Genomic DNA, 45,981 nt, shown 5'->3' with positions numbered 1-45,981 from the left:
GTCAAAGCCGAGGTGACGCGGACGGCCAGGGCCGCCGAAGGCAATCACCGTGACGGTGTAGGCGCGATTATTCACTCAGGGATGGTGAATAATCTTTACCGCCGGAAGCCGTCACTCGCCGGGCACGATCCGCAGATAACGTTCCAAGGTGGCTTGCTCCAGGCTGGCTACTAGTTCGATAAACAGGCTGTAATCGCCGCTGGTATGCACGGTATCCAGGGCATCGTAATAGGCCAGGCGATTCTCGACCGGAATGATTACCGGCAGAAAGCCGCGCCGCATCAGTTCAAAGTTCATCAACAAGCGCGAGGTACGACCATTGCCATCGACAAACGGATGGATACCGACGAAATCGACGTGAAGTCGGGCGGCGCATTCCACCGGGTGCATCGCAATTGCGGCCTCTGACTCAAAATAGACAGCTCCTTCTCCCTCAGGGAGAAGGTTAGGATGAGGGGAACTAATAAAACTTTCTTCCTTGTTTAAATTTCCCCTCACCCAACCCTCTCCCTCCGGAGAGGGCTTTATTCTGCTTGAGTCAGCAATATTAGGATGTGGGGAATCCAAGCCAGTCGCTTGCCGATACCAGTCCATCAATCCCGCCATCGCCTCCGGCACCTTGAAATAATCCGGCGGCAGATGCTCGGTACCGGCCATCACCACGTTTTCTTGCCGGTATTGGCCGGCATTGCGGTCGTCGATGTTTTTCAGCACCAGATGATGAATGGATTTGATTTGCCACTCGCTCAAGGCCTCCTGGTTTTGCACGATGGCTTCGACATAATCGATGGCTTGCTTGTGATTGATCACCTCGAAATGCTCGCGCAACGGCTTGCCGCCGATGGTAATGCCTTCCAGCACCACCTTGGTTTCCTTCAAGGTTAAGGTATTGCCCTCGATGGCATTGGAATGGTAAGTCCATTCCAGCACTTGCTGTTCGTGCAGGGTACGGACGGTGTGTTCCGGCAACGGCCGCAGGCTGTCCAGGCGAGATTTGAGACGGTTGATTTCGGCGAATCGGACAGCAGTATTCATGATTCATCGACCTTCACGCGGCGTTTACCGGTGAGTAGTTGTTGCATCAGGGATTTTTTATTACCCCTCACCCTAGCCCTCTCCCGAAGGGAGAGGGCATTAAGCCCAAGCTTCGAAATAGATAGCTGTTTGACTATTGGCAGCCCTGTCATAAGCGCTATCTCTTCATTAACAACCAGTGCTGTCAGCTCCCTCTCCCTCCGGGAGAGGGTTGGGGTGAGGGGATCTAACACACCGCAAACACGATTCATGATTCGTCCACCTTCACACGGCGTTTGCCAGTGAGTAATTGTTGCATCAGGGCTTTTTTCTCTTGTTTCAGGCAGGCGAGTTTTTGTTGCAGGGTTTCGATTTCGCGGTCGGAAGTCGTCAATATTCGGGCAATTCGTTGTTGTTCTTCGAATGAGGGAATTTTGATCTTGAGTTTTAACAACTCATTTACACTTATTTCTTTCTGACCTGTTCCACCGATTAGATTATCTATTTGTGTAAAAAAAAGAGGTCTGGACATGATATGTAGCATAAAACTTTTCGACACATTTTCATGCACATCAAAACTAGATATTGCATTTGAAGCAATACATCCACCAACCACTTTCGGAACAATCCCAATACCACCATTATGTAGATTCTGTCTTCCGATTATTAACTCCCCTTCATGTCTAATAAAATAAGGTCGACTACTTTCAGTTACTGCTGGATATTTTCCAGTTTTAACAACTCCCTTGCAGTGCAGTTTAACTGACAGCAATTCATAATCCTTTGGATTATTAACCACATCCTTTTTAATTTCATAAATAATATCTATGAATTTATATTTGGCCCAGGGATCATTAAAGCCTGGAATACGTTTCTTTCCAGAGAGTAATTGCTGTATCAACGCATTTTTCTGCTGTTGACTATTAACCAACAACTTTTCGGCAGTCGCAATGGCCTGATCCCAAGTAGCCAGTGTTTCAGCGATTTTTTGTTGCTCTGTGATTGGAGGTAAAACAAGCGGTGTATTTTCAACGATAGATTTATTAATTTTTACCATTGTGCTGCTACTGCCCGCAGCGCAGCTTTTATAGTAGCCGCGAACTAACGACGACTTTAGAAATGCTTCAATGAAATCAGCATCAGCAATTCGTTCATTTATCCTGAACCGCATCATCAAATCAGGATAGGAGCAATTGGCAATTTCCCCTTTAAAGCGAATTGAGCGCCCTACCTTGTCAGGTGTATTGGAGCGACTAACGAGAAAGTCCCCCCATTTAATAGAGCTATCAAGAGTCTTTGGAGATGGTTCCACTGGTTTTATTCCGTCTATATTTAAGCCATCATCACCGAGCGCACCAAGCCCCAGCACCCAATAACCGGTTAATTTTTCTGATGGATTAGGAGAATATCCATTTTTAATACCCCCCATCCAAAATATCTTTGAGAGCAATTTTATTCCATCCCTTAGGCACCATAACCAGCCTCCTTCGATTCAAGCGTCATAGTCATCCCCTTTTTTTAACAACCGTTGCTGCACCCATTGCCGTTCGCGTTCCAGTTCGAGTCTCAGCTCGTCCTCAGTCGGCAAATACGGCAGATATTTGGCGGCGAACAGCTGTTGGTTGTCGGCCAGTACCGAATATTTGGCGATGGTTTCGCTTTTTTGGCTGCACAAGATCAGGCCTATGGTCGGGTTATCGTCATCGCCTTTTTTATGCCGGTCGTAAATCCGCACGTAGCTGTCCATTTGCCCAACGTCCTGATGGGTCAGCTTGCCCAATTTCAAGTCGATCAGCAAAAAACATTTGAGCTTGAAGTTGTAAAACACCAGATCGATGTAAAAATCCTGGTCGTCGGTGCTGATGCGCTGTTGCCGGGCGACAAAAGCAAAGCCCTTGCCCAGCTCCAGCAGGAATTGCTGCAAGTTATCGATCAGGCCTTGTTCCAGCTCGCTTTCCAGAAAGGTTTGCGACGGCAGATTCAGAAAATCCAGCACGTAGGGATCGCGCAGATAGTCTTCCGGTCTGACACGCAATTCGGTGGTTTTTGCCTGGGCTTCCTGCTCGACGGCGGCACGATCCTGGCTGGCCAGCAGGCGCTCGTAATACAACACGCCGATTTGCCTCTCCAAAGCCCGCGCGCTCCAGTTTTGTTCTAAGGTTTCCTGCATGTACCAGTCTCGGGCATGCGTGTTTTCCAGCCGTAACAGTACGCGGTAATGAGTCCAGCTTAATTCGGTACGCACTGCGTTCCAATTTGGAAAAGTTAGATAAAACGCGCGCATATTTCGCAGGTTACGTGCGTCAAAGCCTTTGCCAAACTCCCGCGTCAAGTGTTCTGACAGTTGTTGCAACTGCTGTTTACCGTACGCCGCGCGCTGTTGCCCTTGCTGTTCGTCTTCGACGATCAATCGACCGATATGCCAATAGGCCTGCACCATCTGACTGTTAACGGTTTGATAAACCCGCTGACGCGCCTGACACAAGTTGATGCAAAAATATACTTGACGACCAGGAAATTACTGATTCGATAAAAAGCGTCAATTACATTTTTTCCGGTTGGTAACGGCGATATAACGCTGATCGAGCTTGACGACGCCAGTCAAACCAAGATTTTGATCGACACAAACATCCGCGATAGCGCTGACGACGAAGCCTATGAGGATTACTTCGATGTCGCCTTAAAGATGACTCGAAAGGCCGCCCCTACATCGTGTCTTCTTGCAAACACTTCCTGACCAAGATCATGTGAGAGGTTTGGCCAAACATTTCCATCGTGGCGCTGTTGATGACTGTTGGCGCCAATCGCGAACAGATCAAGCAAGCCAAGGCGCAACGCAGACAGGACTATTTGCAACGCATTCCCATCGAGGGCAAATTCGGCCAAGGCAAAAAGGGTTACCGGCTCAACTACATCCGGGCCACGCGTGCCAACACCTCATTCGCCTGGATCAATGCCATTTTCCTGGTCATGAATCTGTTGATCCTGGAAAGGATCTTTTTTGTCCTCAGTAAATGCCATCTTGCTGGTTTGATGCAGGCAATTGCACATGTCTGGGAACAATGGGTTTTAACACCGCGCGCTCAGCCCCGCTTAGCCCGCCGACTTGGACATGTTTATGGCTGATTTACTGAGCAAACTCTAAATACCGATCTGTTCCGGTTTCTGTTAGCTTGAAATTTTGAAAAGCGCATAGAAGCTATACGTGCCCATAACAGCCGGCATATTTCGGTAGTGCTCACTGTCGACGAAGTTAGGCAGGTATTATCGTGTATGAAAGGGGTGCCGCAGCTGTTGGTTAAGCTGTTGTACGGTAGCGGTTTGCGGATTACCGAAGCGGTACGCCTAAGAGTCCAGGATGTGGAAACCACCCATGTCCCGCAGCAGGGCGGGCAGGGGGTTACCAGCCCAGTGGACGATTTGGGTCTTTGATATTTCGGTGCCGCCTGCTTATCGCCTGGACGGTTATTCGTCGGCCAAATACCTGTCCTTTAGCCGCACATAATGCTGATACGAATATTCCAAAAAAGCTTTTTCCGAGTCGTTCAAGGCTCGCACCGGTTTGGCCGGTGCGCCGACATACAAATAGCCGCTCTCCAGGGTTTTGCCGGGTGACACCAGGGCTCCGGCCGCCAGCATCACGTAATCTTCCAGTACCGCACCGTCCATGATGATGGCGCCGATGCCGATTAAACAATAATTGCCGACCGTGCAGCCGTGCACCACGGCCCGGTGGCCGATGGTAACGCCTTTGCCTATCAGCAGACGATGGCCGCTGGGCGAATAATCGCCGGCGTGCGAGACATGCAGCACCGAGCCGTCCTGCACATTGCTGCCGGCACCGATGCGGATGGATTCTACATCGCCTCTAATCACCACCGTCGGCCAGACCGATACGTCGTCGCCGATGGTCACATCGCCGATGACCACGGCGGTCGAGTCGATATAGACTTTGTCGCCCAGTTGCGGGTGTTTGTCTTTAAAAGTTCTAAGTGCCACAAAAGCTCCGGATATTTGCCATAATTAATGGCTAGATGTTACGCAATTGCGTTTGGGTTCACCACAAAATGTTGAGGTTATCATGGCAATAATGGATGGCATTAAGCGCCAACTGCGATCGGTCATTGAATGGCAAAATCCCGAGGCGGATGTGTTATTCACGCAATGGACGGAAAACGGCGACGAAATCAAAAACGCCTCGAAGCTGATTGTCGGCCCCGGGCAGGGTTGTATTTTTGTCTACGAAGGTCAGGTCAAGGCGGTCATAGAGCAGCAATGTATGGTCGATTTGCGGACAGACAACGTGCCGTTCTGGACCACCATTAAAAAGTTCATGCAGTTTTTCGTCAGCGAACATAAGGTGGGGATTTATTTTTACCACAAGACCAAGATACTCGATCAAAAATGGGGTACGACTTCGCTGATCAAGTATCAGGACCCGAAATATCAATTCCCCATCGGCCTGAAAGCCTACGGCAATTACAGTTATCAAATCGAAGACGCCCAGGCTTTTTTCGTGAATATCGTCGGCAGCCATAATCAGGTCGGCATAGACGAGTTTCGCAAGATTATTTCGGCCCGGGTGATTCAGCCGATTAGCGATTATCTGGCCGAATGCGGTTACAGCTATGCCGATATAGACGCCAACCGGGAAGAAATTGCCCGCGGTATTTCGATCAAGCTGGCCATCGTGTTCCGCAAGCTGGGTTTTAATGTCAGCGACTTTCGTATCGAAGGCACGGATTTTGACGAAGACACCTTGCGCCGCATCAACCGCATCGCGGATTTGACCGCCGAAGCCCAAGCCGCCCAAGCGGTGGGACTGGATTACGCCAAAGTGCAACAATTGGATGCCATGCGCGAAGCGGCCCGCAACGAAAGCGGCGCGGCCGGGGCCGGCATGGGGCTTGGCGCCGGAGTAGCGTTGGGGCAAAACATGGCGCAAGGCCTGACTATGGACGCGCCGGCCGCGACTGCGGCGGCGGATGACATCACCGGCAAACTGCTGCAACTGAAAAAATTGTTTGAAGCGGAATTGATTTCCGAAGCCGAGTACAGCGCTAAAAAACAAGAATTGCTGGACAGGTTTTAGGCATGGCGCGTTGCAACAATTGCTCGGCTCCGCTGCTGCCTAATACCCAGTATTGTAGTTATTGCGGGGTGCGTAACGATGTCGATTTACTCGGTAAGCATGATTACCGGGTGGTGAGCCGGCAGTCGGAACGGATCTGTCCGGAATGCAACGTCCATTTGCAAACCGTTGCTCTGGAACTGCAACCGCCGCTACACATAGAACGCTGCAGCAGCTGTTTCGGCTTGTTTTTCGATCCTGGAGAAGTGGAAACACTGTTGGAAAATAGCGTGTCGCCGGTGTTTTCGGTCAATCAGGAATTGCTCGGCAACATTAATAAAGACCGCTATCAGAAGAATAAACCGGTCAAATATCTGGAATGTCCGGTATGTTTGAATATGATGAACCGGGTGGTATTCGGGCATAAAAGCGGGGTGGTCATCGATCAATGCCGCGCCCACGGCATATGGCTGGACGGTGGCGAAATCAGCCATCTGTTGGAGTGGAAAAAGGCCGGCGGGCAAATCCTGCACGAAAAAAAACAGGCCGAACTGCGGCAGAGAAAACGCCAACCCAACCAATCTCGGGTTGAAGTATTCGGCAAGTCGAGCAGTACCTACGGTGGGCAATACGAATCCTTGGGTGGCGAGGAGGGGTTGCTGGAGATTGTCTTCGGGCTGATTTTCAAGGTGTTTGATTAATATCCCCGATTTTTCCCAAATTCGGAATCGGGCTGCCTACCGCAAGCAATTCGTGCGGTTTTTTGGGGCAATACCACCGATTGAACATAAGTGCATTGCAGGCCGGCTTTCAAATTCAATACAATCGCTAGTTAAATCTTAAACTGGGAGAGTGAATGTGAATACGTTATTCTGGTTACAAACCGGAGCGTGTGGCGGCGAATCGTTGGCCATCCTCAGCGCCGACTCACCCAGCCTGGAACAACTTTTATCCACACATGACATCGAGTTGCTCTGGCATCCCTCGCTATCCCACGCCAGCATGCGGGAACACGACGCTATTTTCGAGCGCATTGTCAGCGGCAACCAAACCTTGGATATCCTCTGCGTGGAAGGCAGTATCGTTACCGCGCCGCGCGGTACAGGACTTTATGACAGCTACCAGGGCCGGGCAAGAATGGATATAGCCAGGGAATTGGCGCAACATGCCGACGTGGTGGTGGCGATGGGTACCTGTGCGGCGTTCGGCGGCGTCCACGCGGCGACGCCTAATCCCAGCGACTGCATCGGCCTACAATACAACCGGGAGCAGCCGGGCGGATTGTTTCCTCCCGAGTGGCGTTCGCGCAGAGGCCTGCCGGTGATTAACGTCTCCGGTTGTCCGGCTCATCCGCACGCCATGACCCAGACGCTGGCGTGGCTGACGACCGGTCTACCGTTGCAGCTGGACGGATTGAATCGTCCCAAGGCCTTCTTCAACACCATGGTGCATCAGGGTTGTACCCGCAACGAATATCATGAATACGATATCGAAGAGATGGCGCCGGGAGGGCCTGCCTGCCTTTTTTTCAATCTGGGTTGTCAGGGTCCGATGACTCAGGCGGTGTGCAATAGCGACCTTTGGAACGGCACCAGCAGTAAAACCCGCGCCGGTGTGCCCTGTTTCGGCTGTACCTCCCCGGCATTCCCCCGCGATATCGATTTATTCAGCACCGAAAAAATCGGTGACATTCCGCTGCGCCTGCCCTTGGGCGTGGAGCGCGCCCGTTATATGGCCTACAAAAATTTGGCCCACCACGCCGCGCCGGCGCGGGTCAAGGATAAGGAAATGGATAGCTGAAATGGCCAGAATTGACGTTAATATCAACCTCAACCGGGTGGAAGGCGATCTGGAAATCGGTCTTACCCTGGAAGACGGGGTGGTCACCGAAGCCCGCACCATAGGCACGCTTTATCGCGGTTTCGAACAGATCATGGTAGGCAGAACCCCGCGAGATGCTTTAGTGATTACCCCGCGCGTCTGCGGCATTTGCGGTACGGCGCATCTGTATTCGGCGGTGCTGGCGCTGGAACAGGCCTGGCAAGTGCCGGTGCCGGCCAATGCTACACGCATCCGTAACTTATGTTTGATAGCCGAAGGCCTGCAAAACGATTTTCGCCAAACCTTTTTGTTCTTCGCGCCGGATTTTTGTAACCCGCGTTACAACCGGCAACCCTGGTTCACCGAGGCGCTGGCGGCATTCGAACCATTCCGGGGGGCGATTTATCTGGAGACATTGGCGACCACCCGGCGAGTAGTCGAAATCGTGGCTCATTTCGGCGGGCAATGGCCGCATTCGTCTTACATGCTGCCCGGCGGCGTCACCCTATCGGCCGATATGCGGCGGATATTGGCTTGCCGCGCAGTGCTGGATGAGGTGCAGCGCTGGTATGAGCAACGTATCGTCGGCGCCTCGCTGGACGATTGGCTGGCTCTCGACAGCGCCGATGCTTACTTCGGCTGGTTGGAAGCGTCGGCTCATGCCGATAGCGGGTTGGGTCTGCTGAGCCGCTGCGCCCGCTCGCTTGGGCTGCACCGTCTGGCCGCCGGCACGCCGCATATGCTCAGTAGCGGTTCCTGGTGCGATCCCGAACATTGGGCCTTCAATGCCGAAGTCCGCCTGTTGCCGGGCGGTTTTTATAACGGCGATACCGGTCAGATCGAGGCTGTCGATCAGCAGCTGATCAACGAACACGTGCGCCATTCCTGGTTTCGTCCCTACCAAGGCGGACGCCACCCTTGGCAGGGCGAAACCGTCCCCGATTTCCAGCCCAACAGTGACCGCTATACCTGGGCCAAGGCGCCGCGTTACGGCGATAAGGTGGTGCAAACCGGGCCGCTGGCCGAATTGTTGATAGCCGGCGACGCGTTGATTACTTCGCTGCACGCCGCCGAAGGCGGCAATGCCTGGCTACGCCAGTTCGCCCGGGTGCGGCGGGTTGCCCTGGAGTTGCTGCATGCGCGGCGCATGCTGGACGAATTGGCCTTAAACATGCACGAACCGCATTTTCTGGATATGCCCAAGTCCCGGGAGCTGGACGGCGAAGGCTACGGCTTGGTGATGGCCGCTCGCGGTATATTGGGGCATTGGCTACGTATCAAGAATGGGCAAGTGGATAAATATCAGATCGTCACCCCCACCGCATGGAGCGCATCGCCGCGCGATAGCGCCGGGATACCCGGGCACTGGGAGCAGAGTCTGGTTGGCTTGAGCGTGCAAGACCCCGATAATCCGGTGGAAATCGGTCATATCATCCGTTCTCACGATCCCTGTCTGGTCTGTACGGTGCACATGTTGGATACCGGCAAACGCGTGCGCTTCGCGCCGTAATCTCTTGTCCCGCCATGCGCCATATTCTTTGTTTTGGGAATCCGCTGCACGGAGACGACGGTTTCGGATACGCCGTTTACCAGCGGCTGGCCGGACTAGCGTTGCCCGACGATCTGCGTCTTTTCGATGTCGGTACGCCGGGTCTGGCGGCTTTGACATTATTTCAAGGTTGCGATGACGTTTTGATTATCGATGCCTGTCGTTCCGGCGGCGAAGCGGGCCGACTCAGTCGGCCTTTGCCGGAAACAGTCATGGCCGAAGCTTCGCTGGCAGGGCATGGCGTAGGCGTGGGTTATATATTGCAAGCCTTGGCCGCCCTGCCCGAGACCATGCCGCGGATACATATCATTGCCGTGGAGACAGCAACAGTCACGGCGTTCCGGCCGGGGTTATCGGCGGCAGTGCTTAAAGCCGTCGACGAGGTTGTGGTGCTGTTAAGGCCTTATTTTCTAGACGATGCGGCATGAATGATGCCCGCCGGCAAAGCGAATTGGAGAGCCTGCGTACCGAGATAGCGGCGTTAAGGCTTGCCAATGCCGCGCTCGAACAGCAAATGTCGCTGAATGCGGAGCAGACCGACGAGCTGTTGCGTACCTTGGAATTTCAAAGCAATGCGTTACGCGAGGCCGGTCTGCGTCAGGCCAATCAGAGTGATTTCATTCAGCGGGTCATGGACACTACCGGTGCGTTAATGATACTGCTGGGGCCGGACGGACGCTTGCGGCAGATCAATCAGCGCTGCACCGAATTGTTAAGCGTTACTGGCGGTACGCTGGATGAACACGCTTTGGACGAATGGCTGCATCCCGATGAACAACAAGCACTTGCCGACAATCTCGGCAAATTACCCTAACCGGTCCATTCGCCGTTATTCGAGACTGTGCACCGGGTAGGCAACTATACAGCGGAGCATAGACTGCTCGGTCGCGACGGCCAATATCGGCATTATTGGCTGGAAGCGAGCATACAATACAACCAGCAAGGCAAGGAAGAAGGCGCGGTGGTGTGCGCAACGGATATCAGTTCGCTCAAACAACAGCAGGAGCGCTTACGCCATAGTGAAAGTCTACTCAAGGAAGCGCAGCATATCGCCCATCTAGGGCATTGGGAGCAGGATCTCGCCACCGATGAACTGATCTGGTCCGAAGAGGTTTACCGGATCTTCGAAATCGACCCGACGGCTTGCCCGACAGCGTTCCCCGTCTTGATAGACCCGGTTCATCCGGACGATCGGCCCGCAATCAATAAAGCGTATTTGGCTGCGCAAGCTGACGATAAGCCCATTACGCTTGATCATCGTCTGTTATTTGCGGATGGCCGAGTGAAATGGGTGCGTAAATGCGTCATTACGCATTACGATACAGACGGTCGGCCTCGGCGTTTGGTCGGTACTGTTCAGGATATTACCGCCGAGCGCCTGATCGACGAACAACTGGTGTTGGCGGCCAGCGTCTTTGAAAGCAGTTTGAACGGTATTCTGATTACCGATGCCAATGCCCGAATTATCAAGGTTAACCGCGCCTTTACCGAAATCATGGGCTATTGTTCCGAAGAAGTCCTTGGCCAGAAACCGGGTCTATTCAAGTCGGGATATCATGACCAGGATTTCTATCGGAAGTTATGGGCCACGCTAAAGCTGGCCGGCAAGTGGCAGGGCGAGATTTGGGACTGCCGCAAAAATGGCGAGCTGGTGCCGCTCTGGCAAAGCATCTCTGCGGTGCATGACTGCGACGGTCAAGTCATACGCTATATTGGGGTCTTTTACGATCTTAGCGAACAAAAACGTACCGAGGAACATATTCATCACTTAGCCTATTACGATTCGTTGACGGATTTACCCAATCGGCAACTTTTCATCGATCGTTGTGAACTGGCATTGGAAAAGGTGCGCCGCAATCATCAATCACTGGCCGTGCTGTTTCTCGACCTGGACCGTTTTAAGCACGTTAATGATAGTTTGGGACATCCGGTCGGAGATGAACTTTTGCGCGCAGTCGCGCAACGCTTGAAGAATACTCTGCGTCATGGAGACACCGTGGCCCGCCTGGGCGGCGACGAGTTCATCGTGCTCTTGGAGGATACCGGAAGCCATGCCGTGGTCGAAAATGTGGCTCGCAAAATTTTGGCGGGCCTCGATCAGCCGTTCATGACACAGGATCATAAACTTGAAATCGGCACTTCCATCGGTATCAGTTGTTATCCCGAAGATGGAGAGGACGCCACCGCACTGATCAAGCATGCCGATCTGGCCTTGTATCAGGCCAAGGGGCAGGGGCGCGGCAACTTTCAGTTTTACGATGTTCGTCTGACTGAACGAGCCAAGGAGCGCTTGTTTCTGGAGAGCGAGCTGCGGGATGCGCTGAAACGCGAGGAATTATTGGTCTATTATCAGCCGCAATTCTCCCTGGCCGATGACAAGCTGATCGGAGCCGAAGCATTGTTACGGTGGCATCATCGTGAGCATGGCATCATTCCGCCGGACAAATTCATCTCAATCGCCGAAGATTGCGGCTTGATTGTTGCCATCGGCGAATGGGTGTTGCGCAGCGCCTGTCGTCAAGCCAAGGCATGGTTGGACGCGGGCTTTGACTTTCAGCGTGTGGCGGTCAATCTTTCCGGGGTGCAGATTGAGCGCAGCGACATGCTGACTACCGTCAGACAGGTATTGGCGGATACCGGTTTGGCGCCGAAACATCTGGAACTGGAAATTACCGAAACCTACATCATGCAGCAGGCGCAGCGAAACATCCGCATTATGGAAGATTTGCGTGCACTAGGCGTGGCTCTGGCCATTGATGATTTCGGCACCGGCCAATCGTCGTTGGGCTATCTGAAGCGCCTGCCGGTGGATAAACTGAAAATCGACCGTTCTTTCGTGATGGATATCCCGCACGACAGCAACGATATGGCCATCACGCGAGCCATTATTGCCCTGGGCCACAACCTGCATCTAACGGTGTTGGCGGAAGGTATAGAAACCGCCGAACAGTCTGCTTTTCTGAAGGAATTAGGCTGCGACGAAGCGCAAGGCTACTACTATAGCCGGCCCATGGATGCCGCCGGTTGCCTGAGGTTACTGAAAGAAAAGGCCGGCATTAGCGCTTATTAACCTAAATCTGGCGGGTATCGAGGACGGACTCCGGGCAACCTCAGGAAATTTTTAGCACTTTGGCGCCGCGTATTTTGGCCATTTTTAGTTCCAGCAAAGCTTGGTTTGCCTGTTCCAGCGTAAAGATCTGCACCGTTGGTTGCAGCTGCATTTCAGCCGCCAAGGCCAAAAACTCCCTGACATCCGCCCGGGTGATGTTGGCGACGCTTTTGATTTCTTTTTCCAGCCACAGATGTTGCGGATAATCCAGCTTTAACAGGCTGTTACGATCAAGTTCCTTGCGTATGGCGTTGATTACCAGCCGGCCGCCGGCTTCCAGATTGGCCAGGGCTTCCACGACCGGTTCCCAGGCCGGCGTGGTATCGATGATGCCGGTTAGCTTATGCGGTGCGGCTTGTTTGGTATGCCCCGTCCATACCGCGCCCAGTTCCAAAGCAAAAGCCCTTTCTGCCGGGCTGCGGGCAAACACATATATTTCACTGTCCGGAAAACAGTATCGGGCCATTTTCAAGACCAGATGCGCCGAGGCACCAAAGCCGGTCAAACCCAGCCGCTGGCCGTTTTTCAATCCCGTCAGACGTAGCGAACGGTAACCGATGGCACCGGCGCAAAGCAAGGGCGCGGCCTGTTCATCCGTAAAATTGTCGGGCAGGGGATGCGCGAAGTTTTCCGCAACGGTCATGTATTCTGCGTAACCGCCATTGGCGTCTCGCCCGGTTGCGGCAAAATCCGCGCAGAGATTTTCTAGGCCGGCCAGACAATATTTGCAAACACCGCACGCCGAAAAAATCCAGGCCACGCCAACCCTGTCCCCTACCTGGACAGTCTGGGTCCGGCTGCCGACGGCTTCGACTCTGCCGACCACCTGGTGACCCAGGATGACAGGCAAGTGCGGGGGCGGGGTCCGGCCTTCGATTTCGTCCAGTTCGGTATGGCAAACCCCGCAGGCGGAGACTTTTAACAGAACTTCCTGTTCGGCGGGAACCGGTTTCGGTAATTCCGTTAGCGTTAAAGGGTGCTGATTGTCTTCAAGCTCGCAAAGCCGTTCCAATACCATCGCTTTCATTTCAATCCACCTTGTCCGGGTTAGCGTATTTCCGACCGGCGCTTTGTCCAGCGCCATCGCATTGGTTATCGAGCCAGTATGGCCGGCAGGAAGAATTCGCTGACCAGTAAAGGTTGGTGGTGAATCGCGTACAGCGTGCGCCGTCCCCAAACGGCCTGCTCCACGCTATAGCCGCTTCGCACCGCCGGCGACCAGCAATTGGTCTGTGCCGCACTGAAATAACGTTGCCGCAATTCCAAGTCCGGATAGGCAAAAATCACTTCTCCCAAGGGCCGGGTACCCAGGTGCGACAAATTACGATGCGCGATGCGTATGGTGTGTTCCGGCAGCACGGTGCGGGCCAGCACCAAGGGTTTATCGTCCACATGTAACAGCACTTCCCGAATCAAATGATAACGGTGGTGCGGGACCCGTAATGTCTGACATTCCTCGGCAAAGGCCGGTTTCCAATAGTGAAACAGCAACTTTACGGCCAGATGAGGACCGTATACGCTACGCAGGCGCTTGGTCAAGGAACCGGTTTCATTCAGCCAGGGACGCAGCGGCGCGGGCGGTTGCGAGTCCGTGCCGCGTATGTGGGTTTTCCAAAGCGGCAGTCGGGCAAATAAATAACTGTTAGTGGACAAAGGCAGCGAAAGGAAAAAAGGCTATAAGCAAATGATCGAATAAAGTGCGCTTATTGTACCGATAGTTTGGCTATTGGTTAAGGAAACTCCGCTTAAGTCCCGCGACGGGTTAGAAGCCAAGCATAAGCTATTGATTCCATTCATGGCGAGTCTGCCTAACCTTGAATAAAATCTGCTGATTCAGAGTTGCCTACTGCGACCGTGCCGGCCTGTGCATGGCTTCAGGCGTCGCTGAGCAACGCTTTTAATAAATCGTCCGCTGTGTGTGCCGGGCGTTTTTCGCCATCAATCCAGCTGATTTTCAAGCGGCTGTCCGCCAGCAGCCATTCCGCACTAGTCTTGTCGGTCAGTTTATCGAACAGGATGATCAGCTTTTTCAGATGCGGCTTATCGGCCAGCACGGACAATTCGTGGCTACAACCCTGCCGGTCGGTGGTATAGCCGCGCAAATCCATCAAGACCCGATCGGCTTGATTGATCAGGGTTTCCAGCACCATTTTCCAGCTACTGTCGAAGCAAAAAAACTCGTTGACCCGATAGCGGCCGTCCGGATCGCTGCTCAAGTCCAGCGCGTTTAAAACCTGCTGTAAACGATCGCTATCCGTAATAAAGCGCTCCTGCAGACGACCACTTAAAAAACCGAATAATTCATCCGGTTCCAGATTGCGCAGAGCCAAATCCTTGCCGGCAATCAGCAAGGTATTGCCGGAGTAGCGCCAGTGTTCGATAACCTGGTCGAATAGAGCCTCGATGCTGTTGTCGCCGCGAAACACCCGTAACAGCAACAGGGTGGGTGGTTGATGGCGGGGTCTTAACGCCGGTCGCATCAATAGTATAAAGATGGGAAACAGCAGGCAGGCCCATAATAAGTGATAAGCCCGCCAATCGATGGAATGGCTTAAGGTCAGGGCTTGGATCAGCAGCGTGATGATCCATAAGCCGGCAGCCAGATAAAGCGGTTCGGAAAAGGCTTTGCCTTGGTAAGCATTGGCCAGGCGGCGGGCAAAAAAGCGTACTGGAAAAAAGGCCAGCAGCCAGGGCGCAATACTGAACAGGCCAAACACCACGTACGCGTTCGTCAGCCGGGCTAAATCGATTATCCAGCTATCGGCATTATCCCCAAGGCTATGTTCCAGGGCGCTCAAGCCCAGCAAGGACGAAACCGTCAAACTAAAAAAAACCAAAATCAGATAAGGGCCTGTGCTGCGCAATCTAGGCCCGGTCATGAAAAACACGATCAGCAGCAAAGGCAGTTGCTGGGAAAAAAGCCACAGCAATACCGGTAAAAAATGCTGGTTCTCGTCGGAATTGAGCATCACGATCACACTGGATAGCGCGACGTATTGCAGCGAAATGAAAAATATCTTGCCGCGCGGCCAGCGTTCCAGTAGGCCAATAGTGGCTACCAGCGGCCAGGCGAATACCAGAGTCAGTGTTACTAGCCGCCGCCAACTAAAGCCGTCGGTGACATAAGCGGATTGGGCGACAGCGGCAATAATGGCGGCTAACACCAGGCAACTCAAGGTCAGGGCAAGGCGTAAGTTGCGTCTGGCGGCGCGGTTTTGTTTGACAAGATGGACGTTGCCTGATACGGCCGAAACGGATGCCGGCAATTGGACGGGTTCCGGGAGATCCGTGGTTAATGCATCGCTAGGCGAGCTGCCCATTTGCGTGCATGCCAACACTTGGCTGGCGTAGCGTTTGGCAACCCACCAGCTGCTGACCCAGGCCAGAATTAAAGACGCGATTAAGGCGAACAGGATTTGACCGTCGAAGTTATTCATGCAGCCCCCATTGATTAGTCCATGTTAGAAGCTGCGGCGCGGAAGGCGTCAGCGCCGCAACGACTTCATGTAGTGCTTACAAATTTAACAAGCGCTGCAATTTGCCGCGCTTTTTAAACCACTGGTCGAAAAACTTCAAATGCAGATTGGCCAACGCCCAACCTACACTGCCGAGCACGGCCAAACCTATCCATTTGCGAGCGGTGTCCAAAGGTTGCAGATATTTACCGAAAGGCAGTAACACACCGACCAAAGTAATGATAAGGGCCGTGGTGATGCTGGCGACCCCCAAAGTAATCGTGGTGTGATCCAGCCAGTTTTGTTTAATCCAATCGATTAATAGAGCCAACAGCAATAATCCGCAGGCCATACCGGCGTATTTCAAGGTTGGGATAAGCACCAAGGCTTTGCCAGCCATCAGGCTGGAGGCGCTGAGTTGCTTGGCCAAATCCTTTGCCTTAGGATCACCGGCTTCCGGATCGGCCGTCAGGATGGGAGCAATGCTGCTGAAAGGCCAGTTTTGCTCCGGTGCGTGGATATCAAAATCGGCCCAATGGCCGTTGAGTTGCAGACTTTGGTGTTGCCGGTCTAGCTCGGACAGTTGATGCTTGGTCATGGCATAACCGCTGGCCATCAGCGCATAAGCTTCCACTTCGGTAAAGGTATCCAGATCGGTGCGGATTTGGGCCAGGCGGCGTTGCTGGCTGCGGTCTATGCCGTAATCCGTGCAATGTGGTCGTTGCGGCTCCGGAGTAGGGTTATCGCACTGTATCCAATCCAGCGGGTCGGCATGCAAATCCAGTTTTAAATGGATGAAAAACAAACCCTGCAAGGCATTATTTTTAGCTTTGGCTTCCAGGTCTTGATATTGGGCCTCCCGCACCCGGTCCTGCAAAATGCTATCGGAACGAAAAAACACGCTTAAGGCGCTTTTTTTAGGTGAGGCTTGATCGTCCATTTGTCCGGAGGCATCGCTGCATAAAATCAAATCACAGCATTCATCCAGTAAACCCGCCACGCCCTGATTGTCGTGCACGCCGCCATCCACCAGGCGAATGGTGCGATCCGGGTACAAATCGTTCAGTTCCAAGGGATCGAACAGGGCCGGCACTCCGGCGGAAGCGGCCACCGCGTAACCCAGCGGGTAGTGTTTGAGTTTTTCGGTAGGCGCCTGCCAGTAATACAAGCGTCGATAGCGCTGGTTCATATCGATGTCCTGTCCTGTCAGCCCCGGCGGCTCGCCCATAAAGCTGGCGGTAAAGTGCCAGTTATGCCCGGAATTCAGCGAGGTGGTGTTTAATAACAAGGTCGGCACTTTAGACCGGCGCCGCCAGTTGGCGTGTTGGGGGTGGAAGCTTTGGTCGGTAAAGGTGGTATTGCCGAGCGGATCGGCGGTGAGCGGATGGATGCGTAAATCGTGCATGGGCCGCATGTTCGCCACGCCGTCGGCGGCAGCTTGATACGCTTCAACTTGTTGGTAGAAGTAGGTTTCGTACAGCTCCCCCATCCGATTGCTGCGGCCGTAGCCGGATTGAAACAGCATTTTAAAGTTGTCGGGCAGGCTGGCCAGCGCCCGTACCCGCAGGTTTTCCGAGACGCCGTTAAAAAATTGCGCTATCACCTCGCGCACCAACTGGATGTAATCGTCGCGGCTGATTTCGGCGTCGGTTTTTTCCATCAACAGTTTGCGCAAGGCCAAATAATAATGCGCGCCGACGATGCTGCCGCCGGATACCGTCGACAATACCTCCACGCTGCGTAGCGCATCCACCTCCGCCAAACGCGCCAGTACCCCCAGATGATACAGCGAAGCCCGGAAGCCGCCGCCGGACAGCGCCAAGCCGACCTTGCCGCGAAAACACTCAAAGCAGGCCGGCGCATCGGCCCCCAATAAAAGGCTCAAAACCTGCCAGGGCGGCGCCCAATCCTTGGCGGATTGACCGTCCTCGGGCGGCACAAAACCTTGCATCCGGGCGATAGCCACCAGTTGTCGGGTGGTGGTCTGGCGTTCCCATTCGAAGTGTTCGGCGGTTTTGGCCTGTTCCAGCCATTTGCCGGCTGCATCCCATTGCTCCAGGCCGAAAGCGGCTTCCGCCATGCTCACCAAAAACCACCATTGGTTGAGGATGTCTTGGTCCTGCACGGTGGCGTAATTCGGCAATTCGGCCAATAGTTGCTTGCGCAAGTCGTTGGCTTGCTTGCTCAAGGATTCGCATTCGGTAGCGGGAATTTTTTCGCGGGCCGCGTTGACATGGGCCCGGTGCGCCAATTTGTCCAGAATAAACGCCGCATTGATGCCGCAGTAACCCATGTCCTGTTCCGGGTTTAGCGTCCAGCCGCGCTGGTAAAAATAATGCGCGGCTTGTAAGTCTTCCAGGCGGCCGGAGCGGTCGAATTTGCGTTTATAAATCGCACCGGCTTGGCCCAAGGTTTCCGGGTCCTTGCAATCCGGGCTGCGCAAGCCTATGCCTTCCAATATAGTTAAAGCTTGGCTATGGCGTTCGTCTGGCGGCAGTTCGCTGTCTTTATAGGTATTTAAAGCTAATTGCTGGGTGGCTTTGATCGTCAGCTCGTCGCTGCAACCTTGCGCGAGCAGTTTGTGTAACAATTGCCGCGCCAGCGCATGTTCATCCACATTTTTTAAACGTTTGGTCAATCCCAGGGTTTCTGTTTCGTCCAAAGGTGTTTTAGCCAAACAGGCTTCGCCCTGTTGCTTGAGTAATTCCCGAGCTTTAACTAACAATTGCCGGGAAACGCGCACTTCGCCTTGCTGATACAGTTGCTTGGATAACAGGAAGCATTTATCCACGGCGGCGTCGGCAGGGGTGCCGCTAGCTTGGGTTTGGTCGATGAGTTCCTGGGCTTGAGTGATTAATTTTTTATAGTTTTGTTTGGCCATGGCAGGTGCTCCGCTGAGGTGTGAATGGGGGCCTGGCTGATCGCTCGGCCCGGTAAAGCGTTGTTATGGTTATAGTCCATCCAGAGGCGAGTTTTGCAATAATTTCTTCAGCGCATCGATTTGCTGTTGGGTGGATTCGCACATCCAATATTCGGAGTACGGTTTGGCTTGCCGCAGGCATTCCTCGGCTTCGGCGTCATTACCCAGTCCCACCCAGGCTTCGGCCTTGGTGGCTAACACCCAGTAACGGTTATCGTCGTCTTCCACATCCTTGATGGTTTTCAGCTCGGCGAATTTGGCATCGGCGATTTTCAACACATCCGCGCGGGTGCGGCGGGCCAGCATAAAATCGGTAATGGCTTCCGCCCTATCCTGGGTCAGGGATGCCCGCACATTCAACAGGAATGCCCAATTGATACCGTTGTAGTAATCGCTTTGTAAGCGATAGCCTTTTTCGTAAGCGCTGATGGCCGTATCCAGATCGCCCGGATCGCGGCTGATGTCGAACAACCGTTTATGGATGGCGCCCCAAATCCCCAAGGTTTCGGCATTATTCGAAGACTCCGGTTGCAGGGGTTGCAGAATCTGCTTAGCTTCAAGCAGGGCGTTGTAAGGGTCGGGGTATTTGGCTTTGTAGGTGACCAGCGCCAGTTGCTGCACCCATTGCGATTGACGGGGGGATAGCGTGTGCAAGGTGGTCAGCAGCGCTTTGGCGAGTAAAAAATCGCTGTTTTTCTTGGCTTCGGTCACTTGTTGCAGCAATACCGACACCGCCGGAGTAGTCGGTTCCGGTGCGGCGGCCGTTTCCGGTGCGATTGCCGAAACGATATTGCCGGCTTTGCCAGTGGTGACGATGCGTTCTTCCGGTGGTTCAAGATTACTTAAATAGGTATACACCGGGCTATCGTTTTGCTCGGCATTGACGATGTCGATAATGGCTTGTTTGAGTAGCTTTCGAAACCGGTCCACTTCTTCAATATCCAACACCTTGCCGTCATGCCGATAGCGGCGGATCAGGATATGGTTAACGTCAAACGGATTGGCGAATTGTTCCTCGGCGATGATGATGGTGGTACGTGGCCTTAACGCATGCCTAACCCCCAGTTCATAAATAGCATTGCAGTTGGAGGTGGATAAATCCGCCAACACCACATCGGCCTTCAGCAATTGCTCGAACATCGGCACATCGATGGTGCCGGCATGCGGGATTTCATCGGCCCGGATGCATTTCAGACCGGCGTCTTCCACCGCCGTCTTGATGATGTATTTATAGCTTTTATCCAGGTCCAGCTCGCGGCTGGTGTGATAATCGGTTTTGACGCCGAAGCCCATCACCACGAAGCAGGTTTTTTGTTGGTCCGCCATGTTGATCTCCCCCAATTGAATTAGAATCAGACAAAGCCTTTAAAATGTTCCGGCTTGATGTGCGTGTTGGCGTACTCGATGCCGACCCGCCGGATGTCGCCGATATGCGCCACCGAATCCAGGCTCTGCACATGGGCCGGGTCGACATCGCGCAAACCCAAGGCATCCAGTCCCTCCCGGGTCACCGAAGGGTCGTAGCGCAGATAACTGAATAATTTCGGCCCGCTGAAATTCACTGTGTTGGGTGACTGTACCATATCGCCGATTTCCCTATCGATAAGCCCGCCGTGCCGGCAGGCGCCCAAGGTGCGGCAGGTCATGTCCCAGCCCGCCGAGGCGGCATTCATCAAGGCCGAGGGTATGTTTTGGGCGAAATGCAAAATATTCAGTTCGTCCACGCCGGTGTTTTTGGCCAGGGTTTTGGCCGCGCCGCCGGTGCCGACCGAAACGATCAACAGCTGGTTTTCGCCGGTTGGCCAGTTGATGTTATAGGGCGCGGCGGTGGCCATTTGAAAGGCCAGATAGGCCGGGTTGTTATAAGTGGTAACGCCGCCGTCGACGAAGATAAAGTTATATTCCTCCGGCGAACCCTCGGCGAAAGTCACCACTTCCGGCGGAAAATAGGTTGGCGCGGCGCTGCTGGCCCGCACCAGTTGCCACAGCGGTAAAAACAGATTGCAGTCGCGCCGACTCAGGTCGTTGTATTTGGCCAGCGGATTATTGCTGACCGGCCACGGCGAATCGGTACTGTGATTGCGCAATACCATCATCAACAGCGTGCGCAGCTTGGAGCTGCCCAGCGTGGCGTTGCTTTCCAGCAATTGTTCATCAAAAGCTTTTCTCAGCAATTTTGCCAGCGGCTCGTTGTTATAATTGAAACGCAAGCGTTTCAACAGCGAGGCCTTGTCGAACATCTGTTCACCGCTGTCCAGATAGAACTCTCTGATCTTGTCCATGGACATGCCGCAGGCGATGCAGGCGGCAATAATCGCCCCGGTGCTGGTGCCGCAGACAAAATCGAAATAATCCGCCAGTACGAACTTATCATCCTTGCCCAGCTTTACCCGCAAGTCATATTCCAGCTTGGCCAGTATCTCCACGCTCATCAAACCCAAGATGCCGCCGCCGTCACAGGCGAGAATTTTCTTGGAGCCGGGGGCTTGCATGCGGTCTAATACGGTTTGGGTCATGGGTGCCTACTTTGGGTTTTTTTAAAAAAACTTCAATAACCATTTACTGATTATTCAATTTGGAATCATCTTTAGTTGATCGATTTTCCCTTAATTTTCGAAAAATATGCATTAATTCACTCTCGACTTGATGCCAGCCATCTCGTTGTGGCTTGATGTCGCGTATAGGTTTTCCTTTAAGTGGTAATGCTTGAAATGCACTAAATGTTTGAGTTTCCCAACAACACTTTTCGAGAATAATTGGGATTAAAATAGTTCGCTCGGATGTTGCGCGTTCAATAGCTAATTTGAGTTCAACACTGTTGACATAGTCAGAGGCTAAAAATTTGGCACTTACTAGTAATAGAATGATGTCTGCCTCTTTAATCTGGCTTTTTATTTCACCATCCCAATTTTCGCCGGGTGTAATCAGACGATCATGCCAATATTTGATCAATCCCGCGCGTTCCTGCATAGGCTTAAGGCGGGTCAATAATTGATCCTTCATTCGTGCGTCTGTACTTGAATAACTGATAAACACTTTAGCTTGCCAAAGACCTTCTTTACGTGCAGAGGGTTCGGATAATCGATTTAGTTCTTTTGTCGGATCAAGTATTAAAGTACCTTGCGGTGTAGCCGCCGAGGACGGGCGTTTAAGTCTTTCGTCGGCCAATAAAGTTTCTACTGGAGCATAGATGTCAGGTCTTCCCTCGACTTCTAAAAATCTTTCTTGCCCAAGTCCTTTTATGTCTTCGTGAATTGTTCGAAAATCAGACTGAATTACACCGAGTAACGACAACCGGGCAGATTGTTCACCAATGGCTATTACTGTAATTGTTCTCAGCTCTTGATCTAATCGCACAAGCGCACGTGCTTCACTGTCTTCTAAAACTACGCCATTGGCCCAACGTGGAAGTGGGCCTGTATCATCGTTTCCTTCGCTGAGCGGATATGTGCGCGTAATAAAACGCGGCATTAAGCCCTCTGGGACAACTGGATAGCGGAATATTAATCGAGTAGCGTCTGTATTTAATGTCCATTCTATCCCCAGTTCTGGTTGTTCCTCTGGTAAACGTTGAGGAACTAACCAGCGATCATTTGCTTCGTTAAGTGGAAAAGCCAAATCAAAACGCCGCATTAATTCGATCAAAAACTCACACATATTTCTCGACTCGTCTGGCAGTGTTTTTTGGGCGGAGTCAAGAGTAAGTTCAGCGCTGCCATCATTTGCCGCAGCAAGTCGCAATAATTTGTATATACCTTCGGTTAACCAGTTAGGATTTAATACGGTGGAATTACGCAAGCGTTCATCTTGTCTATAATTTAAAGCAATTCCTAGCTGATGAAAAGTCTCAGATAATAGGCGTTGATACTCAGTATTTGTTTCACCCAGCTCGGCACATATGGATTGAAATTCGATGTAAGATAAATAATTCTTTTTGGATTGTTCAGTTTCCAAACGATTTTTAATATTCCACCAACTTAGTTTAAATGATTGGTGCACAAATGCCATGGAATCAATGGCTTCGGCTAATTTATTTTTTAAGGGGTTTATTCCTCGACCTGTACTGCAGTCGGTTTCTATAAAATCTATGATAAAAGGATATTTTTCTTTTAAATAATTTCGGTCAATTTTAAAACCAACTGGTTCCCATTTATTCATTGCAATAATGACTTTTGGAGATTCTCCAGTCGAGTCATATGCAAGAGCTCGTATCAGTCGCAACCAATAATCAGCATCTAGTTTTTGGGTATCCTCTCGTCCGGTAATAACTAGGATATAAACGCTATTTCTCGAAAAGAAAAATTGATGGGTGGCATGCGCGGTTATTTGTCCAGCGAAATCCCAGAAATTGACTTTAAATTTGTAGTCCCCGTATGTTAAATAACATGAGGAAATATCGATGCCGAGAGTTTCTTTTTCGTTCGGATTAAAACTATTATTGACTAATTGACGAACTATAGATGTTTTCCCGGCAGCTCCTCGTCCGACTAATATTGCTTTGACTTCATTTAAAGGTTGACCGTCATTTATACTTACAACTTGTTCGTCTGGATGTGAAGTTGGAGTGTTTTTTAAAGTAATAGATTGAAGGAATGCACTGGTTGCACCGGGGTCTCCCTGATAAATATGCAGCGCCGCTTCGATATATTCATCGGTGATATTCGACTTTTTCAATACCCGTTCGGCATACTCGCGCCAGTATTTTTTCTCCCGGATCGCTTGCAACTGATGTGGCATGGCTAGCGTGCCCCAGGGGTATTTGGTCGGATCCGGGACTTTCTGGCCGGCGATCAGTATCAATAATCCCGGACATTGTTCAACCCGGCGTAGGAATTGGCTTTCGAGCCAGTCGGCAACATCCGGTGCGATGTGTTGATAGGTGTCGAAGCCGATCAACAAAGGTTTTCGCAGATTTTTCAAATCCTGCAGCAGTGCGATTTTTCGCGCATCGCCATTGGCACTGTGAAATGCAGGCAAGATGCTGTCGTTTGCTTCAAGCGCCAAGGTGTCGAACAGGTCTTCCAAGCTGGAGCAACCTTTTAAATCGAGAAAAACGGCATCAAGTTCGACTGATTTTGCTAGATTAAAAAATGCAGAGAGCAGTGAAGTTTTTCCTGTATTGCTGGCACCTTCGAGCAGGAAAATACGTTCCCTAGTTGTTCCTCTGATCATCCCCTTAAATGTAATTAATTGATCTGCACGGTCGGCCAGCGGCCAGGGATAGTCATCGGGAATGTTGGGCCAGGAAATTTCAGAGGTGCTTGTGTTGGGTTCTGGTGCGGCGCCTTTCCAGCGTAACCAGGCGATGATTTGGTCATAGTCACGCTGGACATCGAAAACCGGCAGGCCTTCCAGAAAAGTCGGTATGCTGTTGCGGTGCTCGTCTTCGAAGGTGAGGATGCGGCAAAAATCGATATTGCTGCCAGCTTTGTAGAGCCGTTGATAGATCACCTTGAGTTCGTGAATAGCACCTAAACGCATGTTAGGTGGTTGTTCGCCATCCCAGCACTTACGATAAGCTGGTGTGAAGACCGGTAATACGATGGCCGTTTTGTCCGCCTGCATTTCCGACCATTTGGCCCAGCCTTCGTTAGGCCCGCCTGAGCCGCAGTCGCGGTCGAGAATGACATTGACGCCGTCTTTCAGCAGCCGGTCGGCCAAGGCGTAGACCCGTTGCTGGTGAAGGACGTCGTCGTGGCTGTAACTAATGAATACGCTGGTCATAGGCTGAAAGTTAGATGTGTCATTCGTAGTGAGAATGCGTGGGCATGCGGATTATGAGTTACAAATATTATTGTGCTGTTAATCTGTTTCATTATTCGCCGCCGGCTCGGGCTAGTCAATCCACCCAGCTTCGGGCCGCTAGCCGACGCCTCGCGGCGAGTCGGCTTGGCCGGTTACGGGCAATTTCGGCGGCTGGCGGGTCTGACGTTCCTGGCGTTGCGCGTCATCCCTGCCGGCCAGTGCGCCGCGCAGTTTCAACAGGTTTTTCAGGGCGCCGTACCAAAACGGCGCCCCCAGGCTGAGTAGAAACACCGACAGAATGATGCCGATGGGGTTGACTTCGCACCAATGCTGACGCCAGTTTTTGCCGCTATTGATCACGTCGATAACCCCCAATTGTTGCAGGGTGTGCAGTTCGGTTTTCACCGTGTCGACATTTAAATTGGGTTGCGGCTGATTGTCCGCGCGAGTTTGTTCCATAACCATGGCTTTGCTGATCAGTGCTTCGCGCAATTGGTCGTCCATGGCTAAACGGTTGATTACGTCCAGGCTGTCCAGCTGTATTGCCGCCACCACGATGATCGAACACAGCAAACTGACCATGCGGCTGCTGGCGGTAAACCGATCGGAAACCCTGTCCATGGTTTGGTCGAACCAGCCGTTGACTTTGGCCACCAGCCGGCTATTGGCTTCGGTGAGCATGGCAATGCTGTGGCGGACATTAGTGGCCAGTTCCGGATTGCTCAATTCCAACTGCAAGGCATAGTCGCGGACTTTATCGACGGTGTCCTTGGGGTTGTCGATGCCGTTTTGCTGCAACAGTTGTATCAGCAGTTGTTTGGCCTCGTCCGACAACGGCTGGCTGTGATTTTCGGGTATCTCGCCGGCGGCCAAGTCCATCAATAGTTTGACGAATTCCTCCCGGTGTATGGTATCGCCCAGGCGTTGGCCGACGCTGCTGATCATCGGATGAGTAAGCAGGGAGCGGGTAATTTGCTCGGCGATGTTGCGCTGCAGGTTCGGGTCTATCTGTTGCAGCAAATCGCTCAATCCGCGGGCCAGATTTTTGCCGCGCAGATTCACCAGTCCGGAAATGAATTGCGTCAACACCGTCACCGCCATGCTGACAATCAGCATGATCACGGTCATGCCTAATAGAATATCGAGGGTTTTCAGCATACAGAACTCCAAAAAATGTTGGTTAACCGATGATGCAATACTTGATCACACCTGATTATGAAGCGGCTTCAGCAACTACAAAATACCCGTCATACTTGCCAGGAATCGGGTATCCATTGCCATGGATGGCAAACTTCGATCTATCCTGGCGCCTGGATTCCGACAATCCATGCCGGAACGACGGTCACAAATGAGTAGGCGCCTCCGCACGCAGGTTCCGGGTCGATGCAGACCGGCAATGGATAAGCCATCCTGAATGCGCCGGGTTCTAACCCCGGCCTGATTCCCTTCTTCCCAAAGCTGGCCGTCCTGGATTGACAATTCCATCAGCAGCGCCTCCGGACCGATGACCGGGATCCTTCCAGCGCCTGGATTAACAAATCCTAGTCGGCGCTAGCGAAAGCGCCGGCGGAGGGTTCCGATGGAACCGTGCTTAAATTCGTCCGCGCTACCATAACGCCCTGGTATCCAGCCAAATCACTTGCCCGTGCTGCTTTTGCACTTCTGTCACCATATGCGCGGTGCCGCCGGGGCCGTCTCCGCCACCGCCATCCCACAGGCAGATAAACACCAGCTTTTCCGGGCCATAGGCCAGGCCGCTGGCTAATAGCCACAGGTTGCAGCGTTCGTAGGCGTTCATATCCGCGGGCAGGGCGCCGAGTTCGCTGGGGGCGGCCAGGGGCGGCGCGGATAATTGTTGGCTGATGGTTTGGTAACGCAGTAGCCAGTCGGCGTTACCCGGAGTGACCGAGTTTGCTATGAATTCCGCTTCTTGGAAAGGTTGCAGCAGTTGCAATTTTACCCCGCGTTGCAGGCAGGCTTCCGCGAACAGTATGTCGCCGCCGTTAGCGCCTTGGGTGATAGCCAAGTCGCTTGGTCCGGCTTGCATTTCGTCCAATTTATCGGCTATACATCGCGCGGCGAGTGCGGTTTTTTCCGGCGGGAAGCGGGGCGGGCTGCGATGGATTGCATCTATCATATGGCCGCTGAACAATAAGACTCGTTGCGGTTGCCAAGCGTGCTGCGATTGATCCCGTAAATGAAATTTAGCCGGTTGGATGTTCATTACGTATCTACCCCTGCAAGCTATTCAATGTGAGTGCCGTCATTGCAACCGACTCCTGGTAATGGTTATTGAGCGCGGAATTGTAATTTTTGTTAACTGTTTAACAGAATCCGGGAATTATCTGCAAATGATAATAGCCAATTTTGGTGAAAGGGGGGTAAACCTATCCGCTTTTACCTTGCCGGTTGGGTAACGATATGGTCTGGTTACGCTAAAAATTCGCTGGGGAACACTTTGAGGGGCTGGTTTGCAGCTGGAGCGTCATCTTCAGGTTCCCACGCTGAGCATGGGAACCATAAGTGGAACGTTTTGGAATCTTAGGCCTAGCGTTTCATCAAGCCCAACAGGCCTTTCATCAGCACTTCCGGGGTAGGCGGGCAGCCCGGAATGGTCATATCCACCGGAATGACATTGGATACTGCCCCGCAACTGGCGTATGACTCGCCGAACTCGCCGCCGCAGGCCGCGCAATCGCCGACCGCGACCACCCATTTTGGGTTGGGCGTGGCTTGGTAGGTGCGTAGCAGGGCGGTTTGCATGTGTCGCGATACCGGGCCGGTCACCAGTAAGACGTCGGCATGACGGGGGGAGGCGACGAAATGGATGCCGAAACGTTCTATGTCGTAATAAGGATTGTTCAGGGCGTGGATTTCCAGTTCGCAGCCGTTGCAGGAACCGGCATCGACCGCGCGGATGGCGATGCTGCCGGAAAACCGGCGGTCGATATGCCGCTTGATTTCTATGCCCAGCTGTTCCAGTTCCGCGTCTTTCGGGGCTTTTATCCGCTCGGTGACGATGCCGGTGCTGAGGATTTTAGTAAATAGTCTAAACATGGCCGCTACCTATAAATCGTTGCCCGAATAGGAGCCGTTCAGGGATTTGTTACAGACCGGAAAATCCGGGACGATATTGTTCAGCACCAGTTTCTCCAGGGCCGGCCAATTCAGCTGGCTGGGATCGCGCGGATAAAAGCGGGAAATTTTGTTATCGGAGCCGAAGGCTACATAACTGACGATTTCGCCGCGCCAGCCGTCGATGATGCCCAGACCGGAACTACCCGCTGCGGGAATTTGCCAGGCTGTGGCGATTTCACCCGCTTGCAGCAATGCCATGAATTGTTCGATTAGTTTCATCGAGGCCATAATTTCCTTGTAACGTATCCAAAACCGCGAGGCGATATCGCCCTGGTTTTCCAAGGCCACTTTTACCGTGACTTTATCGTAGGGCGGGTAGGGCGCATCGCGGCGCACGTCGAAATCCTGACCGCTGGCCCGACCGACGTAGCCGAGCGTGCCGAAGGCGGCGGCGATGTCTTCGGACAAAAAGCCGGCGGTGTATAACCGATCTTCCAGCGATGAATTCAAATCCAGTGTGGTAATGATGTCCGATAGTTCTTTTCTGAGCCGGACGTTATCCGCTTTGAAGGCGTCGCAATCGGCCTCGCCTATGTCGTGTTTAACGCCGCCGGGAATGATGCAGTCCATTAATAAGCGATGCCCGAATATATTGGCCTGAGTGCGCAACCAGTCTTCCCGCAGCCGGCTGAATTGGATTTGCGCGAAAGTGAAAGCCACGTCGTTGCAGATTGCGCCGATGTCGCCCAAATGATTCGCCACTCGCTCGCGTTCGGCCAATATGCCGCGCAGCAAGGCCGCGCGCGGCGGAATGCTGATGTTTGCCGCTTGTTCCATGGCCTTGCAGGCCGCCCAGGCATGGCCGACCGTGGTATCGCCGGACACCCTGCCGGCCAAACGGGCCAACGATTCGGGCGTTCTACCTTCTGCGATTTTCTCGATACCTTTGTGCGTGTAGCCGAAACGTTCTTCCAGATTCAGGATCAGCTCGCCGACCGCCTGAAAACGGAAGTGGCCGGGTTCAATGATGCCGGCGTGAATCGGGCCGACCGGAATTTCGTAGGTGCCGGCTCCATGCGATTTGACGAAGGCATAATCCAGGTCCGGTGGCGTAATCGCTTCCGGCTGGCCTTGCACGGCAAACGCCTTGCGCAGCGGGTATTGGTGCTTGTCCCAGGCCTTATGTCGGGTCCAGGGCCGGTTGTCCGGGTGCTCGGCGAATTTAATGCCGAACATATCCTGAGTGTGGCGTTCGCTGCGGTTGGCCGCCGGATACACAGTGGCCTGGCTGGGCAGTTCCGCTCTGTTAAGATCGATGGAGGTCCGTACCTGAAGATATTCGCCCTGTTTTTCAAACAAGACGTAAACGCTGAATTGCTCGGGGCCTTGTTCCGCCCAGCCGGCGGACCAGCGCAGCCGATGCGTCATGGCTACTTCGGCCAGCTTTTGCCAGTGCCGGTCGGCGATTTGCCAGGCCGACAGGTGGTCCGCGGTCGCGGGTTGCGTTTCGATCAAAACTCCCGCCGCATCCATTGCCTGGCCGAATATCTCAGTCCAGTTTAAATTACTCATAACGGCATACTCCCTGAGATCAGCAGTGTGGCCTGCGAAAACCAGTTGGCCAGAAAATCCGGTATCGCCAGACCCAGCCACAACACCAGCGCCAGATGTATCATCACCGGCCATAGATTGGCCTTGATCGGCAATTGGCCTTCGGGTTGTTCACCGTACACGATGGGTTGAATATGGCGGAACAGGCCGGCAAAGGCGATGCCTATGCCCAATAGCAACAAGGGCGCCAGCCAGGGATAGCTGTGCATGGTGGCCAGCAACACCAGAAATTCGCTGGTGAATACCCCGAACGGCGGAAAGCCGGCAATCGCCACGGTACCTATTAACAAACCCCAGCCGATCCGGGGCTGGGTTTTGATCAAGCCGCGTATCCGGTCCATATTCTGAGTACCGGCCAATTGCGAGGCATGGCCGACGGTGACGAAGATGGCCGATTTGGTCAGGGAATGCACGGTCATGTGCAGCAAGGCGGCAAAGGTGGCCAATGGGCCGCCCATGCCGAAGGCAAAGGTCATCACTCCCATGTGCTCGATGGATGAATAACTAAACAAGCGTTTGATGTCTCTTTGCCGATGTAAAAACAAGGCAGCCACCAAAAACGACAGCATGCCGAAGCCCATCATCAGCAAGCCGGCCATATTGCCTTGGGTGGCGCCGTCGACCAACATTTTATTGCGCACCACCGCATACAGGGCGTCGTTCAATAACAGTCCGGACAATACCGCCGACATCGGTGTGGGGCCTTCGGAATGGGCGTCGGGCAGCCAGTTGTGCAAGGGGACCAGGCCGATTTTGGTACCGTAGCCGATCAGCATGAACACGAAGGCAATCTCCAGAATTTCCGGATTCAGTTTCCGGGCATTGTCGAACAGTACCGACCATAACAAGGCATTGTCGCCGTCGCCGATTTGCACGGCGGCGTAATATAGCAGGATGGTGCCGAACAGGGCCTGAGCGATACCGACTCCGCACAGAATGAAATATTTCCAGGCCGCTTCGATGGATTCGGGCGTGCGGTACAGGCTGACCAGCAATACCGTAGCCAGTGTGGCGCCTTCCATGGCCACCCACATCACCCCCATATTGTTGGTGGTCAATACCAGATACATGGCCAGCATGAAGCCCTGATACATCGAGTAGTACAATTTCAGTCGTCTTTCGGTCAGTTTGCCCAGCTCTTTTTCGTGCTCCATGTAAGGCGCGGAGAAAATCGCCGTGGTCAGGCCGATGAAGGCGGTCAGCACGATCAGATAGACATTGAATGAGTCGATGATGAAGGCTTTGCCGGATGACAAAATGGTGCCGTTATTCAGCACGTTCACCGCCAGCCAGACGGTCGCCGCCAGCGTCACCGCATTGAAGCGCACATTCAATCGCCCAGTCTCCTGCTTATGGCCGTCAAAGGCAAAAAACAGGATGCCGGCGAACGGAATCAACAACACCAGATAGGCGGCAATCATTGGTCCACCTCATGCAAACGGTTCATGCGGTCGACATCCAGCGAGTCGATGCTGGTGCGGATATGGAAGAAAAAGATCCCGAACAGCACAGCCGCCACCAAGACATCAAAGGCAACCCCCAATTCGACCACCATCGGCATGCCCTTGGTGGCGACGATGGCGGCAAAGAACAAACCGTTTTCGATTGACATGAAGCCGACCACATGCGCCACGGCCTGGCGATGCGAGATCATCAGCAGCATGCCCAGCAATACCACCGACAGACTGACGGCCAGGGCATTCAGCATGATCGCCGAAGAGGTTTGTACGATGGGATGCAGCACGTAATAGCTGAACACCATCAAACCTGCGCCGCCCAGCATTACGGCGGTGTTGTTTTTCAAGGCTTCGACATCGCGGTGCATGTTCATTAATACCACCTGCCGCCGCAGCATCCAGGGAATGAAGATTACCTTCAAGATCAGGGTCATCATCGCGGAAATGTATAAATGAGGGCTGTTCAGGCTGTAGGCGGCCAACGTCGTGGTCAGTGTCAACAGCAGGCCTTGCAGCGCGAACACGAAAATCAGCCGTAATAAACGGCCTTGGCCCAGCATCAGAAAAGACGTCAATCCCACCAAGGCCGCCATCGATAAAATGGCCTGGGTATAAAAATCCTGTTGTTCGATATTCATCAGCGCGAGGCCTCCAGAATGATGTGGCTCAACATGCCCAATAGGCCCAACAGATAGGCGAAGCTGAGATACTCCTGCACCCGGAACAGGCGCATTTTGGCTACCAGGGTTTCCGAGATGGACAGAAAAACCGCCAATGCCGCTAACTTGCCGCTAATGGCCAGCAAACCGTATCCCAGCGCATGAATCGAGAAATTCTGGGCGATGCCCCAAGGCCAAAAGATATTGGCGATCAGTACGCCGTACAGCATCAATTTCAGTTGGCTGGCCCATTCGATCAGCGCCAAATGCCGGCCGCTGTATTCCAATATCATCGCTTCGTGGATCATGGTCAGTTCCAAATGCGTGGTCGGGTTATCGACCGGAACCCGACCGGTCTCGGCGATGGCCACCAGGATCAAGGCGAACATGGCGAATACAAATGACGGCCTTAGCACCAGGCCTTCATTCAAAACATGCGCTATCGCCAGCGACAGGTTAGTGGTGGAAGCGGTCATGGTCAGGGTGAACACCGCCATCAGCATGGCTGGTTCCGCTAATGAGGAGATGGTCATTTCTCGGGACGAACCCATGCCGCCGAAAGCGGTGCCGATGTCCAGTCCGGCCAGGGCCAGGAAAAACCGGGCAAAGGCGAAAAAGCCGACCAACACGATCACGTCGGCACTGGCGGCGGTGGGCAAGTCCACCGCAATCAGCGGCACCACCGAAGCCGCCAGCACCATGGCCGAAAAGATGATGTAAGGCGAGCGGGTGAATATCCATGAGGCGTGCTCTGCCACCACCGGTTGTTTGCGGATCAGTTTCATCAAGTCGCGATAAGGCTGCAGCAGGGAAGGTGCTTTTCGGTTTTGCAAATGGCATTTGCACCATTTTAGCCAACCGCTTAATAACGGAGCCAGCGCCACGAATAACAGCGTTTGGACAATGGCAAGTAACCAGTTCATAAGCTGACCACCCATAGCATGATGATTAAAGTGACGAACGAATAGCCGAGATAGACCCGGATATTGCCGGTTTGAATGCGGCCTACCAGCCGGGCCGCGGAATTGATGCCGTGAGCAATGGGTTGATACAGTCTGGGCCAGCAATGATCTTCAACCTGCAACCGGTAACGAATGGACGAGACATCCATATCCAGCGCACCCTGCATGTCTTTGTCGATTTGTTCGTCTATCAGCCAGACTTTGGCGAAGATACGCCGGAACGGCATGGTAAAGGCGCTGCAACTGTATTGCATGCGCGCGTTCAAGCCGCCGAAGCCGCAATCCCAAGTGGCGGCGCGGCGCATGGTTTTGGTGTCCGGATTGCGCCGTAAGTACCAGAATGTGAAGGCGCAGGCAATCAGTACGCCGACCAGCACCAGTATGGGCGAATACGAGGCTTTCTGGGCCGATACCGGCGCCAGCCACATCCAGCTTTGTAGCGTGTCGTTCGGCAAAGTCTGACCGATGAGTTGCTTGGCGACATTATTCAGCGCAGCGATGATCAGGGTTGGAAAAATTCCGAAAAAGAAACACAAGCCGGCCAATAATTTCAGCGCCAGCAACATGCCTTTATCGTCCACCTCCTGTGCTTTTTCGCTGTGGCGGGAGCGCGGCAGGCCTAAAAATATCATACCGAACACTTTGACGAAGCAGGCTGCCGCCAATGCCGCGGTCAAAGCCAAGGCCGCCGCGGATACCGGAATCAGGCTGCGCAATACCCCGTTGTCCAGTACATCGACTTGTAAAGCAGTCTGGAAGGCCAGCCATTCCGAGACGAAGCCGTTAAATAGCGGCAGCGAGGAAATGCTCATGCAGCCGATCAAAAACAGGAAGCTGGTTTGCGGCATGCGTTTGATCAGGCCGCCCATGCAATCGATATCCAGGCTATGGATTTGATGTTGCAGTATCCCGGCGCCCAAAAACAGCAGATTTTTAAACAAGGCGTGGTTGAAAGCATGAAACAAGGCCGCCAGCAACCCCAGAGCCGCCAACTGCGGAAAACCGTTGGCCATGAAAATCATCGCCAAGCCCAGTACCATAAAAATGATACCGATATTCTCCACGGAGCTGTAGGCCAGCAGGCGTTTAAGGTTGGGTTGCATCATGGCGTACAAAATCCCGCCCAGGGCCGAGATGGTGCCCAGTACCAATAACACCACGCCCCATTGCCAGTGCACGTCGGTGAGTAAATCGAAACAAAACCGGATTAGGCCGTAGACGGCCACTTTCAGCATCACGCCGCTCATCAAGGCGGAAATGTGCGAAGGCGCCACCGGATGCGCTTCCGGCAGCCAGACATGGATCGGCACGATACCGGCCTTCATGCCAAAGCCCAGCAATGCCAGAACAAAAGCAATGCTGGCCCAGGTCGTGGATAAATTCGCTTGACGCAGCGCATCGAAGGTCAGGCCGTCGGCGAAACTGGCGAGCACGCCGAAACCCAGAATGATGGCCAAGGCGCCGACTTCGGCCATCAGCAAATACAAAAATGCCGCTCTACGGTTGGCCGGATTTTCATGTTGAAAGGCCACCAGAAAATAACTGGCGACCGACATCAGTTCCCAGGCAATCATAAAAAAGAAAGCGTCGTCCGCCAACAGCACCAACAGCATGCCGGCCACGAACAGGCCGGTGAACAAGCCCAGCACCGCAAAGGGATGTTTTTCTTCCTGATAGGCTTCTACATAGCCCGGCCCGTAAATACTGACAGCCACTACGGCAATGCCGACGATCAGAAAGAAAAATCCCGACAAACTGTCGAAACGCACATGCCAGGGCAACCAGGGCAACCCCAGGCCGATTTGATCGGTAAAGGCGGATTGGCTGTTAAGCACCGCGATACCGGCCAATACCGCCAGCAGGCCGGAGAGCCCCAATACGATAAAAACCGCCTGCTTTAGTCGCAAGGGATAACGGCTTTCCGTCAGGCAGTCATCCAGCCAATCGCGGCCGCCGCGCTGAATCGGAACACGCTCTAACAGCGCGTGAACACTGGTGCGTTGATTAATCAGTAAAGCCAGCATGCCGGAGGCGAAACTGCACAACACGGCGGCATAGGCCAATATCAAAACCATCATCGTTACTCGCTGTAAAAACTGAGATCGGTACTCGTAAAATTCGACCGGCATCCGCCAGTCCCACCCATGACATTGACGGACAAACTGGTCGCGAAAATAAATCGATTTAGCGGGTTCATGTTCGTTTGCGCCGTGAAGCCAAATAGTGGTTGGAATAGGCATGATGCATATCCAGCCCGACAATTTCGCAATGGCCGCCGGCTTGATTGTGTTCTTCCGTGAAATGGTGAATGAATTCCATCACCGTATGATCGATCAGCTCGGCTTCGCTTAAATCGAAGTAGACATTCTTGGCTTTTGGGAAATCGGCCAACAGGCTTTTCAGGCTAATGATATTGGAAAACACCGCCGCGCCACTAACCTGGATACGGTAAGTGTCCGCGTCGGTTTGTTTAACTTCGTAGGCCATCGAAAACAGATTGCCGGGTTTCAGTCCGCGCGCGAAATGCATCAACAGTTTAACAGCAATACCGATTGCCACCCCGATTAACAAGTCGGTTGCCAATACGCTGAGGATGGTGACTACAAAGATCACAAAGTTATCGATACCGACTTCCAGGGTTTTGGCGAACTCCTTGGGAGAGGCCAGCCGAAAACCGGTGAACACCAGCAAAGCCGCCAGTGAGGACAGCGGAATTTCATGGATCAACCTGGGAAACAGGGCCACGAAAATCAGTAAAAAAGCACCATGGAAAAAATTGGACCAACCGGTTTTGGCACCATTATTAACGTTGGCCGAACTCCGGACGATTTCCGCAATCATCGGCAAACCGCCTATCAGTCCGGAGAGTATATTGCCCGCCCCGACAGCGGCTAGATCCCGATTCAAATTCGAATCGCGTTTGTATGCATCGAGTTTGTCCACCGCGGCCGCGCTTAACAGGCTTTCCAGACTGCCGACCAGGCAGATGGCCACCACAGCCAACCAGAATTCATAGCTGGCGATTTTGGAGAAATCCGGAAAATAAAAGCCGGCCATGAAATTTTCGGGTACAGCCACCAGGAATGCCGGGCCGATAGTGAATTCGTGATGGGGCAAAATTTCCGCATCCGGCAAAAACAAATATTTATGGATGTGGTCCAGATCGAAATACTGTCCCAAAGCCAGACCCAGCAATACCACCAGTAATGGCGCCGGTATCATTTTTAAGAGAGGGTTTTTCAGCAAGCTCCAGATTATCAGTAAACCCAGGCCCAGCAGACCGATGATGGATACTTCCGGATTCATGTCCATTATCGAGCGTGGAATTTCGGCGATAGTGCCGAACAGGGATTGCGCGGCCGGCTTGACACCCAATAAGGTGTGGAACTGCTTGGCCATGATGATGATGCCGATTGCCGCCAACATGCCGTGTACCACCGAAGAAGGAAAGAATGCGCTTAATTTGCCGGCTTTGAATACGCCCATCAATACCTGCAGAATGCTGGCGATTACAATTGCCGCCAAGGTATAGCGATAACCGGCCATGGCATCGCCCTGGCCCAGCGATTGCACCGCATCGACAATCACTACGATCAGACCGGCGGCGGGACCATTGATAGTCACAAACGAGCCGCTGATGCGCGATACCACCAAGCCGCCGATAATGGCGCTGATAATACCCGCCATGGGCGGAAAGCCCGATGCCATGGCTATCCCCAGGCAAAGCGGTAGGGCAATCAGAAAAACCAAAAAGCCGGCTAGCAGGTCGCTATGCCAATTCTCGACCAGTCCGGCAAAGCCGGTTTTAGGCGTACTAGATTTGGAAACATCCATCGCAATATTCCTCGCTCAACCATATAGAGACCAAGGAATCACGCAAAGGCCGGGCCAAACTGTAATTCGCTTTGTAGAACATAGCGGAATCGATAATTTCTTGGGCCTAAAGGCGGGTTTCCAAATGTTTGCGGCTTATTTGAACCGGTGATATTGGTTGGTTTAAACCGGAGATGGGTAGATTCAAACCATGCCGAGCGGGTGAAATAGCCTGTGGCTATCTATCGGCTTGGTTGATGTTTAAAAATCAACGCGAAGTTGACAAGGGACGACTCATTCCATAATAAATTCAGGGGGTGTGTTGTAATCAAAAGGCTTGATAATAGTGGCCAAAAATGAACCCCCTACCTAAAAATTGCCCAAAAAGGACAATAGTAAACATTGCTAATGGCAGACAGGAGAAATACGCCGATCTGTGAGAAAAAACGCGGACAATTTTGCCGAGTGAACCAGTAAAATTATGAAAAAATCGAGTTTTTTTGGGCATTAATTGATGGCTTAAAGTTTATCAGAGACAGCAGGCGCTTGATAATTCACTTTTAAATAGGCTTTAGCGCACGATATGCCTGCGGTCAAACGCGCGGAAATGCGATGATAGCCCTCGCGATTTGCAGTGAAGGTCAAATTCAATGGCGCAGTATTCGAAGCTAAGCCTTGCTTCGTTTGTTGTCCTTGGTTTATTTGCTTTTGACCATTCGTATCGGGAAGGAATACCGATACTTCGGCATTTTGTTCGCCTTCGGTATAAAGCTCGACCTTAATGTCGGTATTGGCCGCCACCCATATTGCACCACCGGTACGAAAATCACCATTACACAACTTGCCGCCATAACCGGGCGATTCCGGACTAGAGTCGCCTAAATCATCATCCATTTGAAATTCCTGCGTCGTTCGGCGGGAAGCAGGCGCAAAACCACCTGAAAAACCTGTCGGTGCCCAAATTGCGTAGCTCATTGGCGGCACGGTAACTTGCACCCAACCATCCTGATTTGTCTTAATATCGCCGCTATCTGAGGGCGTATAATTATGCAGCGTAACCTGCTTGCCGAAATCCGTTTCCACCCATGCTTGCAATGTTTCGGTACCGCTATCGTTAAGGCCTATTAACGCCTTGCCGCTACGTTCGATAACAAGTAAATCTTGCGAATTGCGGTAACGGACCTTGTAGGCACCGTCTTTGAAATCCAATTTTTGATGCGCCCAAATGATGTTGCTTAGGTAGTCGCGAGTGCTGATTTTAGCCGGGTCGGCCTTGAAGCGGTCAGCACCGTAATTGACGAACAGGTCTTCATAATAAACAGTGGGACTGCCATCGAAGGCGAAGGCGGCGGCATAAGCCACTTTCGTGCGAGGATTATCCGGATCGATCGTCGGCAGAATCTCATCCCCACTTTGGCGCCAGTCGCCATTCCTATCATCATGTTGGGTCGACGACGTATTGGCCGAATCCCAAAACGCGCCTTTCCAAGTATCGTGATTATTCAAGAACGGCGAGCTTTTCAAACGATTTTTTTGCTGTTTATCGGGTAAAGAACCAATATCGAAGAAACCGCCATCATTGACTAACGCCGCCAAACCTTCCCGCAACGCAAAATCGAAAGTACCGCATCTATTTTGGGTGGCATTGGCCCATCGATCTAATTGGTCGGCACCGGAAACGAATTCACCAACGCAAAAATAAGCATTCCCCGGCCCCATAGCATTGTAAAGGACGTCTTCGACGACATAAGCGGGAAAATGCTTAACCGCATCGAAGCGAAAACCGTCTGCATCGGTTTGTTTTTTAAACCAGACTAGCCATGCACGCGCGTTATCCAGCATGTATTGGCCGTTGCCTCCCCCTCCTTGTTGATTGCCCAGGTAGCAAATGTCGGCGCCAAGCAAACTGCCGCATATATCGCCACCATTACAATCGTGATCCGGGTTAGGATGGAAATTCCAATGATCTTTGGCCCACCTTCCCGTAGAAGGCCCGGCGTAACCGACAAAACGAAATTTTTTATATTTATCGCCAGGTGCATTACTGTCTAAATCACCGCCAATGACGTGATTCAACACGATATCGGGATAAACATCCAAACCGTTGGCATGGGCAATGGCGATAAATCGCAATAAACTGTCTTTGCTACCGAAGCGGGTAGCGACCGTGTTTTTTTGATTTTTATCGCCTAAATCGTAATGGTCATAAATGCCATATCCCATATCATCCATCCCTTTCCAGCCTTTGGCCGGCGATGGAATCCAGATACCATCGAAGCCCAATTCCCGCAGGCGGGGTGAAAGCTTGGCTAAATAGGTATACCAATCACCCGAATAATTTTGATTCTCGGCGCCCCACCAAAAGCCTTGGAACACCACTTTCCCGTTCCAAGGATTTCCCGTTGCTTCGTGACACACCATTAGGAGTGCAAGCGCACCACAATAAACCAACTTACGCATGAAAACCCTCCTTTCGATTGAGCAAAATAAGCAACGCGGACGATGTCATCCCTGTGACGTTAAAATTCACTGATCGTGAGCTCGTTACTGTGAACGTAACAAAATTTGTCGTGGGTACGCTTGCTTGTCTACATGGGTGTATTCTTGGCGCTCTGTTCGGCGAGTCACCGTACCCCTAAGCTGCGCCCCTTTCATAAACAAGGGTGTAACGTTTTTCATGAACGTTAGGCTTATGAAATTCGTAACAGCTCTACGATGGCTGCTTCGCTAGTCGTAGCCACCGAACATAAACAACGAAACATCCTCATCGCTAGGGTTCATCAAGCCATGTAAATTTCCACCTTTCAACATGGCGAAATGGCCGGCCCGCAAGGTTCGGATTTCGAAGCAGCGCTCCCTGTTATTGGGTTTGGCCCAATCACCGACGACCATGAAACCCGAACCCTGCATCATCAAAAATACTTCCTGATTATCCCGGTGCCGATGCAAACCGATCCCGCAATTAGCTTTCATGATATGCAAGTCCATGTAATCGACGGCCATGAACTTTTCGACGATATTGTTATGGTTTTTGCTGCCATGGGCATCGAAATTCCATGGTTCCAACTTCCGCTCCAATTCCCGGCTGTTCGAGTAGGCGAAATAATTGGACAACAGATTTCTGAACTCAAGAAAGCCCACGCCACCATGTGGGTTAGGGCTAATGCCGACACCTAAAAAATTATCCCAGCCACGCAGGATCATGTTGAACTCATACTGATAATTAGCGCCGCCTTTCGAGTCCCATACGCTTTCGTCGTCGGTCGTCCAGGCTAACTCGATATGTAAAGGTTTAATCGGATGCATAGTGTTGTCGGGACTAACCTCGAACATATTTCGATTGTCCAAGCCGCTGCGATTGAAGTCGGCCATCGACCCTTTGATCAAATCGCTACGGGGGATCAATTCACCTCTGTCAAAAGCACTTTTACCCTTGCTATCCAGCAAGTCTCTGAGATTAAACCCGGCAAAACCCCACAACTCGACGGCATAACAATCGCTAATCTCGTTATACGGTACAACGATGTATTGGCTGGTTTGCGCGTTTCCGATCCGCATATACAGTTTGATATTGGCACCAAGTTGATGGTTTGCCGCTTGCGATAAGTTCGAATCCGGGCCGCCTCGGTAACTGATGCGAACAAAGGGAATAGTGGCGTCTCCAACCGCAACCCAGCCCCTGACTAATGTCGTATCGGTGGTTCGAAAATCCCGAATGTTTTGCTTTTGAAAGTCCTCCTTATTATCTTGCCGCTCCGGCTCACGCACATTGCTATCCGAGCCTGCGGGACCATAGAGCTCCAAGAAATCGTAAGGGAACATGAATTGTAAATGTTCGGTCAGATAAAAATCTCTCTCCGCCGCCAATTGGTTTTTTTCCATTAGTCCCAACAATTTAAGCAACGAGTTGCCTCGGTTGTAATCGGGTGTCGTACCTTGCGGGACCTGAAAAATACTATCGGTATGTAGAATTTGCATAGCTATATTCTGCGTTAGGCTGGTTAACTGCTTTGATAAAGAAAGGCGACAAATTTCAACGGTTTATTTCCTTGATTTCGGATACCGTGGATACCACCGCTTTTGGTAAAGATCACACTGCCGGGCTTCACTTTGATTTCCTTACAATTATGCATATCCAATCCGTAAATGGCGCGCTGCACCGTCGGTAAATTGGCTATCGCCGGATCGTCGTCTTCGCCCATATAGGCGGTACCTTCTCCGGAGACGATGTAATAAAGTTCCTCACTACCGATATGCCGATGCGTGCCTTCCGTTTTACCGGGTGGAATGGTGACTTCGTGGAAAAACACCAAGCTTCCTCCCAGCTCCCGTTGCAATATCCAGCGCATTTCAACGATATTGTCGTCGGCGCGGTCGGGATTATTTTCTTCCATTAGCGCATTACGGTAACGCACAGGCGCAACATCGTCCGCTTGCAAAAACCATCCGCGCTGGAAATCGATCAAGTAAGACAAATCGCTTACCGTATTCGCATCGCTGCTTGGTGTGGACTCATTGGGCTGTTGATGGGAGCGCAGATAATTGTTGTCCCAGGCCGGGTTATCGATGGTAAAACCAAATGGCAGGTCCTTATCGTTTTCTCTAAACGCGATTTCAATACGTCGCAAGCCTTTAATATCGTCCAGGGCCGGCGTAAATGCCTGAATCCGTGTGATATCTTTGTTTCTACCCATCAGGTCCAGCACTTGAAAATCGTGATGGTTGTTTTCCGGAGGCTCCAGGGTTTGCCAAATTTCAGCTTGGTAGGCATCCACCCATTGGCAATAATGCAACTTCACCATCGCTTCGGCGTTTAAGCCGGCGTCATTGGGTAACAATCGAACGAAAGCGAGCAATTGATCACGCAAGAAGCGGTTGTTCTCCCGGGCGGTTTCAACTAAACGTCCGGCACGGTATTCGATACGCATGAAATTGCTGTAAAACAGACCATCCATATAGACTTCGCCTTTCATAATGGTGGTATCGGCTTTAGTCCTGACTTCCTGAACATTGTAGCGATAGCGCAGGCTGCGGGTCGCATTCAAGTATTGCGCGTGATAGATGCGGTCGGGAAAGAAAACGACTTTGAATATACTGTTTTCCGGGTCGGTAAAAATTTTATTAAAGCGGGAATCCATTTAGATCACCTCGAGAATCTTGTCTGCCACGCGGAACGCATTAGCTTGTATGGTATGAGTGGGATTGGCGCTGCCGGAAGTCGGCATAAAGGAACCATCCGTCAAATAAAGATTGTCAAAGCCCCATGCCCGGCAATTGACGTCCAAAACCGAATCGTCAGGCGAAAACCCGAAGCGAGCGCCGCCTAGAATATGATTGGCAATACGCGCCCGGGCGTTACTCGCCATATAAACAGCACCAAAGCCCTCGACCGGATAGTTGCCGATACCGTTGTCGCCGCCAAACGCCAGAATGTTTTTACACTGTTCCGCCAGCGTGTCCATCAAGTAAATGTCGTGTGGATGCCAATCCTTGATGATATAGGCGCTGGGACGATTCCATTTATCCACTACGGTTGGATGCAATTCGATGCGGTTCGTTCGTAGCGGAACTTGATTAGCCATAAAGCTGACCGATAAGCGTGTACCGAAGTCGCGATCAAGAAACGCTAATAATTCGGAACCGGTCTTAGCAGTATCGGCGACAAAGGCCTCCCAAATCGTATCGATATCCTGGCTGCCATGGGTTCGCGCCAACGAGATAGGCAGCGCCTGATCCGAGGTATTGTTATAAACGGCGCCGCCGGCCCATAAACCTTTGCTGCGGATGAATTCTTCCGTAGCGAATGCATCGGTGGCCCAGTCGCTGTCGAGCGAAACGGATTTGTCGAACCGATCGGGCATTTCCGTTTCCGCACCACCGAAACAATGCGTTAAAAAATACCTTCCCAATAGATCGTTTGGATTAATACGGGCGGCAAAATCGGCGTTTTCGCGGGCCGCCAACATCAACAGCCGAACTGACTCGATAGCCGAGCAAGCAATGACCACGATCTTGCCGCGCACCGTTTTTTGATCGCCGCATGGATCGCGATAAAACACACGGCTTATCCTGCTGGCTTGGTTTTCAATATGCGTCACGACGCAATTGCATCGGATTTCGAAATTATCCTTGTCTTTGATCGGGCTCAACAGCGCAACCCAAGTATTGGATTTATAACCCATCGGATCGCCATAACGATTCACTAAACCCGTTTTCGCAGGTTCCGATAAATCCGTTTCGACTTTCCGGCCGCTCGGGGCATGGTCCTGAGTGATGACGGCCAAAGGCGTACGATAGCGCGGCAATGACAATGCATCCATACCGACTTCTACATAGCGGCTAATCGGATTGGGCGAATAGGGCGTTTGATAATTGTCTGCCGAGAAGAATTTCTTTTGATTTGCCCGGGTACCGTTGATGCCGATGAGTTTTTCAGTCTTGGTGTAATAGGGTTCAAGATCGTTATAACCGATCGGCCAGTCCGGCGCTTCGCGCCGTATATCGTCGTTAGGATCATTCAAGATATCGGTGCGGTCGCGATTGAAACTACCCAAACGAAAATCGGTTTCCGTGAATCGTAATGACACCGCGCCATATAGCTGCGTACCTCCGCCGACAACTTGCGCGGTATATCCTTCCAGCGTCGCTTTATCGGTGCCGTCAGCACTTTGATAAATATGCGGCTCATCGTTAAGATCCGGTTCGACGTGACTCGAGTAATAGGAGCTGCCCTGATTAGAGACGCCTGAAAGGGTAATGCGCTTTTCCGAGCCGGTTGCAAATAGCTCATCTCGTTTGAAGTCGGAAAGGCCTTTGTCGTCTTGATATTGCGGCAAAAACAGTGGACCTTTTTCCAAAATCAATACTGTTTTCCCGGCATTCACTAAAGTATGCGCTACCGGAGCGCCGCCGGCACCGCTACCGACGATGATGACGTCGAATTCTTCTTCCATCGTAACCCTCCGGGGTTATTGATTTGAAAACTGAATTAACCGTGATAGTTAGGGGCGAAACCTAACGGTTTTTCAATGACCCGCCCCCAATCGAATAAAGTTTCACCCGTTACCTTTGACTTGTAGCGTTCTTCCAGAAACGCCCAAGCGGATGCGGCACTGTTGCCGCCGTATTTAGGATGGGCAAAGGCACCGGTAAACGTGTGGCGGCGTAAGAGCTGTAAGAAAAACCTAGGATTAGAATACCGTGTATAGTCCCAGCCATTGACTGAACCTGAAGCCATCTCAGCGTAGATATCGACAAACATTGCTTTCGGCATAGCCGCAATTTCGGCGACACTACGCCCTCTTAAAATGCTGTTAGTCAAGTCGAGGCAGGTATGATAATCATCCAAAAAATGCCTTTCCGAACGCGCTAATAGTTTATCGATAAAATTGACCACGCCGACCGATTGGTCGAGCCGGTAAGCATGGGCAAACTGCGCGTTTTTCGCCGCTCTGTCCAGATTTTCGTAATAACGATCGAGAAAATTTTCGCCTGATTCGGTATGAAAAGGCAAAATATGATCAGTCAAGCGATCGAGTAGTACCATCTCCCAACGCTCGAAAGATAAGGGCACGGTACAAAATTCGGTAAAAAACCGAGACCAGGTTTTTCCGTTATCCAATGTTACGGTTTGAGGGTTGATTGGATCTAGCTTTAATACTCCGTCCACCAGGAATTGATAAGTATGCACCTGGCCTTTCGGAATAAGCAATGACAACGCAAAATAACAGCTGTTTTCGACACGAGTCAAAGACATCGGTTCATAAAGGTTAGCGAAGCTACCGATTACCGCTACGTTCTCAACCGACCGGTCAAAATCCGGATAAATAAACGTGACAGTGTTGAAAGCGTAGCTTGTTTCAAAATCAATGCCATCGCTGTAGCTGTCTATAATCGGAAAACGCCACGACTCGCAAATTCTCGCCGCAGGATCGTTATCGGTAAATTGTCCAAAGTTGTGCCGAATATCGCTATTGTCTCTTGCTAAATACTTAGCACAGTGGTTAAAAACGTACTGGCTTTCTTTTTTGACCGATATTGGTTTCATTGCAATATCCATGTTGTGAGAAAGAGGACTGGCTGGCTAGCGAGACAGGAGGCGTAGTTCTCGCGTAGACTTTTTATATTCAAAATGATATTTAAAGTCAAGCTCAAAAGTAGTATAAAAAATAACTTAAATCTAGTATTTAATTCTAGCACCCTAATAACCCGATTAATTGCGCTGTTTTTATGTCGCAAATTTGCCTGACCCACTAAAGCAGATATTTTTAAATCTTAAAATCAACCGTAATCAGATAGTATTAGTATATTGCTTTATATTTTTACTCTAAATTTTTAACTGAAGGATTTAACCTTCTTTTTGCCGCAAATCATTTAAATCTCCATTTAATATTTGTGGTTTCAAACCGCGCGTCCGCGTGGGGGCGACAAAACAGGAGTCAATCGACCCTATTTCGTGCGCGAAGGGGTTAGGCCTTACATTTGATATTTGTTTTGCTCTACTGCCTTTAAGAAAAATAAGGGTCATGTATGGTCTGCCTGGTATTGCAAGACAAATTTGGTTGTAACACAAGAAAATATCGCTTCCAACTATCCGGTCTTGGGGAGGTGAGGAAGCTTATTGCCCCCTGGCCGTGATGGAATTCGCACATTCCTACCTGATCTTGCGATGCCACCGCCATCGAATCGAGCAACCGCATGAAACGCCTGATCCGGACCGGAGACGAACACAACGGCGGACTGGGCAAAATGTCCAGAATGATTCCGCCGGTGGTGGCCAACGGTAAAGTCTACTTGATGATTTACCGGATCAATACCAGCGACTGTACGGATAGCCGTGCCAATGGCTCCGATGACCGGAACCGGTGCAAATTCCTGCTCGTCCCCTAAACATTGTTAGAATTGCCGTAGCGATAGAGGCATTGGCTCGACCATGCATGACAAGGAAGTCGCAATAACATTGGGGATACAGAATGGATAACACGATTAAACACAGCCTGTTTTTTTTGCTGCTTGGCTTGTTGGCGCTGGGTTTTTGGCTCAGCGCGGATTTCAAAACCATTGTCGCAGGCATCTCGATATTTCTGTTCGGCATGCTGTCCTTGCAACAGGGTTTTAAGTTTTTTACCGGCGGCATCTTGGAACGCATACTGCGTAATGCCACCGATAATATGCCTAAGCGCTTGTTGTTCGGCATTGCCACCACCACCTTGATGCAGTCCAGTTCCTTATTATCGGTGCTGGTTATCTCGTTCATCAGTGCCGGTTTGCTGGATTTGGCTGCCGGCATAGGTATTATTTTTGGCGCCAACATTGGCACCACTACTGGCGCTTGGCTGGTGGCGGGCTTCGGTCTCAAGGTGAATATTGCCGGCTATGCCATGCCGTTGTTGGTTTTTGGTGTTTTATTGCAGCTGACTAAACAAAAGAGTTATCAGGGTGTCGGGCATATCCTGCTGGGCCTGGGTTTTTTGTTTCTAGGCATTCAGTACATGAAAGACGGTTTTGACGCTTTCAAGGGCAATATCGACCTTAGTCAGTACGCGATGACCGGTATGCGCGGTTTGTTGATCTATGTGTTGGTGGGGATGGTGGTGACCGTGATCATTCAGGCCAGCGGGGCCACCATGGTCTTGATTATTACCGCGTTGGCGAGTCAGCAAATCAGCTATGACAATGCCTTGGCGCTGGCCATCGGCTCGAATGTCGGCACCACGA

37 protein-coding genes and 1 pseudogene (1 of these 38 cut by a window edge) are annotated in these 45,981 nt (G+C 51.9%); 11 read left to right on the top strand and 27 right to left on the bottom strand.

What is annotated here, in order from left to right; translation table 11 throughout:
* Positions 1-111 precede the first annotated feature (111 nt).
* The 4 genes from M0R33_RS05605 to M0R33_RS05590 all read right to left on the bottom strand — a co-directional run bounded on the left by M0R33_RS05605 (position 112) and on the right by M0R33_RS05590 (position 3,499).
* Positions 112-1,035 carry a Fic family protein gene (locus tag M0R33_RS05605; RefSeq protein ID WP_292566258.1) on the bottom strand — a complete coding sequence of 308 codons (924 nt, stop codon included), beginning with the start codon at positions 1,033-1,035 and terminating at the stop codon, positions 112-114.
* A complete protein-coding gene (locus M0R33_RS05600; RefSeq protein ID WP_292566255.1) occupies positions 1,032-1,286 on the bottom strand; it encodes a hypothetical protein in 255 nt (84 codons plus the stop codon). Before M0R33_RS05600 ends, M0R33_RS05605 begins: the two co-directional genes overlap by 4 nt.
* Positions 1,283-2,443, bottom strand: a complete 1,161-nt coding sequence (locus tag M0R33_RS05595) for a restriction endonuclease subunit S (protein ID WP_292566253.1) — start codon at positions 2,441-2,443, stop codon at positions 1,283-1,285. Before M0R33_RS05595 ends, M0R33_RS05600 begins: the two co-directional genes overlap by 4 nt.
* Positions 2,444-2,506: 63 nt before the next feature.
* Complete coding sequence (locus M0R33_RS05590; protein WP_292566251.1) at positions 2,507-3,499, bottom strand: PDDEXK nuclease domain-containing protein; 993 nt, start codon at positions 3,497-3,499, stop codon at positions 2,507-2,509.
* A 317-nt stretch (positions 3,500-3,816) separates the two neighbouring features.
* Here M0R33_RS05590 and M0R33_RS05585 point away from each other — a divergent pair.
* Positions 3,817-4,008: pseudogene (locus tag M0R33_RS05585) on the top strand (transposase); the annotation flags it as partial.
* Between the two features lie 279 nt (positions 4,009-4,287).
* Positions 4,288-4,446: a hypothetical protein gene (locus tag M0R33_RS05580; protein WP_366043146.1), complete on the top strand. Its 159-nt coding sequence runs from the start codon at positions 4,288-4,290 to the stop codon at positions 4,444-4,446.
* 33 nt (positions 4,447-4,479) lie between these two features.
* On the opposite strand, the gene M0R33_RS05575 is transcribed toward M0R33_RS05580, so the two are convergent.
* Positions 4,480-5,013 carry a gamma carbonic anhydrase family protein gene (locus M0R33_RS05575; RefSeq protein ID WP_292566245.1) on the bottom strand — a complete coding sequence of 178 codons (534 nt, stop codon included), beginning with the start codon at positions 5,011-5,013 and terminating at the stop codon, positions 4,480-4,482.
* Positions 5,014-5,095: 82 nt separating this feature from the next.
* Here M0R33_RS05575 and M0R33_RS05570 point away from each other — a divergent pair, with 82 nt between their 5' ends.
* From M0R33_RS05570 to M0R33_RS05540, 7 genes are all read left to right on the top strand, one after another.
* On the top strand, positions 5,096-6,106 hold the full coding sequence (locus tag M0R33_RS05570) for an SPFH domain-containing protein (RefSeq protein WP_292566242.1): 1,011 nt from the start codon (positions 5,096-5,098) through the stop codon (positions 6,104-6,106).
* Positions 6,107-6,108: 2 nt separating this feature from the next.
* On the top strand, positions 6,109-6,786 hold the full coding sequence (locus M0R33_RS05565; RefSeq protein ID WP_292566240.1) for a zf-TFIIB domain-containing protein: 678 nt from the start codon (positions 6,109-6,111) through the stop codon (positions 6,784-6,786).
* Between the two features lie 157 nt (positions 6,787-6,943).
* A complete protein-coding gene (locus tag M0R33_RS05560; protein ID WP_292566237.1) occupies positions 6,944-7,885 on the top strand; it encodes an NADH:ubiquinone oxidoreductase in 942 nt (313 codons plus the stop codon).
* Between the two features lies 1 nt (position 7,886).
* Positions 7,887-9,416 carry a nickel-dependent hydrogenase large subunit gene (locus M0R33_RS05555; protein WP_292566235.1) on the top strand — a complete coding sequence of 510 codons (1,530 nt, stop codon included), beginning with the start codon at positions 7,887-7,889 and terminating at the stop codon, positions 9,414-9,416.
* Positions 9,417-9,430: 14 nt separating this feature from the next.
* Complete coding sequence (locus M0R33_RS05550; RefSeq protein ID WP_292566232.1) at positions 9,431-9,883, top strand: hydrogenase maturation protease; 453 nt, start codon at positions 9,431-9,433, stop codon at positions 9,881-9,883.
* Positions 9,880-10,269: a hypothetical protein gene (locus M0R33_RS05545; RefSeq protein ID WP_292566229.1), complete on the top strand. Its 390-nt coding sequence runs from the start codon at positions 9,880-9,882 to the stop codon at positions 10,267-10,269. The genes M0R33_RS05550 and M0R33_RS05545 overlap by 4 nt, the downstream gene beginning before the upstream one ends.
* A gap of 27 nt (positions 10,270-10,296) precedes the next feature.
* Positions 10,297-12,525: a GGDEF domain-containing phosphodiesterase gene (locus M0R33_RS05540; RefSeq protein ID WP_292566226.1), complete on the top strand. Its 2,229-nt coding sequence runs from the start codon at positions 10,297-10,299 to the stop codon at positions 12,523-12,525.
* A gap of 40 nt (positions 12,526-12,565) precedes the next feature.
* On the opposite strand, the gene M0R33_RS05535 is transcribed toward M0R33_RS05540, so the two are convergent.
* From M0R33_RS05535 to M0R33_RS05430, 22 genes are all read right to left on the bottom strand, one after another.
* The gene (locus M0R33_RS05535) at positions 12,566-13,591 is read right to left on the bottom strand and encodes a zinc-dependent alcohol dehydrogenase family protein (protein ID WP_292566224.1); all 1,026 of its coding nucleotides are present in this window, start codon (positions 13,589-13,591) and stop codon (positions 12,566-12,568) included.
* A gap of 65 nt (positions 13,592-13,656) precedes the next feature.
* Positions 13,657-14,217 carry a chorismate lyase gene (locus tag M0R33_RS05530; RefSeq protein ID WP_292566221.1) on the bottom strand — a complete coding sequence of 187 codons (561 nt, stop codon included), beginning with the start codon at positions 14,215-14,217 and terminating at the stop codon, positions 13,657-13,659.
* A 221-nt stretch (positions 14,218-14,438) separates the two neighbouring features.
* Positions 14,439-16,001 carry a hypothetical protein gene (locus tag M0R33_RS05525; protein ID WP_292566219.1) on the bottom strand — a complete coding sequence of 521 codons (1,563 nt, stop codon included), beginning with the start codon at positions 15,999-16,001 and terminating at the stop codon, positions 14,439-14,441.
* A gap of 76 nt (positions 16,002-16,077) precedes the next feature.
* The gene (locus M0R33_RS05520) at positions 16,078-18,900 is read right to left on the bottom strand and encodes a patatin-like phospholipase family protein (protein WP_292566217.1); all 2,823 of its coding nucleotides are present in this window, start codon (positions 18,898-18,900) and stop codon (positions 16,078-16,080) included.
* Between the two features lie 69 nt (positions 18,901-18,969).
* Positions 18,970-20,265: a TRAFs-binding domain-containing protein gene (locus tag M0R33_RS05515; RefSeq protein ID WP_292566214.1), complete on the bottom strand. Its 1,296-nt coding sequence runs from the start codon at positions 20,263-20,265 to the stop codon at positions 18,970-18,972.
* A 26-nt stretch (positions 20,266-20,291) separates the two neighbouring features.
* Positions 20,292-21,455 (bottom strand): patatin-like phospholipase family protein, encoded by a 1,164-nt coding sequence (locus tag M0R33_RS05510; RefSeq protein WP_292566211.1) that lies wholly within the window; start codon positions 21,453-21,455, stop codon positions 20,292-20,294.
* Positions 21,456-21,498: 43 nt separating this feature from the next.
* Positions 21,499-24,663, bottom strand: coding sequence for a COR domain-containing protein (locus M0R33_RS05505; protein WP_292566210.1), 3,165 nt, complete (start codon positions 24,661-24,663; stop codon positions 21,499-21,501).
* Between the two features lie 138 nt (positions 24,664-24,801).
* On the bottom strand, positions 24,802-25,842 hold the full coding sequence (locus tag M0R33_RS05500) for a hypothetical protein (RefSeq protein WP_292566208.1): 1,041 nt from the start codon (positions 25,840-25,842) through the stop codon (positions 24,802-24,804).
* A gap of 75 nt (positions 25,843-25,917) precedes the next feature.
* On the bottom strand, positions 25,918-26,169 hold the full coding sequence (locus M0R33_RS05495; protein ID WP_292566205.1) for a hypothetical protein: 252 nt from the start codon (positions 26,167-26,169) through the stop codon (positions 25,918-25,920).
* 121 nt (positions 26,170-26,290) lie between these two features.
* Entirely contained in the window at positions 26,291-26,908 is a 618-nt protein-coding gene (locus M0R33_RS05490) for a hypothetical protein (RefSeq protein WP_292566202.1), read from the bottom strand.
* A 323-nt stretch (positions 26,909-27,231) separates the two neighbouring features.
* Positions 27,232-27,741 carry an NADH-quinone oxidoreductase subunit B family protein gene (locus M0R33_RS05485; RefSeq protein ID WP_292566199.1) on the bottom strand — a complete coding sequence of 170 codons (510 nt, stop codon included), beginning with the start codon at positions 27,739-27,741 and terminating at the stop codon, positions 27,232-27,234.
* A gap of 9 nt (positions 27,742-27,750) precedes the next feature.
* Positions 27,751-29,334 (bottom strand): NADH-quinone oxidoreductase subunit C, encoded by a 1,584-nt coding sequence (locus tag M0R33_RS05480; RefSeq protein ID WP_292566196.1) that lies wholly within the window; start codon positions 29,332-29,334, stop codon positions 27,751-27,753.
* Positions 29,331-30,794 carry a hydrogenase 4 subunit F gene (locus M0R33_RS05475; RefSeq protein WP_292566193.1) on the bottom strand — a complete coding sequence of 488 codons (1,464 nt, stop codon included), beginning with the start codon at positions 30,792-30,794 and terminating at the stop codon, positions 29,331-29,333. The genes M0R33_RS05480 and M0R33_RS05475 overlap by 4 nt, the downstream gene beginning before the upstream one ends.
* Positions 30,791-31,468 (bottom strand): formate hydrogenlyase, encoded by a 678-nt coding sequence (locus M0R33_RS05470; protein WP_292566190.1) that lies wholly within the window; start codon positions 31,466-31,468, stop codon positions 30,791-30,793. The genes M0R33_RS05475 and M0R33_RS05470 overlap by 4 nt, the downstream gene beginning before the upstream one ends.
* Positions 31,468-32,412 (bottom strand): NADH-quinone oxidoreductase subunit H, encoded by a 945-nt coding sequence (locus M0R33_RS05465; protein ID WP_292566188.1) that lies wholly within the window; start codon positions 32,410-32,412, stop codon positions 31,468-31,470. The genes M0R33_RS05470 and M0R33_RS05465 overlap by 1 nt, the downstream gene beginning before the upstream one ends.
* Positions 32,409-34,529: a hydrogenase 4 subunit B gene (gene hyfB, locus M0R33_RS05460; RefSeq protein ID WP_292566185.1), complete on the bottom strand. Its 2,121-nt coding sequence runs from the start codon at positions 34,527-34,529 to the stop codon at positions 32,409-32,411. The genes M0R33_RS05465 and hyfB overlap by 4 nt, the downstream gene beginning before the upstream one ends.
* 115 nt (positions 34,530-34,644) lie before the next feature.
* On the bottom strand, positions 34,645-36,285 hold the full coding sequence (locus M0R33_RS05455; RefSeq protein WP_292566182.1) for a SulP family inorganic anion transporter: 1,641 nt from the start codon (positions 36,283-36,285) through the stop codon (positions 34,645-34,647).
* 498 nt (positions 36,286-36,783) lie between these two features.
* Positions 36,784-38,724: an alpha-amylase domain-containing protein gene (locus tag M0R33_RS05450; protein ID WP_292566179.1), complete on the bottom strand. Its 1,941-nt coding sequence runs from the start codon at positions 38,722-38,724 to the stop codon at positions 36,784-36,786.
* A 267-nt stretch (positions 38,725-38,991) separates the two neighbouring features.
* Positions 38,992-40,242 carry a cupin domain-containing protein gene (locus M0R33_RS05445; RefSeq protein WP_292566176.1) on the bottom strand — a complete coding sequence of 417 codons (1,251 nt, stop codon included), beginning with the start codon at positions 40,240-40,242 and terminating at the stop codon, positions 38,992-38,994.
* 23 nt (positions 40,243-40,265) lie between these two features.
* Complete coding sequence (locus M0R33_RS05440; RefSeq protein ID WP_292566174.1) at positions 40,266-41,402, bottom strand: cupin domain-containing protein; 1,137 nt, start codon at positions 41,400-41,402, stop codon at positions 40,266-40,268.
* A complete protein-coding gene (locus M0R33_RS05435) occupies positions 41,403-43,217 on the bottom strand; it encodes a GMC family oxidoreductase (RefSeq protein WP_292566172.1) in 1,815 nt (604 codons plus the stop codon).
* Positions 43,218-43,252: 35 nt separating this feature from the next.
* Entirely contained in the window at positions 43,253-44,323 is a 1,071-nt protein-coding gene (locus M0R33_RS05430) for a gluconate 2-dehydrogenase subunit 3 family protein (RefSeq protein ID WP_292566169.1), read from the bottom strand.
* A 638-nt stretch (positions 44,324-44,961) separates the two neighbouring features.
* Here M0R33_RS05430 and M0R33_RS05425 point away from each other — a divergent pair.
* The gene (locus tag M0R33_RS05425; protein ID WP_292566167.1) at positions 44,962-45,153 is read left to right on the top strand and encodes a hypothetical protein; all 192 of its coding nucleotides are present in this window, start codon (positions 44,962-44,964) and stop codon (positions 45,151-45,153) included.
* An 83-nt stretch (positions 45,154-45,236) separates the two neighbouring features.
* Positions 45,237-45,981: the beginning of a Na/Pi symporter gene (locus tag M0R33_RS05420; protein ID WP_292566164.1), read on the top strand. It continues 1,085 nt past the right edge of the window; the window shows 745 of its 1,830 coding nt (coding positions 1-745); the start codon lies at positions 45,237-45,239; the stop codon falls past the right edge of the window.

This window comes from Methylomonas sp. (assembly GCF_023228165.1).
Lineage (GTDB): Bacteria > Pseudomonadota > Gammaproteobacteria > Methylococcales > Methylomonadaceae > Methylomonas.
The sequence above is the reverse complement of the archived record's forward strand: the minus strand, read 5'-3'. Positions and strand labels throughout refer to the sequence as shown.

Coding starts and splice junctions, on each gene's coding strand:
- M0R33_RS05605 (WP_292566258.1), bottom strand. CDS start 1,035: ATGAATACTGCTGTCCGATTCGCCGAAATCAACCGTCTCAAATCTCGC.
- M0R33_RS05600 (WP_292566255.1), bottom strand. CDS start 1,286: ATGAATCGTGTTTGCGGTGTGTTAGATCCCCTCACCCCAACCCTCTCC.
- M0R33_RS05595 (WP_292566253.1), bottom strand. CDS start 2,443: ATGGGGGGTATTAAAAATGGATATTCTCCTAATCCATCAGAAAAATTA.
- M0R33_RS05580 (WP_366043146.1), top strand. CDS start 4,288: ATGAAAGGGGTGCCGCAGCTGTTGGTTAAGCTGTTGTACGGTAGCGGT.
- M0R33_RS05570 (WP_292566242.1), top strand. CDS start 5,096: ATGGCAATAATGGATGGCATTAAGCGCCAACTGCGATCGGTCATTGAA.
- M0R33_RS05565 (WP_292566240.1), top strand. CDS start 6,109: ATGGCGCGTTGCAACAATTGCTCGGCTCCGCTGCTGCCTAATACCCAG.
- M0R33_RS05555 (WP_292566235.1), top strand. CDS start 7,887: ATGGCCAGAATTGACGTTAATATCAACCTCAACCGGGTGGAAGGCGAT.
- M0R33_RS05550 (WP_292566232.1), top strand. CDS start 9,431: ATGCGCCATATTCTTTGTTTTGGGAATCCGCTGCACGGAGACGACGGT.
- M0R33_RS05545 (WP_292566229.1), top strand. CDS start 9,880: ATGAATGATGCCCGCCGGCAAAGCGAATTGGAGAGCCTGCGTACCGAG.
- M0R33_RS05535 (WP_292566224.1), bottom strand. CDS start 13,591: ATGAAAGCGATGGTATTGGAACGGCTTTGCGAGCTTGAAGACAATCAG.
- M0R33_RS05525 (WP_292566219.1), bottom strand. CDS start 16,001: ATGAATAACTTCGACGGTCAAATCCTGTTCGCCTTAATCGCGTCTTTA.
- M0R33_RS05520 (WP_292566217.1), bottom strand. CDS start 18,900: ATGGCCAAACAAAACTATAAAAAATTAATCACTCAAGCCCAGGAACTC.
- M0R33_RS05515 (WP_292566214.1), bottom strand. CDS start 20,265: ATGGCGGACCAACAAAAAACCTGCTTCGTGGTGATGGGCTTCGGCGTC.
- M0R33_RS05510 (WP_292566211.1), bottom strand. CDS start 21,455: ATGACCCAAACCGTATTAGACCGCATGCAAGCCCCCGGCTCCAAGAAA.
- M0R33_RS05505 (WP_292566210.1), bottom strand. CDS start 24,663: ATGACCAGCGTATTCATTAGTTACAGCCACGACGACGTCCTTCACCAG.
- M0R33_RS05500 (WP_292566208.1), bottom strand. CDS start 25,842: ATGCTGAAAACCCTCGATATTCTATTAGGCATGACCGTGATCATGCTG.
- M0R33_RS05495 (WP_292566205.1), bottom strand. CDS start 26,169: ATGGAATTGTCAATCCAGGACGGCCAGCTTTGGGAAGAAGGGAATCAG.
- M0R33_RS05490 (WP_292566202.1), bottom strand. CDS start 26,908: ATGAACATCCAACCGGCTAAATTTCATTTACGGGATCAATCGCAGCAC.
- M0R33_RS05485 (WP_292566199.1), bottom strand. CDS start 27,741: ATGTTTAGACTATTTACTAAAATCCTCAGCACCGGCATCGTCACCGAG.
- M0R33_RS05480 (WP_292566196.1), bottom strand. CDS start 29,334: ATGAGTAATTTAAACTGGACTGAGATATTCGGCCAGGCAATGGATGCG.
- M0R33_RS05475 (WP_292566193.1), bottom strand. CDS start 30,794: ATGATTGCCGCCTATCTGGTGTTGTTGATTCCGTTCGCCGGCATCCTG.
- M0R33_RS05470 (WP_292566190.1), bottom strand. CDS start 31,468: ATGAATATCGAACAACAGGATTTTTATACCCAGGCCATTTTATCGATG.
- M0R33_RS05465 (WP_292566188.1), bottom strand. CDS start 32,412: ATGAACTGGTTACTTGCCATTGTCCAAACGCTGTTATTCGTGGCGCTG.
- hyfB (WP_292566185.1), bottom strand. CDS start 34,529: ATGATGGTTTTGATATTGGCCTATGCCGCCGTGTTGTGCAGTTTCGCC.
- M0R33_RS05455 (WP_292566182.1), bottom strand. CDS start 36,285: ATGGATGTTTCCAAATCTAGTACGCCTAAAACCGGCTTTGCCGGACTG.
- M0R33_RS05450 (WP_292566179.1), bottom strand. CDS start 38,724: ATGCGTAAGTTGGTTTATTGTGGTGCGCTTGCACTCCTAATGGTGTGT.
- M0R33_RS05445 (WP_292566176.1), bottom strand. CDS start 40,242: ATGCAAATTCTACATACCGATAGTATTTTTCAGGTCCCGCAAGGTACG.
- M0R33_RS05440 (WP_292566174.1), bottom strand. CDS start 41,402: ATGGATTCCCGCTTTAATAAAATTTTTACCGACCCGGAAAACAGTATA.
- M0R33_RS05435 (WP_292566172.1), bottom strand. CDS start 43,217: ATGGAAGAAGAATTCGACGTCATCATCGTCGGTAGCGGTGCCGGCGGC.
- M0R33_RS05430 (WP_292566169.1), bottom strand. CDS start 44,323: ATGGATATTGCAATGAAACCAATATCGGTCAAAAAAGAAAGCCAGTAC.
- M0R33_RS05425 (WP_292566167.1), top strand. CDS start 44,962: ATGAAACGCCTGATCCGGACCGGAGACGAACACAACGGCGGACTGGGC.